Source organism: Sphingomonas rubra (assembly GCF_900115745.1).
GTDB classification, from domain to species: domain Bacteria; phylum Pseudomonadota; class Alphaproteobacteria; order Sphingomonadales; family Sphingomonadaceae; genus Sphingomonas; species Sphingomonas rubra.
Genome location: NZ_FOXP01000005.1, coordinates 110,657 through 167,668 on the forward strand (window position 1 = coordinate 110,657; position 57,012 = coordinate 167,668).

Annotated in this window: 53 protein-coding genes (1 of these 53 running past the window's edge); 26 read left to right on the forward strand and 27 right to left on the reverse strand. The window is 69.9% G+C overall.

Translation table 11 applies throughout. From position 1 onward, the window contains the following. The 3 genes in view from BM145_RS07655 to BM145_RS07660 are tightly spaced (at most 60 nt apart) and all read left to right on the forward strand, a layout consistent with a single transcriptional unit that may run on beyond the window. Positions 1-327 carry the 3' portion of a DNA-3-methyladenine glycosylase family protein gene (locus BM145_RS07655; RefSeq protein ID WP_093333014.1) on the forward strand. The gene continues 303 nt to the left of window position 1, outside the view, so only the last 327 of its 630 coding nucleotides appear in the window; its start codon lies off the left edge, out of view; it ends in the stop codon at positions 325-327. Next, positions 324-398 (forward strand): maltose acetyltransferase domain-containing protein, encoded by a 75-nt coding sequence (locus BM145_RS16610; protein ID WP_425441087.1) that lies wholly within the window; start codon positions 324-326, stop codon positions 396-398. The genes BM145_RS07655 and BM145_RS16610 overlap by 4 nt, the downstream gene beginning before the upstream one ends. A 60-nt stretch (positions 399-458) precedes the next feature. Further along, the gene (locus tag BM145_RS07660; protein WP_245739169.1) at positions 459-878 is read left to right on the forward strand and encodes a sugar O-acetyltransferase; all 420 of its coding nucleotides are present in this window, start codon (positions 459-461) and stop codon (positions 876-878) included. A gap of 3 nt (positions 879-881) precedes the next feature. Here the strand turns inward: BM145_RS07660 and BM145_RS07665 are convergent, their stop codons facing one another. Next, complete coding sequence (locus BM145_RS07665; RefSeq protein ID WP_093333016.1) at positions 882-1,298, reverse strand: DUF2147 domain-containing protein; 417 nt, start codon at positions 1,296-1,298, stop codon at positions 882-884. 78 nt (positions 1,299-1,376) lie between these two features. On the opposite strand from BM145_RS07665, the gene BM145_RS07670 reads away from it, so the two are divergent. The 9 genes from BM145_RS07670 to BM145_RS07710 all read left to right on the forward strand — a co-directional run bounded on the left by BM145_RS07670 (position 1,377) and on the right by BM145_RS07710 (position 16,561). Continuing rightward, positions 1,377-2,705, forward strand: a complete 1,329-nt coding sequence (locus BM145_RS07670; protein ID WP_093333017.1) for an Nramp family divalent metal transporter — start codon at positions 1,377-1,379, stop codon at positions 2,703-2,705. A 172-nt stretch (positions 2,706-2,877) separates the two neighbouring features. After that, a complete protein-coding gene (locus BM145_RS07675) occupies positions 2,878-5,304 on the forward strand; it encodes a glycogen/starch/alpha-glucan phosphorylase (protein ID WP_093333019.1) in 2,427 nt (808 codons plus the stop codon). Beyond that, positions 5,301-7,466: a 1,4-alpha-glucan branching protein GlgB gene (gene glgB, locus BM145_RS07680; RefSeq protein WP_093333021.1), complete on the forward strand. Its 2,166-nt coding sequence runs from the start codon at positions 5,301-5,303 to the stop codon at positions 7,464-7,466. Before BM145_RS07675 ends, glgB begins: the two co-directional genes overlap by 4 nt. 184 nt (positions 7,467-7,650) lie before the next feature. After that, entirely contained in the window at positions 7,651-8,913 is a 1,263-nt protein-coding gene (gene glgC, locus BM145_RS07685) for a glucose-1-phosphate adenylyltransferase (RefSeq protein WP_093333023.1), read from the forward strand. Between the two features lie 158 nt (positions 8,914-9,071). Then, entirely contained in the window at positions 9,072-10,499 is a 1,428-nt protein-coding gene (gene glgA / locus BM145_RS07690) for a glycogen synthase GlgA (RefSeq protein ID WP_093333025.1), read from the forward strand. Continuing rightward, positions 10,496-12,109 carry an alpha-D-glucose phosphate-specific phosphoglucomutase gene (locus BM145_RS07695; RefSeq protein ID WP_093333027.1) on the forward strand — a complete coding sequence of 538 codons (1,614 nt, stop codon included), beginning with the start codon at positions 10,496-10,498 and terminating at the stop codon, positions 12,107-12,109. The genes glgA and BM145_RS07695 overlap by 4 nt, the downstream gene beginning before the upstream one ends. Continuing rightward, the gene (locus BM145_RS07700; RefSeq protein ID WP_281244355.1) at positions 12,106-13,953 is read left to right on the forward strand and encodes a glycogen debranching protein; all 1,848 of its coding nucleotides are present in this window, start codon (positions 12,106-12,108) and stop codon (positions 13,951-13,953) included. The genes BM145_RS07695 and BM145_RS07700 overlap by 4 nt, the downstream gene beginning before the upstream one ends. After that, entirely contained in the window at positions 13,950-15,497 is a 1,548-nt protein-coding gene (treA, locus tag BM145_RS07705) for an alpha,alpha-trehalase TreA (protein WP_093333028.1), read from the forward strand. Before BM145_RS07700 ends, treA begins: the two co-directional genes overlap by 4 nt. Positions 15,498-15,709: 212 nt before the next feature. Further along, the gene (locus BM145_RS07710; RefSeq protein ID WP_093333030.1) at positions 15,710-16,561 is read left to right on the forward strand and encodes an HpcH/HpaI aldolase/citrate lyase family protein; all 852 of its coding nucleotides are present in this window, start codon (positions 15,710-15,712) and stop codon (positions 16,559-16,561) included. On the opposite strand, the gene BM145_RS07715 is transcribed toward BM145_RS07710, so the two are convergent. The 7 genes from BM145_RS07715 to BM145_RS07745 all read right to left on the reverse strand — a co-directional run bounded on the left by BM145_RS07715 (position 16,558) and on the right by BM145_RS07745 (position 26,032). Further along, positions 16,558-17,148, reverse strand: coding sequence for an ABC-type transport auxiliary lipoprotein family protein (locus tag BM145_RS07715; protein ID WP_093333031.1), 591 nt, complete (start codon positions 17,146-17,148; stop codon positions 16,558-16,560). The genes BM145_RS07710 and BM145_RS07715 overlap by 4 nt on opposite strands. An 8-nt stretch (positions 17,149-17,156) precedes the next feature. Beyond that, positions 17,157-18,122, reverse strand: coding sequence for an MlaD family protein (locus BM145_RS07720; protein ID WP_093333033.1), 966 nt, complete (start codon positions 18,120-18,122; stop codon positions 17,157-17,159). Continuing rightward, on the reverse strand, positions 18,122-19,048 hold the full coding sequence (locus BM145_RS07725; protein ID WP_093333193.1) for an ABC transporter ATP-binding protein: 927 nt from the start codon (positions 19,046-19,048) through the stop codon (positions 18,122-18,124). Before BM145_RS07725 ends, BM145_RS07720 begins: the two co-directional genes overlap by 1 nt. Further along, a complete protein-coding gene (locus BM145_RS07730; protein ID WP_093333034.1) occupies positions 19,048-20,142 on the reverse strand; it encodes an ABC transporter permease in 1,095 nt (364 codons plus the stop codon). The genes BM145_RS07725 and BM145_RS07730 overlap by 1 nt, the downstream gene beginning before the upstream one ends. A gap of 84 nt (positions 20,143-20,226) precedes the next feature. Continuing rightward, positions 20,227-21,480, reverse strand: coding sequence for a DUF445 domain-containing protein (locus BM145_RS07735; protein ID WP_245739171.1), 1,254 nt, complete (start codon positions 21,478-21,480; stop codon positions 20,227-20,229). 153 nt (positions 21,481-21,633) lie between these two features. Continuing rightward, positions 21,634-24,867 carry an efflux RND transporter permease subunit gene (locus tag BM145_RS07740; protein ID WP_093333035.1) on the reverse strand — a complete coding sequence of 1,078 codons (3,234 nt, stop codon included), beginning with the start codon at positions 24,865-24,867 and terminating at the stop codon, positions 21,634-21,636. A gap of 4 nt (positions 24,868-24,871) precedes the next feature. After that, positions 24,872-26,032 carry an efflux RND transporter periplasmic adaptor subunit gene (locus BM145_RS07745; protein ID WP_093333195.1) on the reverse strand — a complete coding sequence of 387 codons (1,161 nt, stop codon included), beginning with the start codon at positions 26,030-26,032 and terminating at the stop codon, positions 24,872-24,874. Positions 26,033-26,289: 257 nt separating this feature from the next. Here BM145_RS07745 and BM145_RS07750 point away from each other — a divergent pair, with 257 nt between their 5' ends. Beyond that, positions 26,290-26,982, forward strand: coding sequence for an SIMPL domain-containing protein (locus BM145_RS07750; RefSeq protein WP_093333037.1), 693 nt, complete (start codon positions 26,290-26,292; stop codon positions 26,980-26,982). A 61-nt stretch (positions 26,983-27,043) separates the two neighbouring features. Here BM145_RS07750 and BM145_RS07755 read toward each other — a convergent pair whose 3' ends face one another. From BM145_RS07755 to BM145_RS07765, 3 genes are all read right to left on the reverse strand, one after another. Then, entirely contained in the window at positions 27,044-27,301 is a 258-nt protein-coding gene (locus tag BM145_RS07755) for a GlsB/YeaQ/YmgE family stress response membrane protein (protein WP_093333038.1), read from the reverse strand. 122 nt (positions 27,302-27,423) lie between these two features. Then, positions 27,424-27,723 (reverse strand): CtrA inhibitor SciP, encoded by a 300-nt coding sequence (gene sciP, locus BM145_RS07760; protein ID WP_093333039.1) that lies wholly within the window; start codon positions 27,721-27,723, stop codon positions 27,424-27,426. Beyond that, positions 27,720-28,094: a hypothetical protein gene (locus BM145_RS07765; RefSeq protein WP_093333041.1), complete on the reverse strand. Its 375-nt coding sequence runs from the start codon at positions 28,092-28,094 to the stop codon at positions 27,720-27,722. Before BM145_RS07765 ends, sciP begins: the two co-directional genes overlap by 4 nt. A 135-nt stretch (positions 28,095-28,229) precedes the next feature. Here BM145_RS07765 and mnmA point away from each other — a divergent pair, with 135 nt between their 5' ends. Beyond that, positions 28,230-29,330 carry a tRNA 2-thiouridine(34) synthase MnmA gene (mnmA, locus tag BM145_RS07770; RefSeq protein WP_093333042.1) on the forward strand — a complete coding sequence of 367 codons (1,101 nt, stop codon included), beginning with the start codon at positions 28,230-28,232 and terminating at the stop codon, positions 29,328-29,330. Positions 29,331-29,540: 210 nt separating this feature from the next. Here the strand turns inward: mnmA and BM145_RS07775 are convergent, their stop codons facing one another. Further along, positions 29,541-30,839, reverse strand: coding sequence for a hemolysin family protein (locus BM145_RS07775; protein WP_093333044.1), 1,299 nt, complete (start codon positions 30,837-30,839; stop codon positions 29,541-29,543). 154 nt (positions 30,840-30,993) lie between these two features. Between BM145_RS07775 and BM145_RS07780 the strand changes: the two genes are divergently transcribed. Then, a complete protein-coding gene (locus tag BM145_RS07780) occupies positions 30,994-31,674 on the forward strand; it encodes a YiaD family glycine zipper/OmpA-like lipoprotein (RefSeq protein ID WP_093333045.1) in 681 nt (226 codons plus the stop codon). 48 nt (positions 31,675-31,722) lie between these two features. On the opposite strand, the gene BM145_RS07785 is transcribed toward BM145_RS07780, so the two are convergent. The 4 genes from BM145_RS07785 to BM145_RS07800 form a co-directional block, all read right to left on the reverse strand. Next, positions 31,723-32,238, reverse strand: a complete 516-nt coding sequence (locus BM145_RS07785) for a YciE/YciF ferroxidase family protein (RefSeq protein ID WP_093333047.1) — start codon at positions 32,236-32,238, stop codon at positions 31,723-31,725. A gap of 126 nt (positions 32,239-32,364) precedes the next feature. Then, a complete protein-coding gene (locus BM145_RS07790) occupies positions 32,365-32,811 on the reverse strand; it encodes a DUF983 domain-containing protein (RefSeq protein ID WP_093333048.1) in 447 nt (148 codons plus the stop codon). A 331-nt stretch (positions 32,812-33,142) separates the two neighbouring features. Next, positions 33,143-33,592 (reverse strand): nucleoside deaminase, encoded by a 450-nt coding sequence (locus BM145_RS07795; protein ID WP_245739173.1) that lies wholly within the window; start codon positions 33,590-33,592, stop codon positions 33,143-33,145. 38 nt (positions 33,593-33,630) lie between these two features. Beyond that, positions 33,631-33,855: a hypothetical protein gene (locus tag BM145_RS07800; protein ID WP_093333050.1), complete on the reverse strand. Its 225-nt coding sequence runs from the start codon at positions 33,853-33,855 to the stop codon at positions 33,631-33,633. Between the two features lie 144 nt (positions 33,856-33,999). On the opposite strand from BM145_RS07800, the gene rpmB reads away from it, so the two are divergent. After that, positions 34,000-34,296 carry a 50S ribosomal protein L28 gene (gene rpmB / locus BM145_RS07805; protein WP_093333051.1) on the forward strand — a complete coding sequence of 99 codons (297 nt, stop codon included), beginning with the start codon at positions 34,000-34,002 and terminating at the stop codon, positions 34,294-34,296. 58 nt (positions 34,297-34,354) lie between these two features. On the opposite strand, the gene BM145_RS07810 is transcribed toward rpmB, so the two are convergent. After that, a complete protein-coding gene (locus BM145_RS07810; RefSeq protein WP_093333197.1) occupies positions 34,355-35,335 on the reverse strand; it encodes an esterase-like activity of phytase family protein in 981 nt (326 codons plus the stop codon). A 145-nt stretch (positions 35,336-35,480) separates the two neighbouring features. On the opposite strand from BM145_RS07810, the gene BM145_RS07815 reads away from it, so the two are divergent. Next, a complete protein-coding gene (locus BM145_RS07815) occupies positions 35,481-35,843 on the forward strand; it encodes a glycine zipper 2TM domain-containing protein (RefSeq protein WP_093333053.1) in 363 nt (120 codons plus the stop codon). Positions 35,844-36,000: 157 nt separating this feature from the next. Continuing rightward, complete coding sequence (locus tag BM145_RS07820) at positions 36,001-36,360, forward strand: response regulator (RefSeq protein WP_093333054.1); 360 nt, start codon at positions 36,001-36,003, stop codon at positions 36,358-36,360. A 24-nt stretch (positions 36,361-36,384) separates the two neighbouring features. On the opposite strand, the gene phbB is transcribed toward BM145_RS07820, so the two are convergent. From phbB to BM145_RS07840, 4 genes are read right to left on the reverse strand one after another with little or no spacing between them, the layout of a single operon-like run. Further along, positions 36,385-37,107, reverse strand: coding sequence for an acetoacetyl-CoA reductase (gene phbB, locus BM145_RS07825; RefSeq protein WP_093333056.1), 723 nt, complete (start codon positions 37,105-37,107; stop codon positions 36,385-36,387). Between the two features lie 29 nt (positions 37,108-37,136). After that, entirely contained in the window at positions 37,137-38,144 is a 1,008-nt protein-coding gene (gene hemH / locus BM145_RS07830; RefSeq protein ID WP_093333057.1) for a ferrochelatase, read from the reverse strand. Between the two features lie 48 nt (positions 38,145-38,192). Further along, positions 38,193-40,388, reverse strand: coding sequence for a xanthine dehydrogenase family protein molybdopterin-binding subunit (locus BM145_RS07835; protein WP_093333059.1), 2,196 nt, complete (start codon positions 40,386-40,388; stop codon positions 38,193-38,195). A 1-nt stretch (position 40,389) separates the two neighbouring features. After that, complete coding sequence (locus BM145_RS07840) at positions 40,390-42,060, reverse strand: class I adenylate-forming enzyme family protein (RefSeq protein ID WP_093333060.1); 1,671 nt, start codon at positions 42,058-42,060, stop codon at positions 40,390-40,392. Positions 42,061-42,164: 104 nt separating this feature from the next. On the opposite strand from BM145_RS07840, the gene lgt reads away from it, so the two are divergent. The 6 genes from lgt to BM145_RS07870 are packed head-to-tail and all read left to right on the forward strand — an operon-like array spanning position 42,165 to position 47,211. Next, complete coding sequence (lgt, locus tag BM145_RS07845) at positions 42,165-43,022, forward strand: prolipoprotein diacylglyceryl transferase (protein ID WP_093333198.1); 858 nt, start codon at positions 42,165-42,167, stop codon at positions 43,020-43,022. A 59-nt stretch (positions 43,023-43,081) separates the two neighbouring features. Beyond that, the gene (locus BM145_RS07850; RefSeq protein ID WP_245739188.1) at positions 43,082-44,065 is read left to right on the forward strand and encodes a class I SAM-dependent methyltransferase; all 984 of its coding nucleotides are present in this window, start codon (positions 43,082-43,084) and stop codon (positions 44,063-44,065) included. Beyond that, entirely contained in the window at positions 44,062-44,568 is a 507-nt protein-coding gene (locus tag BM145_RS07855) for a GNAT family N-acetyltransferase (RefSeq protein WP_093333062.1), read from the forward strand. Before BM145_RS07850 ends, BM145_RS07855 begins: the two co-directional genes overlap by 4 nt. Further along, complete coding sequence (gene pgeF / locus BM145_RS07860) at positions 44,565-45,353, forward strand: peptidoglycan editing factor PgeF (protein ID WP_093333063.1); 789 nt, start codon at positions 44,565-44,567, stop codon at positions 45,351-45,353. The genes BM145_RS07855 and pgeF overlap by 4 nt, the downstream gene beginning before the upstream one ends. A 23-nt stretch (positions 45,354-45,376) precedes the next feature. Then, positions 45,377-46,696 carry a cystathionine gamma-synthase family protein gene (locus tag BM145_RS07865; protein WP_093333065.1) on the forward strand — a complete coding sequence of 440 codons (1,320 nt, stop codon included), beginning with the start codon at positions 45,377-45,379 and terminating at the stop codon, positions 46,694-46,696. Then, positions 46,696-47,211, forward strand: a complete 516-nt coding sequence (locus tag BM145_RS07870) for a phosphoribosyltransferase (protein ID WP_093333066.1) — start codon at positions 46,696-46,698, stop codon at positions 47,209-47,211. The genes BM145_RS07865 and BM145_RS07870 overlap by 1 nt, the downstream gene beginning before the upstream one ends. A 315-nt stretch (positions 47,212-47,526) precedes the next feature. Here BM145_RS07870 and murA read toward each other — a convergent pair whose 3' ends face one another. Further along, positions 47,527-48,813, reverse strand: a complete 1,287-nt coding sequence (gene murA, locus BM145_RS07875; protein WP_093333068.1) for a UDP-N-acetylglucosamine 1-carboxyvinyltransferase — start codon at positions 48,811-48,813, stop codon at positions 47,527-47,529. A gap of 126 nt (positions 48,814-48,939) precedes the next feature. Here murA and BM145_RS07880 point away from each other — a divergent pair, with 126 nt between their 5' ends. Next, positions 48,940-49,674, forward strand: a complete 735-nt coding sequence (locus tag BM145_RS07880) for a Crp/Fnr family transcriptional regulator (protein WP_245739175.1) — start codon at positions 48,940-48,942, stop codon at positions 49,672-49,674. 437 nt (positions 49,675-50,111) lie between these two features. Here the strand turns inward: BM145_RS07880 and clpS are convergent, their stop codons facing one another. The 3 genes from clpS to BM145_RS07895 form a co-directional block, all read right to left on the reverse strand. Continuing rightward, on the reverse strand, positions 50,112-50,438 hold the full coding sequence (gene clpS / locus BM145_RS07885; protein ID WP_093333201.1) for an ATP-dependent Clp protease adapter ClpS: 327 nt from the start codon (positions 50,436-50,438) through the stop codon (positions 50,112-50,114). Positions 50,439-50,577: 139 nt separating this feature from the next. After that, positions 50,578-51,273, reverse strand: coding sequence for a phasin family protein (locus BM145_RS07890; RefSeq protein ID WP_093333069.1), 696 nt, complete (start codon positions 51,271-51,273; stop codon positions 50,578-50,580). Positions 51,274-51,359: 86 nt separating this feature from the next. Continuing rightward, positions 51,360-52,970: a PHA/PHB synthase family protein gene (locus BM145_RS07895; protein ID WP_245739189.1), complete on the reverse strand. Its 1,611-nt coding sequence runs from the start codon at positions 52,968-52,970 to the stop codon at positions 51,360-51,362. A gap of 132 nt (positions 52,971-53,102) precedes the next feature. Here BM145_RS07895 and BM145_RS07900 point away from each other — a divergent pair, with 132 nt between their 5' ends. Next, positions 53,103-54,314, forward strand: coding sequence for an LL-diaminopimelate aminotransferase (locus BM145_RS07900; RefSeq protein WP_093333072.1), 1,212 nt, complete (start codon positions 53,103-53,105; stop codon positions 54,312-54,314). A gap of 137 nt (positions 54,315-54,451) precedes the next feature. Here the strand turns inward: BM145_RS07900 and BM145_RS07905 are convergent, their stop codons facing one another. Continuing rightward, positions 54,452-56,551 carry a RelA/SpoT family protein gene (locus tag BM145_RS07905; RefSeq protein ID WP_093333074.1) on the reverse strand — a complete coding sequence of 700 codons (2,100 nt, stop codon included), beginning with the start codon at positions 56,549-56,551 and terminating at the stop codon, positions 54,452-54,454. 55 nt (positions 56,552-56,606) lie between these two features. Continuing rightward, positions 56,607-56,912: a GCN5-related N-acetyltransferase gene (locus BM145_RS07910; RefSeq protein WP_093333075.1), complete on the reverse strand. Its 306-nt coding sequence runs from the start codon at positions 56,910-56,912 to the stop codon at positions 56,607-56,609. Positions 56,913-57,012: the final 100 nt, after the last annotated feature.

The window sequence follows — 57,012 nt, forward strand, 5'->3', positions numbered from 1 at the left end:
CTGGCCGACGAGGTGACGAGCGGCCGCCTGCCCCTCGCCGCGCTGCCCACCGACGACGAGGAGGCGGTCGCCGCCCTCGTCCGCGTGAAGGGCATCGGTCGCTGGTCGGCGGAGGTCTACCTGCTGTTCGCCGAAGGGCGCGCCGACATCTGGCCCGCCGGCGACCTCGCCGTCCAGATCGAGGTCGGCCGCATCCTCGGCCACGACGCGCGCCCGTCGGAGCAGCTGGTCCGCGCGCTGGCGGAACCGTGGCGCCCCTATCGCGGCGCGGCGGCAATCTTCACCTGGCACCATTACGGCGCCGGCGCCGACGCGGCGCCGGTATGACCACGCAGCGCGAGAAAATGCTGGCGGGCGAATTATACCTTGCCGACGATCCCGAGCTGGCTGCGGCCTAGGCGCGCGCGCAGGCGATCCTCGCCCGCTTCAACGCCACCCGCGGCGACGAGATCGCGACATTGACCGGCCTGCTCGCCGAACTGGTCGGCCACCTCGGCGAGGGCGCGATCGTCAAGCCGTCGCTGCGCTGCGACTACGGCACCAACATCCGCATCGGCGCGCGCACCTTTATCAACTACGATTGCGTCCTGCTCGACTGCAACACCATCAAGATCGGGGCCGAGGTCCGAATCGCGCCCGGCGTCCACATCTACACCGCCACTCACCCGCTCGATGCCGCTACGAGGCGCTCGGGGCTGGAATCCGCGCTTCCCGTCACGATCGGCGATGGCGCGTGGCTCGGCGGCCGGTCGGTGATCTGCCCCGGCGTCACCATCGGCGAGAACACCGTGGTGGGCGCGGGCAGCGTCGTGACCAGGGATCTGCCCGCGGGAGTGCTGGCCGTCGGCAATCCCTGTCGCATCGTACGCGACCTGTAAGGTTCAGCGCGCCGGGCGCCACTTCTGCGTGCGGCAGAAGAAGGCGATGCAGCCCTGCACCTTCAGGCTGCCGTCGGCCTCGCGCTTCAGGATCGACTTGTACGTCTTGCCCGACTTCGGATCGTAGATGCGCCCGCGCCAGTCGCTGCCGGCATCCGTGAAGCCGGTCAGGATCGTCAGCCCCTCCAGCGGCCGGTTGCGCAACGCCTCGTCGGGGTTGTTGCGGTCGACCGGCGGCCCGGACGGCGGCCCTTTCAGGAGCTTGGTGATCCGCCCGCACACCGCGTTGCCGCACGCGCCGATCGTCACCACCGCGTTGCCCTCCTCGGTCAGCCAGCGTCCGGCGACCGGCGTGGCGGCATGGGCGGGGCCGGCGAGCAGCACGGCGGCGGGGGCGAGAGCGAGCATGATGGAGCGCATGCCACCTTCCTGCCGCTCCACCCGGATCAAGGCAAGCGCGCTTGTCCGCCGCCGCCCCATCCGGCAGGACGGCCGCCGATGAACGCGCCCCCTTCCACGACCGACGTGCCCCCCGCCGACTTCACCCGCTCGCTCGCCGAGAGCCATCGCAGCATCGCGCTGCCGGTCGGCGCGGGCTTCTGGCGGCGGCTGTTCGCCTTTGCCGGGCCCGGCTACCTCGTCGCCGTCGGCTATATGGACCCCGGCAATTGGGCGACCGACATCGCCGGCGGCTCGGCCTTCGGCTACGCGCTGCTGTCGGTCGTGCTGCTGTCCAACCTGATGGCGATCGTCCTCCAGGCGCTGTCGGCGCGGCTCGGCGTCGCGTCGGGGCTCGACCTAGCGCAGGCGTGCCGGGCTAACTACTCGAAGCCCGTCACGATCGTCCTGTGGCTGCTGTGCGAGATCGCGATCATCGCCTGCGACCTGGCGGAGGTGCTCGGCACCGCCATCGCGCTGAAGCTGCTGTTCGGCCTGCCGCTCACCTGGGGCGTCGTCGTCACCGCGGTGGACGTGTTCCTGATCCTCGCGCTCCAGCGGTTCGGCTTCCGCAAGCTGGAGGCGTTCATCGTCGCGCTGCTGCTGGTGATCGCCGGCTGCTTCGTGTTCGAACTCACCCTCGCCCGGCCGGACATGGGCGGCGTGCTGCGCGGGCTGGTGCCGACGACCGACATCCTGACCAACCCGGCGATGCTCTACATCGCCATCGGCATCCTCGGCGCGACGGTGATGCCGCACAACCTCTACCTCCACTCCTCGATCGTCCAGACCCGCGCCTTCGGCCAGGACGCCGCGGGCAAGCGCGAGGCGGCCAAGATGGCGACGATCGACGGCACCGTCGCGCTCGGCCTCGCCTTCTTCATCAACGCCGCGATCCTGATCCTGGCGGCCGCCACCTTCCACACCGCCGGCCGCACCGACGTGGCCGAGATCGACGAGGCGTACCGCCTGCTCGCCCCCTCGCTGGGCGTCGGCGCGGCCAGCATCGTGTTCGCGGTGGCGCTGCTCGCCTCGGGCCAGAACTCCACCATCACCGGCACGCTCGCCGGGCAGATCGTGATGGAGGGCTTTCTCCACCTCCGCCTGCCCGTCTGGGCGCGGCGTCTCGTCACCCGCGCGCTCGCCATCATCCCCGCGGTGATCGTCGTCGGAGCCGCCGGCGACGCGGGCGCGACCCGGCTGCTGGTGCTCAGCCAAGTCATCCTGTCGCTCCAGCTGCCCTTCGCGGTGGTGCCGCTAGTCCGCTTCACCGGCAGCAAGGCGATCATGGGCGACCTCGCCAGCCCCGCCTGGCTCCGCGCCCTCGCCTGGACGATCGCCGCCGTCATCATCGGCCTCAACGCGACGTTGCTCTGGGGCATGCTGTAACGCACCGTCATGCCGGGCCCGTCCCGGCATCCAGGGTCACCGATCGATGCGCTGCTTGGCTGTGGACGCCGGGACGAGCCCGGCGTGACGGAGACACATACGTATGACCGCGTGACATCCGCCCCCGCGCCATTAGGGTCCGCTCCTCCCGCGAACTGATCCGGATCACAGCTTGGCCACCTCGCTCTCCGCCGCCCCCGTCCAGCCGAACAAGCTCGCCGAGGAGATCATCGACACGCTGGTCCACCGCATCGGCAAGGACCAGAAGGCCGCCCGCCCGCACGACTGGCTCGCCGCGACCATCCTCACCGTCCGCAACGACATCGTCGAGAAGTGGATGGATTCCACCCGCGACGCCCATGCCAAGGGCGCCAAGCGCGTCTATTATCTGAGCCTCGAATTCCTGATCGGCCGCCTGCTCCGCGACGCCCTGTCCAACCTGCGCCAGACCAGGGACGTGGCGGCGGCGCTGGAGACGCTCGGCGTCGACCTCGCGCAGATCGAGGAGATCGAGCCCGACGCCGCGCTCGGCAATGGCGGCCTGGGGCGCCTTGCAGCCTGCTTCATGGAGTCGCTCGCCAGCCTCGATCTGCCCGCCTACGGCTACGGCATCCGCTACGTGAACGGCATGTTCCGCCAGCGGATCGACGACGGCTTCCAGGTCGAGCTGCCCGAGAACTGGCTCCAATACGGCAACCCGTGGGAGTTCGAGCGCCGCGAGAGCAAATATTTCATCGGCTTCGGCGGCGAGGTCGTCGGCACCGAGACCGGCCACGTCCACTGGAAGGCGGGGGAAGGCGTCGAGGCGGTCGCGGTCGACACGCCCATGGTCGGCTGGCGCGGCAAGCGCGTCAACACGCTTCGCCTCTGGACCGCGCGCTCGCTCGATCCGCTCCAGCTCGACCGCTTCAACGCCGGCGATTTCGAGGGCGCGCTCCAGGGGCAGACGCGCGCCGACACGCTGGTCCGCGTCCTCTATCCCAACGACTCCACCGCCGCCGGCCAGGAACTCCGCCTGCGCCAGGAATATTTCTTCTCCTCCGCCTCGATCCAGGACATCGTCCGCCGCCATCTCCAATATGACGGCGACATCCGCACGCTGCCGACCAAGGCCGCGATCCAGCTCAACGACACCCATCCCGCGGTCGCCGTCGCCGAGCTGATGCGCCTGCTCGTCGACCATCACGATCTCGGCTTCGACGAGGCGTGGGACATCACCCGCGCCACCTTCGGCTACACCAACCACACGCTGCTGCCCGAGGCGCTGGAGAGCTGGCCGCTTCCCCTGTTCGAGCGGCTGCTGCCGCGCCACATGCAGCTCGTCTACGCGATCAACGCCAAGCTGCTGCGCGAGGCCAAGGCCAAGGGCGCCGACGAGGCCGCGATCAAGGCGATCAGCCTGATCGACGAGGGCGGCGAGCGTCGCGTCCGCATGGCCAACCTCGCCTTTGCCGGGTCGCACAGCGTCAACGGCGTCGCCGCGCTCCACACCGACCTGATGAAGCAGACGGTGTTCCGCGACCTGCACGCTCTCTATCCCGAGCGCATCAACAACAAGACCAACGGCATCACCCCGCGCCGCTGGCTCCAGGAGGCGAACCCAGGCCTGGCCTCGCTGATCGAGGAGGCGATCGGCCCCGGCTTCCGTGACGATGCTGCCGAGCTGGCGAAGCTCGACGCGCACGCCGACGACGACGCCTTCCAGCAGAAGTTCGCCGCCGTGAAGCGCGCCAACAAGGTCGCCCTGACGCAGTATCTCAGGGCCGAGATGGGCCTGCGCCTCGATCCCGACGCCATGTTCGACGTGCAGATCAAGCGCATCCACGAGTACAAGCGCCAGCTGCTCAACATCATCGAGACGGTCGCCCTCTACGACCAGATCAGGAGCCATCCGGAGCGCGAATGGGTGCCGCGCGTCAAGCTGTTCGCCGGCAAGGCCGCGTCGAGCTACGTCAACGCCAAGCTCATCATCAAGCTCGCCGGCGACGTCGCCCGCCGCATCAACGCCGACCCCGCGATCGGCGGCCTTCTCAAGGTCGCCTTCGTCCCGAACTACAACGTGTCGCTGGCCGAGAAGATCATCCCGGCGGCCAACCTGTCGGAACAGATCTCCACCGCCGGCATGGAGGCCTCGGGCACCGGCAACATGAAGTTCGCATTGAACGGCGCCCTCACCATCGGCACGCTCGACGGCGCCAACGTCGAGATCCGGGACCATGTCGGCGAGGACAATATCGTCATCTTCGGCATGACCGCGGACGAGGTCGCGCAAGCCCGCGCCGACGGCTACCGTCCCCGCGACATCATCGATCGCTCGCCCGAACTCGGCCAGGCGCTGTCGGCGATCGCCTCGGGCGTGTTCTCGCCCGACGATCCCGATCGCTACAAGGGGCTGATCGGCGGCCTCTACGACACCGACCATTTCATGCTCGCCGCCGATTTCGACGCCTATGCCGCCGCCCAGCGCGAGGTCGACCGGCGCTGGCACGACGCCGCGCAGTGGAATGCGACCGCGATCCGGAACGTCGCCCGCGTGGGATGGTTCTCGTCGGATCGTACTATCGCCGAGTACGCGAAGGATATCTGGGGAGTCCTGTGAAGCCATCTCGTGACGCCATCTCCGCCCTGCTCGAAGGGCGTCACGACGATCCCTTCTCGCTCCTGGGCGTCTTCCCCGGTCCCACCGGATCGTTCGCCCGCACCTGGATACCGGGCGCGACCACCGCGGAGGCGGTCGCGCTCGACGGCACCGCGCTCGGCACGCTGGAGCTGACCGAAGACGGCCTGTTCGAAGGGCCGGTGAAGGGCGATCCCCAGCCCGTCCGCTACCGTGCCGGCAACGGCGACGCGACCTGGGAGGTATCCGACCCCTATACCTTCGGGCCCGTCCTCGGCCCTACCGACGATTACCTGATGGGTGAGGGCACGCACCTTCGACTGTGGGACAAAATGGGTGCCCATCTGATCGAGCATCAGGGCGCCACCGGCATGCACTTCGCCGTCTGGGCGCCCGACGCGCGCCGCGTCTCGGTGGTCGGCAACTTCAACGCCTGGGACGGCCGCCGCCACGTCATGCGCCGCCGCGGCGGCGTTGGCGTGTGGGAGATCTTCATTCCCGACCTAGGCCCCGGCGAGGCGTACAAGTTCGAGCTGATCGGCCATAACGGCCAGCTCCTGCCGCAAAAGGCCGATCCCTTCGCCTTCGCCGCCGAGCTGCGCCCCCGCACCGCCTCGCTCACCACCGGCCCGATGCAGCACGTCTGGCAGGACGACGGCCACCGCGCGCATTGGGCCAAGACCGACCCCCGCCGCGCGCCCATCTCGATCTACGAGGTCCATGCCGGCTCGTGGGACAAGGACGAGAACGGCTGGTTCCTGACCTGGGACCAGCTCGCCGACCGCCTGATCCCCTACGTCGTCGACCTGGGCTTCACCCATATCGAGTTCCTGCCGATCACCGAGCACCCCTATGATCCGTCATGGGGATACCAGACCACCGGCCTCTACGCCCCCTCCGCCCGCTTCGGCGATCACGAGGGCTTCGCCCGCTTCGTCGACGGCGCGCACCAGGCGGGCATCGGCGTCCTGCTCGACTGGGTGCCCGCGCACTTCCCGCTCGACGCGCACGGCCTCGCCCGCTTCGACGGCACCGCGCTCTACGAGCATGACGATCCGCGCCTCGGCTACCACCCCGACTGGAACACCGCGATCTACAATTTCGGCCGGCGCGAGGTGTCGAGCTACCTCGTCAACAACGCACTGTTCTGGGCCGAGCGCTACCATCTCGACGGCCTGCGCGTCGATGCCGTCGCCTCGATGCTCTACCGCGACTACAGCCGCAAGGAGAACGAGTGGATTCCCAACGCCGATGGCGGCCGCGAGAATTGGGAGGCGGTGGAGTTCCTCCGCGCCACCAACCGCGCCGTCTACCGCGAGAACCCCGGCGTCTTCACCGTCGCCGAGGAGTCCACGAGCTGGCCCGGCGTCTCGCAGCCCGCCCCGCCCCCCGGTCACCGCGACGGCGGCCTCGGCTTCGGCTTCAAGTGGAACATGGGCTGGATGCATGACACGCTCCAGTACATGGCGCGCGATCCGCTCCACCGGCAGCATCACCACGGAGAGATCACTTTCGGGATGGTCTACGCCTATTCCGAGAACTTCGTCCTGCCGCTCAGCCACGACGAGGTCGTCCACGGCAAGGGCTCGCTGCTGGCCAAGATGCCCGGCGACGATTGGCAGCAATTCGCCAATCTGCGCCTCTACTACGCCTTCATGTGGGGCTATCCGGGCAAGAAGCTCCTGTTCATGGGCCAGGAATTCGCCCAGCGGCAGGAATGGTCGGAGGAACGCGCGCTCGACTGGTCCTTGCGCTGTTCGCACAGCCACGAAGGCGTGCTGAAGCTCGTCCGCGACCTCAACCGCCTCTACCGCGAGAAGCCCGCGCTCCACGCCCGCGACAACGAGCCCGAGGGCTTCGAGTGGCTGATCGGCGACGACAGCGCCAACTCCGTCTTCGCCTGGCTGCGCAAGGCACCCGGCGAGAAACCCGTCGCCGTCATCGCCAACATGACCCCCATCGCCCGCGCCCCCTACCGCGTGCCGCTGCCGCATGACGGCCGCTGGTGCGAGGTGATGAACTCCGACGCCAAGGATTATTGGGGCTCGGGCCTCGGCAACATGGGCGGGGTCGAGGCCAAGGACGGCGCGGCCTGGGTCACCCTCCCGCCCCTCGCCACGATCATGCTGGAATACGAAGGGTAACGTCATGCCGGGCCCTTCGGCGAAGCTCGGGAGAGCCTCGTCCCGGCATCTAGAGCCAAGCAGCGCATCTCTCGCAACTCTGGATGCCGGGGCGAGCCCGGCACGACGAGGAAAAGTCAGGAACACTCCCCTCGACAGCGTCGTTCAGGAATGAAAAGAACGACGACAACGAGGGAGAGGCACCATGGACCACCGCAAGGGTCAACCGCTGGCGCGCGACGCCATGGCCTACGTCCTCGCCGGCGGTCGCGGCAGCCGCCTCTACGAGATGACCGACACGCGCGCCAAACCCGCCGTCTATTTCGGCGGCAAGTCGCGCATCATCGACTTCGCCCTGTCGAACGCGCTCAACTCCGGCATCCGCCGCATGGGCGTCGCCACGCAATACAAGGCGCACAGCCTGATCCGCCATCTCCAGCGCGGCTGGAACTTCCTGCGGCCCGAGCGCAACGAGAGCTTCGACATCCTCCCCGCATCGCAGCGCGTGTCGGAGACGCAGTGGTACGAGGGCACCGCCGACGCCGTCTTCCAGAACATCGACATCATCGAGAGCTACGGTCCCGAATTCATGGTCATCCTGGCGGGCGACCACATCTACAAGATGGATTACGAGATCATGCTCCAGCAGCACTGCGACAGCGGTGCGGACGTGACCGTCGCCTGTATCGAGGTGCCCCGCATAGAGGCGACCGGCTTCGGCGTGATGCACGTCGACGAGAGCGACCGGATCGTCGATTTCGTCGAAAAGCCCGCCGATCCCCCCGCCATCCCCGGCAATCCGGAGGTCGCACTCGCCTCGCTCGGCATCTACGTCTTCGCCACCAAATTCCTGTTCGGGGAACTCCGCCGCGACGCCGCCACGCCCGGCTCGTCGCGCGATTTCGGCAAGGACATCATCCCCTACCTCGTCAAGCACGGCAAGGCGCAGGCGCACCGCTTCTCCGACAGCTGCGTCCGTTCCGACGGCGAGAGCCAGAGCTACTGGCGCGACGTCGGCACCATCGACGCCTATTGGGAAGCGAACATCGACCTGACCGATGTCCTCCCCCAGCTCGACCTCTACGACCATCGCTGGCCGATCTGGACCTATTCGGAGGTGACGCCCCCCGCCAAGTTCGTCCACGACATCGACGGCCGCCGCGGCTCCGCGGTCGCCAGCCTGGTCGCGGGCAACTGCATTGTCTCCGGCGCCTCGATCAACCGCTCGCTGCTGTCGACCGGCACCCGCGCGCACAGCTTCTCGATGCTCGACGAGGCGGTGGTGCTGCCGAACTGCGAGATCGGCCGCGGCGCGCGCCTGCGGAAAGTGGTGATCGACGCCGGCGTCAACATCCCCAACGGCCTCGTCGTCGGCGACGATCCCGAACTCGACGCCACCCGCTTCCGCCGCACCGACAAAGGCGTCTGCCTCGTCACCCAGCCGATGATCGACAAGCTCGCGCTGTGAGCCTCGCGGCCCATACCTCCCCGGAACGGGGAGGGGGACCGTCGCGCGGCAGCGCGATGGTGGAGGGGCAGCCAGGAGCGCCCCGCCCGGCAACTGCCCCTCCACCACTCGGCTGGCGCCGAGCGGTCCCCCTCCCCGTTCCGGGGAGGTATTGAGTCGTGCGCGTCCTCGCCGTCGCCTCCGAATGCTACCCTCTCGTCAAGACCGGTGGCCTCGCCGACGTCGTCGGTGCCCTCCCCGCCGCCCTCGCGCATCACGGCGTCGTCACCACCACCCTCCTCCCCGGCTACCCCGCCATGGCGCAGGCGACGCGCAGCGGCCGCGTCGTTCATCGCTGGCCCGACCTGCTCGGTGCCGAAGCCCGCCTGATCGAGACGCAGCTCGGCACCCAACCCCTGCTCGTCCTCGACGCCCCCGAACTCTACGCCCGCCCCGGCGGCCCCTACGCCGACGAGTCCGGCCGCGACTGGCCCGACAATTGGCGCCGCTTCGCCGCCCTCTCCCGCGCCGCCGGGGAACTCGCCGCCGGATTGGTCGACGGCTACCGTTTCGACCTCCTCCACGCGCACGACTGGCAAGCGGGCCTCGCCCCCGCCTACGCCCGCGCGCTGGGCGCCGCCGCGAAGAGCGTCGCCACCATCCACAACATCGCCTTCCAGGGCGTGTTCGACCGCGGCATCTTCCCCCGGCTCGGTCTTCCCGAGAGCATGTGGAGCATCGACGGCCTCGAATATTACGGCCAGGTCGGTTTCCTGAAGGCGGGCCTGGCGCTCGCCGACCGGATCACCACCGTCTCCCCCACCTACGCGCAGGAGATCCGGCGCGAGCAATTCGGCATGGGCCTGCAAGGGCTGATCGCCACCCGCGGTGCCACCGGCATCGTCAACGGCCTCGACCCTGCCGTCTGGAACCCGGAGACCGACGCCGCCCTCCCCGCCCGCTATACCCACCGCCTGCTCGATCGCCGCTCCCGCAACCGCGCTGCGGTCGAACAGACGTTCGGCCTGTCGGAAGGCGGTCCCCTCTTCTGCGTGGTCAGCCGCCTGACCGAGCAGAAGGGCATGGACGTGCTCGCTACCCTGCTCGACGAACTGGTCGATGGCGGTGGCCGCCTCGCCCTGCTCGGTTCGGGCGACAAGGCACTCGAAGCCGCTTTCCTCGCCGCCGCCCACCGCCACCCCGGCAGCATCGGCATTCGCATCGGCTACGACGAAGTCCTGTCGCACCTCCTCCAGGGCGGGGCCGACGCCATCCTCATTCCCTCGCGGTTCGAGCCGTGCGGCCTGACCCAGCTCTACGGCCTCGCTTATGGCTGCGTCCCCGTCGTGGCGCGCACCGGCGGCCTCGCCGACACGGTGATCGACGCCAACCAGGCCGCGCTCGCCGCCGGCGTCGCCACCGGCATCGTCCATGACGGGGTGACGCCCGACGCCCTCAGCCATGCCATCACCCGCGCGATGCACCTCCACGCGCGCCCGCCGGTCTGGCGCCGCCTCCAGGAAAACGGCATGCGCGCCGACTGGAGTTGGGACGCCTCCGCGCGCACCTATGCCGACCTCTTCCGCCAACTGACGGTACAGCCATGATCCGCGAGCACCAGACCACCCCCTTCCCCGACCAGAAGCCCGGCACCTCGGGTCTGCGCAAGAAGGTCCGCGTCTTCAGCCAACCGAACTATGCCGAGAATTTCGTCCAGTCGGTCTTCGACGTGATCGAGGGCAAGCAGGGCGCCACCCTGGTCATCGGCGGCGACGGCCGCTTCCTCAACCGCGAGGTGATCCAGGTCGCGATCCGCATCGCCGCCGCCGCCGGCTTCGCGCGCATCGTCGTCGGCCGCGGCGGCATCCTGTCGACGCCCGCCGCCAGCAATCTGATCCGCCTCCGCCGCGCGCTCGGCGGCCTGATCCTCTCGGCCAGCCACAACCCCGGCGGCCCCGAGGAAGACTTCGGCATCAAGTACAACATCGCCAACGGCGGCCCCGCGCCGGAGAAGATCACCGACGCCATCTACGCCCGCACCAGGGCGATCGACGTCTGGCGTGCCGTCGACGCCGCCGACATCGACCTCGACACCGACGGCGAAACGCAGGTCGGCGACGCCACCGTCGAGATCGTCGACCCCGTCGCCGACTATGCCGCCCTGATGGAGCGCCTGTTCGACTTCCCCGCCATCCGCGCCGCCAAGTTGACGATGGCGTTCGACGCGATGAGCGCCGTCACCGGCCCTTACGCGCACGAGATCCTGGAAAATTGCCTCAGCTTCGCCCCCGGCACCGTCCGCAACGGCACGCCGCTGCCCGATTTCGGCGGCCACCATCCCGACCCCAATCTCGTCCACGCCCGCGCGCTCTACGACCTGATGATGGGGCCGGACGCCCCCGATGTCGGCGCCGCCTCCGACGGCGACGGCGACCGCAACCTCATCATCGGCCGCGCCCGCTTCGTCACACCGTCGGACAGCCTGGCGATGCTCGCCGCCAACGCCCACCTCGCCCCCGGCTACAAGGACGGCCTGAAGGGCATCGCCCGCTCCATGCCCACCAGCGCCGCCGCCGACCGCGTCGCGGAACGGCTCGGCATCCCCGCCTACGAGACGCCCACCGGCTGGAAGTTCTTCGGCAACCTTCTCGACGCCGGCCTGGCCACCATCTGCGGCGAGGAATCCGCCGGCACCGGCTCCGACCATGTCCGCGAGAAGGACGGCCTGTGGGCGGTTCTCCTCTGGCTCAACATCCTCGCCGCGACCGGCAAGAGCGTCGACCAGCTTGCCCGCGACCATTGGGCGACGTACGGCCGCAACTATTACGCCCGCCACGACTATGAAGGCGTGGAGAGCGACCGCGCCGACGCGCTGATGGCGGAACTCCGCGGGCGTCTCGCCACCCTCCCCGGCGCGCGGTTCGGCGACCTCACCGTCGAGACCGCCGACGACTTCGCCTACACCGACCCGACCGACGGCTCGGTCAGCGAGCATCAGGGCGTCCGTATCCTGTTCGCCGGCAGCAGCCGCATCGTCTTCCGCCTGTCGGGCACCGGCACCAGCGGCGCGACGCTGCGCGTCTATCTCGAACGCTACGAGGCCGAGCGCGTCGACGAGGACACCACCGCGATGCTCGGCCAGATCGCCGCCGCCGCCGACGAGATCGCCGGCATCGTCCGCCATACCGGCCGTGACCATCCCGACGTCGTCACGTGACCAGCGCCCTCGCCCGGTTCCGCCGCCGGGTCGGCGACTATTTCTGGCCGCCCGTCGTTCCCGGCACCCTCGGCGCCCACCCGGTGGAGGGCCGCACCCATTTCGCCGTCCGCGCGCCCGACGCCACCCGCGTCACGCTCTGCCTGTTCGACGGCGATACGGAGCGATGGGTCCCGATGGTCCGCGCCGGCGACCAATGGCAGGCTGACGTTCCTGGTATCGGCCCCGGCCAGCACTACGGCTACCGCACCGACGCCGACTTTCGGAAGCTCCTCGTCGATCCCTACGCGCTCGAACTCGACCGCCGCTACGCCTACGATCCCGCGCTCGGGCAGCCCGGCATCGACACCACCGCGCTCGTCCCCAAGGCGATCGTGCCCGTGCCCTGGCAGGACGGCCCTCCGCCCCCACCGCTCTTCACCCCCGACGGCCTGATCTACGAACTGAACGTCCGCGGCTTCACCATGCTGCACCCCGACGTGCCGCCGGAGCAGCGCGGCACCGTTGCCGCGCTCGCCCACCCCGCCGTCGTCGCGCACTTCCGCCGCCTCGGCGTCGCCGCGATCGAGCTGATGCCGATCGTCGCCTGGATCGACGAGCGTCACCTGCCGCCCCTCGGCCTCATCAACGCCTGGGGCTACAATCCCGTCACCCCCATGGCGCTCGACCCGCGCCTCTGCCCGGGCGGCATCGACGAACTCCGCACCACGATCGCCACCTTGCGCGAGAACGGCATCGGCGTCCTCCTCGACCTCGTCTTCAACCACACCGGCGAGAGCGACGGGAGCGGCCCCACCCTCTCCTTCCGCGGCCTCGATCCAACGACCTACGCGCGCACGCCCGACGGCGCCCTCGTCAACGATTCCGGCTGCGGCAACACGCTCGACTTCGCGCGCGCCCACGTCCGCCAGATCACCCTCGACACGCTCCGCCATTTCGCGCGCCTCGGCGTCGACGGCTTCCGCTTCGACCTCGCCCCCGTCCTCGCGCGCGGTCCCAGCTTCGATGCCGCCGCACCGATCTTCGCCGAGATCGCCGCCGACCCGATCCTCTCCACCCGCGTGATGATCGCCGAGCCGTGGGACATCGGCCCCGGCGGCTACCAGCTCGGCCACTTCCCCCCGACCTGGCTGGAGTGGAACGACCGCTACCGCGACGACGTCCGCCGCTTCTGGCGCGGCGAGGGAGAGGCGGGCACGCTGGCGACGCGCATCGCCGGCTCGTCCGATGTCTTCCGCGGCGGCGACGCCACCCGCAGCATCAACTTCGTCGCCGCGCACGACGGCTTCGCCCTCGCCGACGTCGTCGCCTACGCCACCCGCCACAACGAGGCGAACGGCGAGAACAACCGCGACGGCCATGGCGGCGAGGTCGCCTGGAACGGCGGCGAGGAAGGCCCCACCACCGATCCCGCGATCCGCGCCCGCCGCGACGCCGACGTGCGCGCGCTGCTGGCGACGCTGTTCGCCTCGCGCGGCACGCCGATGCTGACCGCCGGCGACGAGTTCGGCCGCACGCAACGCGGCAACAACAACGCCTATTGCCAGGACGAACTCTCCTGGCTCGACTGGCAGAACCGCGACACCGCGCTCGAGGACTATGTCGCCCGCCTCTCCGCCCTTCGCCGCGCCGGCCCGCTCGCCGCGCAGACCTGGCTGGAGGCGGCGGACTGGCGCGACCTCGCCGACCGGCCGATGACGCCCGAGCGGTGGCAGGGCGCCCACGGCTTCCTGCTGCGCCTGCCCGATCCCGCCGAGCCGACGGAAACGCTGTTCCTCCGCATCGACCGGGGGGAACGCCGCGTCACCCTCGCCCGCGCGACCCTGTTGGAGAGCCGCCCATGATCCGCCCCGTCCTTGCCCTGCTCGCGGTCGCGCTCGCCGCTCCTGCGCCCGCGCGAGCGCCGGTATCGCCCACGCCGCTCTCCCCCGCGCAACGCTTCGGCGACCTCTACCGCCAAGTGCAGATGCGGCGCCTCTTCCCCGATTCGAAGACCTTCGCCGACGCGACGCCCAGGCGCCCCGACGCCGCGGTGATGGCCGCCTATCGCCGCTGCGCCTGCACCACCGACCCCGCCCTGCGCCGCTTCATCGCCGCCAACTTCACGCTTCCCGCCGCACCGATCGTCCGGCCGCAGCCGCGCGCGCCCCTCGCCCAGCACATCGACCGCCTCTGGCCGCAACTCACCCGCGAGACCCGGACCGTGCCCCCCGGCTCCTCCGCGCTGACCCTGCCCAGGCCCTATGTCGTCCCCGGCGGCCGCTTCCGCGAGATGTATTACTGGGACAGCTACTTCACCATGCTCGGCCTGCCGCTGGCCGGTCGGCAGGATCTGGTCGAGGGCATGGTCGCCGATTTCGGCAGCCTCGTCGACCGCTACGGCCGCATCCCCAACGGCACCCGCACCTACTATCTCAGCCGCTCGCAGCCGCCGGTCTTCTACCTCATGTCCGGCCTATCGCGCGACGCGACGACGCTCGCCACCCGCAACCGCCAGCTCCGCGCCGAGCACGCCTTCTGGATGACGGGCGAACGCACCCTCAAGCCCGGCGAGCAGCACGCCCGTGTTGTCCGGCTGGCCGACGGCGCCCTCCTCAACCGCTACTGGGACGACCGTGACGATCCCCGCGACGAGAGCTGGCGAGAAGACGCCGAACTCGCCGCCACCACCCCGGCTCGCGACGCGAAACAGCTCTACCGCGACCTGCGCGCCGCGGCGGAGAGCGGCTGGGACTTTTCCTCGCGATGGTTCGCCGATGGCCGCACCCTGGCGACGATCCGCACCACCCGCCTCGTTCCCGTCGACCTCAACAGCCTGATGCTCGGCCTGGAACAGGCGATCGCCGCCAATTGCCGCACGCTGCGCGACGCGCCCTGCGCCACCGCCTTCGCCGCCCGCGCCGCCGCCCGCACCGCCGCGATCCGGCAGCATCTGTGGAACGGCCGCTTCTTCGCCGACTACGATCTCGACACCGGCGCCGCCAACGATCGGCTGACCGCCGCCACCGTGTTTCCGCTCTTCGCCCGCGTCGCCACCGCCGACCAGGCCCGCGCCACCGCCCGCGCCTTCGAGCCGCTGGTCGGGCAGGGCGGCGTCCGCGCCACCTTGGTGCCGAGCGGCCAGCAATGGGACGAGCCCAATGGCTGGGCGCCGCACCAGTGGGTCGCGATCCAGGGGCTGCGCCACTATGGCGAGACCGCGCTCGCCGCCCGCATCAAGGCCGCCTGGCTCGCCGGCGTCACCGCCGAGTACCGGGCTTCCGGCAAGCTCCTGGAGAAATACGACGTCGCCGAGCGTCGCCCCGGCGGCGGCGGCGAATATCCCAATCAGGACGGTTTCGGCTGGACCAACGGCGTCACTCGCGCGCTCCTCGCGGAACCGCGCTGACGCACATTCGGCTTGTCGCGGTAGCGAAAGCTTACCCCTACTCGCTTCGTCACCTCGGACTTGATCCGGGGTCTAGTGCCAAGCAGCGCAACACCCTCCGGCGTGGAACCCCGGAACGCACCCGGCACGACGAAGCGGATGCACGCGCGGCCCATCTGATCGCCGCGGCGCGACCGCTTCAAATCCACCCGACCACCTCGTAGAACCCGCTTATGCCCACCTATCGCCGACGCCGCAGCGCCCTGTTCATGCCCGCCTCCAACCCTCGCGCCATCAGCAAGGCGCGCACCCTCCCCTGCGACGTCGTCATCCTCGACCTCGAAGACGCGGTCGCCCCCGAGATGAAGGACGACGCGCGCGGCGCCGCCCTCGCCGCGGTGGCGGAGGGCGGCTTCGGCCCGCGCGAGCTGGTGATCCGCGTCAACGCGATCGACACGCCCGCCGGCGCCGCCGACCTCGCCGCGCTGCGCCAGGTCGAGGTCGCACCCGATGCCGTCCTGCTCCCCAAACTCGCCGGCGCCCGCATGGTCGCCGACGCGCGTGCGGCACTCGGCGACGACATCCCGCTCTGGGCGATGATCGAGACCGCCGCCGCCCTCCTCGCCCTGCCCGCCATCGCCGCCACGGGCGACTTCGGCCTCGCCGCGCTGGTCGCGGGCACCAACGACCTCGCGCTCGACCTGCGCTGCCGGCCGGGCTCCGATCGCGGCCCGCTGCTTCCCGCATTGGCGCAGATCGTCGCGGCGGCCCGCGCCGGCGGCATGGTGGCGCTCGACGGCGTCCTCAACGCGATCGACGATCCGGAGCGGCTACGCGCCGAGTGCGATCAGGGGCGTGGCTGGGGGTTCGACGGCAAGACGCTGATCCACCCCGCGCAGATCGATGCCGCCAACGCCGCCTTCGGTCCGACGCCGGCGGAGCATGATTGGGCCACCCGCGTCATCGCGCTGTTCGCCGATCCCGCCAATGCGAGGCGCGGCGCCGCGAAACTGGACGGCGCGATGGTGGAACGGCTCCACCTCGCGGAGGCGGAACGGATCGTCGCGCTCGCCGATCCGGCCTAGCGGCCGATCCAGTCGGCGACCTGCGCCGCCACCTGGTTCGCCGCCTGGTTGAGCGCCGGCCCGGTCGATGCCGCGTCGATCGCGGCGACCGGCACGCGCGCCTCGAAACGACGCTTCTCGATATCCTTCTGGCCCGACCGGGTCAGCGCCGCGTCGAACGTCACCACCGCCTCGCGCGTCGTCGCATCCAGGCCGAAATTGCGCAGCTCGCCGTCCAACTGGTCATTGGCCTCGCCCACCGCCTGCACCTGGCTCACGACCACCCGACCCGTGCGCGCCGCGACGGTGTCGGACACCAGCCGCGCGAACAGCCGCGCCGGCGGCTCGGACCATTGCGCGTCCTTGACATAAGCGAGGCCGGTCGGGCTCGTCTGCACCGGCACCCGCGGCACGGCGAGCGCGGCGGAGGTGACCGGCACCGTCACCACCAGCGACTTGGCAAGGCTGGAATCCTGCTGCTGACCCGCCGGCAGCTGCGCCGTGCTGGTCAGCGTCAGCAACGTATCGGGCGGCTCCGCACCGAAACTGATGCAACCGGCGAGCGTCAGCGACGCGGCGAGGAGGGTGGGGAGGGCGAGCTTGTTCATGGTGTCTCTCACTTACCCTTGTAGTCCGGCAGCTTCTGCGACCCGATCAGCGAGCTGGCGCCGCGCTGGTCGACCTTCTCCGCGATCGACGACAGCGCCGCCGCCGAGGTGCGCAGGTCGCGCACCAGCCGGTTCGCCTCCGGAATGGTCTGGCGCGAAAAGGTCTGGAGGCCGGGTCGCGCGTCGCCGATCGCGGCGTTGAGCGTCTCGGCGGATTTCTGCGCGGAGGCGATGGCGCCGTTGAGGTTGCGGATCGTCGGCTGGATGTCGTCGGCGAGCACGCCATTGGTGGTCGCCGCCAGTTCGCCGATCTGCTGTGCGGCGTTGCCGGCCTGCTGGATGGCGACGCGCGTCTGCGCCAGCGTCGCGGCGATCTCCGGCCCGCGATCGGCGAGCGCGTCGGTCAGCCGGTTGGTGTTCTCCAGGATGCCGGCGATCGACGCCTGGTTGCGGTCGGTCAGCAGCCCGGTCAGTCGCTCGGTCAGCGTCGACAGCCGCTCCAGCAGTTGCGGTGCGGAGTTGAGGATCGCGCCCAGGCCGCCCTGCTTGGTGGGGATCACCGGCACGCCGTAGGGGCAGTCCTGCGGGTTCGGCTGATCTGGACAGGCGATCGGCTGCGCGTCCTTGCGCGCGCCCTCCAGCGACACCTGGCTGACGCCGGTGAAGCCGACGCCGGAGATCGACGCGGTGGTGCCCTGCAGCACCGGCGTCTCGTCGTTAACGCTGATGCGCACGCGCACGAACTGCGGGTCGTTGGGCCAGAGCTGGATCGACTTCACCTGCCCCGACGGCACGCCGGAGAAGACCACCGCCGATCCGCGCGCAAGGCCGTCGACCGACTGTCGGAAGAAGATGTCGTATTCCTTCTCCTGCGCGCCGCCCAGGCGGGCGATCCACACGGTGAACAGCGCCACCGCGGCGAGCAGGATCAGCACGACGGCGCCGACCAGGACGTGGTTCGAACGGGTTTCCATCAGTTCTTCCTCGTACCCTCTTGCGCGGTTCCCCTTGCCGCGTTGTCCGACACGCCGCCCTGCGACGGCTGCTCGGTCTGCTTCTCTCTCACCTCGGTCGGGTGCGCGTCGGCGTCATGGTCCGCGGACAGCAATTCCTGCCCCGTCGCCGCGGCGCGGCCGCGTGGCCCCTCGAAATATTCGTGGATCCAGGGATGGTCGGTCGCCTTCAGCTCGTCGATCGTGCCGATCGCGATGACCTTCTTGTCGGCGAGCACCGCCACCCGGTCGCAGATCGCGTACAGCGTATCGAGGTCGTGGGTGATGAGGAACACCGTCAGTCCCAGCGTCCGCTGGAGCGACTGGATCAGCCCGTCGAACGCCGCCGCGCCGATCGGGTCCAGCCCCGCGGTCGGCTCGTCCAGGAACAGCAATTCCGGGTCCATCGCCAGCGCGCGGGCCAGGCCGGCGCGCTTCTTCATGCCGCCCGACAATTCGGCTGGATATTTGGGACCGGCGTCCGCGGGCAGGCCCGTCATCACCACCTTGTAGGCGGCGATCTCGTCGAGCAGCGACTGCGGCAGTTCGCGGTAGAATTCGCGCAAGGGAACCTGCACGTTCTCCGCCACCGTCAGCGTCGAGAACAGCGCCCCGCCCTGGAACAGCACGCCCCAGCGTTTGCGGATCGCCGTCGCCTCGGTCTCGTCGCGGCCGACGGTGGGCTCGCCGAAGACGGTGATCTCGCCCGCGTCCGGCGTCTGCAGGCCGATGATCGAGCGCATCAGCACCGACTTGCCCGTGCCCGACCCGCCGACCACGCCCAGGATCTCGCCGCGGCGTACCTGGAGGTCTAGCCCTTCGTGGATCACCGATGTGCCGAAGCTGTTGCGCAGCCCCTCCACGTCGACGATGATGTCGTCGCCCCGATCGTTCTGCCCGCGCGCCATCAGTTCCAGCCAATCCACGAGAAGAACACCGCGAAAAAGGCGTCGAGCACGATCACCAGGAAAATGCCCTGTACCACCGCGGAGGTAGTGCGCAGGCCGACCTGCTCCGCGTCCGCCTCCACCTGCATGCCCTGGAAGCAGCCGGCGATGGCGATGATCGCGCCGAACACCGGCGCCTTGATGAGGCCGATATACAGGTCGGTGATCGGCACCACCTCGCGAATGCGGGCGATGAAGGTGACGGGCGGGATCTCCAGCGTCACCCACGACAGCAAACCGCCGCCGACCAGCGCCACCATGGAGGTGAAGAAGCCGAGCAGCGGCATCAGGATCACCGCCGCCATCGTGCGCGGCAGCACCAGCGCCTCCATCGGCGACACGCCGATCGTGCGCATCGCGTCGATCTCCTCGGTCAGCTTCATGGTGCCGATCTGCGCCGCGAAGGCCGAGCCGGAGCGGCCGGCGACCATGATCGCGGTCATCAGCACGCCCAGTTCGCGCAGCGTCAGCCGCCCGACCAGGTTGATCGTGAACACCTCCGCGCCGAACTGGCGCAGCTGCACCGCGCCCTGCTGCGCGATCACCATGCCGATCAGGAAGCCCATCAGCCCGAGGATGCCGAGCGCGGCGACCCCCACCGTCTCGAACTCGTGCACCACCGCGTTGAAGCGGAAACGGCGCGGGTGGCGGATCACCGCGCCCAACGCGATCGTCGTCGCGCCCATGAAGCCGACCAAGCCCGTCAGCGTACGCCCGGTCAGCACCACCGCGTCGCCGATCTCGCCCAGCACGCGCCCGAAACCGCTCTGTGCCTTGGGCCGCAGCACCACCGGCTTGTCCGAGTCCACCACCTGATCGAACAGGTGCTGCCCGTCCTCGCTCAATCCCTCGACCGGCGCGTCGTGGCGCGCCGCGAAACGGTGGACGACCCAGGCACCGACGGTGTCGATCCGGTCGATGTCAGAGAGGTCGACCCGGTCCACCCGGCCGACGCGTTCCAGCCGCTCGGGCAGCGTACCCAGCCTCGCCAGCGACAGGTCGCCGGAGAAACGGACCGTCCCCTGGTCCTCCCGGAATTCGGCGGAATCGCTCATCGGGCCCTTCCTTGGGGGAAAGCATCGCCCTCGGCAAGCCGATTGCCGCCCGCGACGAACCGTTTCACGATCGCGCCCCGCCGTTCAGAGCAGCACGTCGACCAGGTGGATCAGCAGACCGACCAGCCCGCCGACCAGCGTGCCGTTGACGCGGATATACTGAAGATCGCGGCCCACCGCATTCTCCAGCCGGCCGGTGATCGTGCGCACGTCCCAGCTGCGCACCGTTTCCGACACCAGCCGGACGATCGCGTCGCCGTAATCCGCCGCGATCGACACCGCCGCGCGCCGCGCGAACCGATTCACCGTCGTCGCCAGCCGCTCGGCACGCAGCGTCTCGCCCAACTGGCGCAGCACCTCGCCCAGCCGACCGCGCATCGCCCGCTCGGGATCGCGCGCGATGCCGAGCAGCGCCCCGCGCGCCTGTTCCCACAGGCCGCCCAGCCACTCGGCCACGGCCGGATTGGCGAGCAGTTCCGCCTTCACCGCCTCGACCCGCTCCTGCATCGCCGGGTCGTGCTGCAACGCCCAGGCGATCCGGTCCAGAGTCTCCTCGGCGCGGACGCGCAAGGGATGGTCGGGATCGTCCGCCATCTCGGCCAGCAGCCCCTCCAGCCCGCCGATCAGCTTGTTCGACACCGTCTCGTCCAGCCCGGTCCAGCGCAGGATCGCGCCGGCGCGGTCGTGAACCATCTGGCGGATCGTCGTGTCGTTGCTGGAGATCGCGTCGGCGGCCCAGCGGATCGCCGCGTCGAGCACGGGCTTGTGCCGCCCCTCCGCCATGGCGGCGCGCAGCAATCGGCCGGCGATCGGCGCGACCTGCGTCTCGGTCAACCGTGCCGCGACCGCCGCCTTGACCATGCCGCCGAGCCGCGCCGGGTCGAGCGCCTCCAGCACCTGTGCCGCCAGCTTGGAGGCGCCTTGCCGGAACTGCCCGCCCGCGCCCTCCGGCGGATCGGTCAGCCAGCGCGCCACCGCCCCCGCCACGTCGACCCGCCGCATCCGCCGTGCCACCACGCGCGGGATCAGGAAATTGTCGCGGAGGAACTGGGCGAGCTGGTCGCCGATCCGGTCCTTGTTGTTGGGCACGATGGCGGTGTGCGGGATCGGCAGGCCGAGCGGGCGACGGAACAGCGCGGTGACCGCGAACCAGTCGGCCAGGCCGCCGACCATCGCCGCCTCCGCGAAGGCGCGCACGAAGCCCCAGCCGGGATGTGCGGCGACGAGCTGACGGCTGACCAGGAACGTCGCCGCCATCAGCACCAGCAGCACGGTCGCGACCAGCCGCATGCGGACGAGGCCGGGCGGCGGCAGGTCGAGCGCGGGTGTTCGGTTCATCGGCGAAACAATGCGCGCGGAAGGCGATGGTTGCCGAGCTGCGTGCTCAGCGTCATGCCGGGCTCGTCCCGGCATCCAGAGCCAAGCAGGTCGGCGCCGGGCAGGTCAGCGCCAAGCCCTTGGATGCCGGGACTAGCCCGGCATGACGCCCCCTCATTCCGCCGCGTGCGGCCCGTCCTCGCGATAGCCGAGCTTGCCCGACGGCGCGCCCAGCCGGGCGCCGCCCGGCCCGGCCCCGCTCAGCTCGATGGGGCCGACCACGTCGCTGCCGTCGTCGCCGGGCCGGTAGGTGAGCAGCCGCCGGCCGAGCCGCGGGCCCGCCCAGCGCTCGATGCCGACCGCCAGGCTGAACGTCGCCGGCACGATCAGCAGCGTCAGCACCGTGGAGACGGCCAGGCCGCCGATCACCACGATGCTCATCGGCGCACGGCTGGACGAGTCGCCGGAGATCGAGATGGCGGTCGGGATCATGCCCGCGATCATCGCCACCGTGGTCATCACGATCGGCTGCGCGCGCTTGTGCCCGGCGTCCAGGATCGCCGACAGCGTGTCGACGCCCTTGGCCATCTCCTCCAGCGCGAAATCGATCAACAGGATCGAGTTCTTGGCGACGATGCCGAGCAGCATCAGCAGCCCGATATAGACCGGCATGGAGATCGGCTGCCCCGCCACCCACAGCGCCAGCAGCCCGCCGAGCGGCGCCAGCAGCAGCGAACCCATGTTGACGAACGGCGGCAGCACCCGGCGATAGAGCAGCACCAACACGGCGAAAACCAAGAACGTGCCCGCGATCACCGCCATGATGAAGTTGGCGATCATCTCGCCCTGCCACTTGTTCTGGCCGAGTTGCAGCTCGGCGACGCCGATCGGCATGTTCTTCATCGACGGCAGCGCGTGCACCGCCTTCTGCGCGTCGGACAGGTTGGTGCCGGGGGCCAGGTCTGCGCCCAGCGTGATCTGGCGCTGCTGGTTGACCCGGTCGATCTTGGTCGGACCGGAACCGAGCGCGATGTCCGCGACCAGGCTCAGCGGCACCGATCCGCCGTTCTGCGTCTGCACCGGCAGGTTCTGGATCGTCGACAACCGCGCACGCGCCGACTGGTCGAGCGCGACGCGGATCGGGATCTGCCGGTCCGACAGCGAGAAGCGCGCCGAATTCTGGTCGATGTCGCCCAGCGTCGCGATGCGGATCGCGCTGGACAGCGCCTGCGTCGTCACGCCCAGATTGGCGGCGAGGTCGACGCGCGGACGCACCACGATCTCCGGCCGTTGCAGCCCGCCCGACACGCGCGGCGCGGTGACCTGGCGCAGCGTCGACATTTCCGCGACGATCCTGTCGGCGGTCTGCTGGAGCAGCGCCGGGTCGCTGCCGCCCAGCGTCACCGTCACGTCGCGGCCGCCCGATCCCCAGCCGAACTGCGAGCGGAACGATACGCGCGCGTCGGGGATCGCCTGGAGCTCGGGCGACAGCTTGCGCTCGAACTCGGTGGAGGTGACGTCGCGGTCCTCCTTGAGCGTCGCGGTGACGTTGCCGCTGCCGACGCGGGTGCGCGCGTAGACGTTCTCCACCTCGGGCTGCTCGCGCAGGATCGCCGCGACGCGGTTCACCACCGCCTCGGTCTGGGCCAGCGTGGTGCCCGGCACCATCTCGATCTGCGCGTTGGCGCTGTCGTCGTCGCGGGTCGGCTGGAACTGCGACGGCAGCACGAAGAACATCGCGATGGTGGCGACGAAGGTCAGGGCGCCGATGCCGCTCACCCATACGCGGTGGTCGACGAGCCACGCGAACCAGCGACGGGTGCCGCCCGCGGCACGCCAGCGCATCGTCCGCCCCGTGTCCAGCGTCCAGCGCAGCGCCGCCATGTACACGTCCATGCCCTTGCCCTCGCCGTGGCTGGCATGGCCGAAGGATTTCAGGAAATACGCCGCGATCATCGGCGTGATGAGGCGCGCGACTGCGAGGCTCATCAGCACCGACACGACCACGGTCATGCCGAAATTGACGAAGAACTGCCCCGCGATGCCCGGCATCAGCGCGACCGGCAGGAACACCGCGACGATCGACATGGTGGTGGCGAGCACGGCGAGACCGATCTCGTCGGCGGCGTCGATCGATGCCTGATACGCGTTCTTGCCCATGCGCATGTGGCGGACGATGTTCTCGATCTCCACGATCGCGTCGTCGACCAGCACGCCCGCGACCAGGCTGAGCGCGAGCAGCGTCATGCCGTTCAGCGTGAACCCCATCAGGTCCATGAAGAAGAAGGCGGGGATCGCCGACAACGGGATGGCGAGCGCGGAGATCGCGGTCGCGCGCCAGTCGCGCAGGAACAGGAACACGACGATGACGGCCAGGATCGCGCCCTCGATCATCGCGTGGATCGCGCTGGTATATTGCTCCTCGGTATACTCGGTGCTGGTCCAGCGCTGCACGAACTTCACGGAGGGGTTGCGCTTCTCCAGCTCGCGCAGCTTGTCGACCGCGGCGTGATAGACCGTCACGTCGGACGCGCCCTTGGTGCGCTGGAAGTCGAAGGTCACTGCCTGGCGCCCGTCGACCGCGGCGCGGCTGCGCTGCTCGGCGAAGCTGTCGCGGACCTGGGCGATATCGTTGAGCTGGATCGTCCGGCCGCCGCCGACCGAGATCTGCTGCTGCCCCAGCGCATTGGCGTCGGCCGCGTTGCCCAGCACACGGATCGACTGCTCCGACCCGGCGATCTCGGCACGCCCGCCCGCCGCGTTCAGGTTCACCGCGCGCAGCTGCTGGTTGACCTGGCTCGCGGTCAGCCCCTGCGCCTGCAACTTGACGGGGTCGAGGATCACGCGGATCTCGCGGCTGACGCCGCCGTTGCGGTTGACCGCCGCCATGCCGGGCACCGACAACAGCTCTTTCGCCACCGTGTCGTCGATGTACCAGGACAGCTGCTCCACCGTCATGTCGGTGGTGATCGCGGCGAAGCTGGCGATGTCGTTGCCGCTGGTGCTGTCGCGGAACACCTGCGGCTCCAGGATGCCGTCGGGCAGGTCGCCGCGGATCTGCGCGATCGCGTCGCGCAGGTCGTTCACCGTCCGGTCGATCGGCGTGCCGATGTCCATCTGCACGACCGTCTGCGACTGACCCTCGGTCACGGTGGAGTTGATCTCGTCGACGCCGGTCAGCCCGCGCACCGCTGCCTCGACGCGGCGGGTGACCTGCGTCTCCATCTCCGTCGGCGCGGCGCCCGGCTGGCTGATGACGACCACCGCGATCGGGAAGTCGATATCCGGGTCGCGGTTCACGTCCATCCGCATGAAGCTGACGATGCCCGCGATCGTCAGCGCCAGGAACAGCACGATGGGCGGCACCGGATTGCGGATCGCCCAGGCGGAGATGTTGCGGAAGCTCATGGGATCACGCCTTCGCCCGGACCGGCTTGATCTGCTGGCCGGGGCTGAGGAAGCCACCGGCCGAGCGGACCACCCGCTCGGTCCCGTTCAACCCTTGCGTGATGGCGACGCCCGCGTCCGACACCTGGCCGAGCGTCACGCCGCGCCGCGCGATCTTGTTGTCCTTGCCCACCACGTAGACGAAGCTGCCCTGTTCGTCGCTCTGGATCGCCGAATCGGGCAGCAGCGGCACCTGGCTGACGCCGCCGACGATCTGCGCCGCCGCGAAGCCGCCGGGGCGCAGCGCCGGGTCGTAGCGGAGCGCGATGCGCGCGATCCCCTGCCGGGTCTGCTGGTCGATCACCGGCGACACCTGCCACACCTGGCCGGCGAAGCTCTGCGACTGGCCGACCGGCGTCACCGTCGCCCGCGCGCCCGTGTGGAGCCCGGCGAGGTCGCTTTCCGACAGCTGCGCTCGCATCTCCAGCTGCCCGCCCATTGCCATGCGGAACAGCGTGCCCGATCCTGCGCCGACGATCTGCCCCGGCTCGGCCGCGCGCGCCAGGATCAGCCCCTCGGCCGGCGCGCGGATGTCGAGCCGGCCGTTGCGCGCGCGCGCCTCGCCCGCATTGGCACTCGCCACCTTGACCCGCGCCGCCGCCGCGTCGCGCGTGGCGGTGCGCCGCTGCAGGTCCGCCTTGGAGATGAAGCCGCGATCGACCAACTGTGCCGCACGGTCGAGCTCGGCCTGCGCCAGCGTCAGGTCGGCACGCGCCACCTGGACCTGCGCGGCGAGCGAGGCGGCCGTCTGCGTCTGCACCGACCGGTCGACGGTGGCGAGCACCTGGCCGGCGCGCACCCACTGGCCCGGCTCGACCAGCACGCGGGTAATCATCCCGCCCTCGCCCGCCACGCCGACCGGCAGGTCGCGGCGCGCCGCGATCGTGCCCGTCGCCGCAATGGTGCGATCCACGGTGGAGCGGCCCGGCACCACCACCGACACCGCGGGTGCCGACGGCGTGGGCGCCGCCTCCGCTTCCTTGCCGCCCCGGCCCCAGATCGCCCAGGCACCGGCGGCGATCGCCAGCAGCACGATCGCCGCGATGATCCAGCGCCGCCGCGTCGACGCGGGTGCTGCCGGCCCGTCCAGTCGATCCTGCGTGAAAGAGCCCGTCTCGTAGTTCATGTCCGCCATCGTCCCCGCCGGCCCTCTCCGAGCTGTATTAGCCGAATAGTGCACCGCTCGCAAGCGCCCGACGGTTCATGCGCGCGACCGGAGCGCGCCGCAACCGTCCCGTTCATCGCCGGTTGAGCGGAAACCCGCCAAGCAATCGCCGGTCCAACCATGGGAGCCGCCCAGACATGCGCCAGTTCGTCGTCCCCGCCACCATTCTCGCTGCCGTTCTCGCCACCGGGCCGGCTGCGGCACAAACAACATCCACGATGGCGTCGTCCGATTCGGCGGCCGGCTCGCTGGTCCCGTCGATCCCCGCCAGCGGCGCGCTGCTCGACGTGGTGGCGGAGGGGCGGACGACACGGGTGCCCGATCTCGCCACGATTCGCGCCGGCGTGGTCTCGCAGGCGCCCACCGCCGCGCAGGCGATCGCCGACAACGCCAAGGCGATGGAGCGCGTGCTGGCGGCCCTGCGCCGCGCCGGCGTGGCATCGCGCGACGTCGCCACCGCCAGCGTCTCGCTCCAGCCGCAATATCGTTATGCCGACGGTCAGCCGCCGGCGATCACCGGCTACCAGGCGACCAACAGCGTCTCCGTCCGCTTCCGCGACGTGGCCAGATCGGGCGCGGTGCTCGACGCGCTGGTCGCGCAGGGCGCCAACCAGATCGAGGGGCCCGACCTGTCGGTAAGCGAACCCGACGCCGCACTGGACGAGGCACGTACGGACGCGGTGAAGCGCGCCCGCGCCCGCGCCGAACTTTACGCCCGCGCCGCCGGCCTGCGCGTGTCGCGCATCGTGTCGATCGCGGAAGCCGGGCAGGACGCGGGCGGACCGGATCGCCCGCCGGTGCTCTACGCCCGCGCCATGGCCGCGGACTCCGCCCGCGCGCCGACCGCGATCGCGGCGGGGGAAAAGGACATCACCGCCACGCTCCAAGTCCGCTTCCTGCTCGATCGGTGACGTAAAAAAGGCCGCCCGGTCGCCCGGACGGCCCTTCCTTACTCGGTACCGTGGCGCGCGATCAGCGCACGCGACCGCGACGCACCAGGTTGACGATCGCCAGCAGGATCACCGCACCCAGCAGCGACACCAGGAACGAGGTAAGCGTCAGCGGCGCGTTGTTGATCGAACCGCCCGAGATGACCAGGCCGCCGATGAACGCGCCGACGATGCCGACGACGATGTTGAGGAAAATACCCTGCTGCGCATCGGTGCGCATGATGATGCTGGCGAGCCAGCCGATAACGCCGCCGATAATCAGCCAAATAATGATGCCCATGTCGTCCCTCCGTTGAAACCCGTGCCGGTCGGCCCGGCCGTAGCGGAAGAACCCGTCCCTTTCTTTATTGTTCCGGCTGCGATCCGTTCTTGACCCAAGTCAGCAGCAATACTTCGCCTGGATCAGTATTTCCCCTGGCGGTCGTATAGATCGCGGTAGTGCTGGATGCGCGTGACGCGCAGCCCGGGCATGCCCGACCGGTCGATGGCGCGCTGCCAGCCGGCGAACTCCTCCACCGTCAGGCCGTATCGCTCGCACACCTCGTCGATCGACAGAAGCCCGCCGTTCACCGCGGCGACCACCTCCGCCTTGCGACGCACCACCCAGCGGGTGGTACCCGGCGGCGGCAGCGTGTCGATGGTCAGCGACTCGCCGAGCGGGCCGATGACCTTGGCGGGTCGGATTTTCTGGTTCTCGATCATTGTTCCTCGATCGGGGCTCCCGTCCCCGGCTTGATTTCGTCGACGTCCCCATTCTGGCACAAGGCATTGAACATGCCCTGACCCGCCGCGGTAAACGGGTCGTTCACGTTCGCCCCCGCGCCCATTTCCGCATCGGCCGCGACCTCCCTCGCCGCCATTTCCGCCACCCAGGCGCGCAGCAACGCGGCCACGGCGGGATGGAACGAGGTCTGCCCCAACACCTGCCCGTCACCCACGGGCAGGCCCGCCTGCACGATCGCGGTCGCGCTCGCCCCCTGCCGCGCCGCCACGCCGACCAGCAGCGCGGCGAGATCGCCGGGCCAGGCCACCAGCTCGGTGGCGCGGTCGAAATGGGGAAAGCTCAGGTCCAAGCCACGCCTCGCGAACGTTACGGAATGCCGCCTTACCGGGCGGGAGGTGAAGGCGGGGTAAAGCCGCTGAACAGAGTTTCGCCGCCCCTCGTCTCGGCATGGGACAATCATCATGGCGGGCGCTATGGCGCGCGGATGGAGATCGACTTCCAGCTGAACGACGCCCGCAGCCGGCGCATCGTGGTGGCGATGTCGGGCGGCGTCGACAGTTCGGTCGTCGCCGCGCTGGCGGTGCGCACGGGCGCGGAAGTGATCGGCGTCACCCTCCAGCTCTACGACCATGGCGAGGCGACCAGCCGCCCCGGCGCCTGCTGCGCGGGCCGCGACATCCGCGACGCGCGCGCGGTGTGCGACCGGCTCGGCATCGCCCACTACGTCGTCGACCACGAGAGCGCCTTCCGAGCGAGCGTCGTCGACCGCTTCGCCGACGAGTATCTTGCCGGCCGCACGCCGATCCCCTGCGTCCAGTGCAACACCGGCCCGAAATTCACCGACCTGCTGCGCCTGTCGCGCGAGCTGGGCGCCGATTGTCTGGCGACCGGCCACTATGTCCGCCGCGTCGAAGGGCCCACCGGCGCCGAACTCCACCGCGGCGCCGACCCCGCGCGCGACCAGAGCTATTTCCTGTTCGCCACCACGCAAGGACAGCTCGATTACTGCCGCTTTCCGCTCGGCAGCCTGCCCAAGGCGCGCGTCCGCGAACTGGCGGCCGAGCACGGCCTGCTGGTCGCCGCCAAGCCCGACAGCCAGGACATCTGCTTCGTCCCCGACGGCGACTATGCCGGCCTGGTCCGCCGCCTGCGCCCCGACGCCGACACCGCCGGCGAGATCGTCGACCTCGCCGGCCGCCCCCTCGGCCGCCACCGCGGCCTGATCCATTTCACCGTCGGCCAGCGCCGCGGGCTGGAGATCGGCGGCACGCCCGAGCCGCTCTACGTCGTGCGGCTGGAGGCCGACACCCGCCGCGTCGTCGTCGGCCCGCGCCGCGCCCTCGCGGTCGACGCGGCGCTGCTGGAGGGGATCAACTGGATCGGCGGCGACCACCGTGGGCCGCTGACCGCCAAGGTCCGCTCCATGGCCAAGCCGGTCCCCGCGCGGCTAGACGGCGACCGGCTGCTGTTCGACCACCCCGAATACGGCGTCGCCCCCGGCCAGGCGGCAGTGCTCTATGCCGACGACCGCGTGCTCGGCGGCGGCTGGATCGCCGCGACGGAGGCGGCGGCGCTGGCGGCGTAGCGCCTTGCCCCGACAAGGTTACTCCGTCGTTCCGCCGCTACCCACCTCTTGTTCCCCGGCGGAGGCCGGGGCCCAGGGGGGAGACGATGGTGGCAGATCACGACCGCTATCCCATCTGGGCCCCGGCCTTCGCCGGGGTACAGATATGTGCAGTCGCCACGATCGCCGATCTCATCAGGGGTGCCACACACACCCCAACGAGCAGCCCGCCTACGCCACGCTCACCAGCAACTTGTCGATCCGCCGCCCGTCCAGGTCGACGATCTCGAAGCGCCAGCCCTGCTCGACGAAGCTCTCGCCCTCCGCCGGCAGCCGCTTCAGCACCGACAGCGCCAGCCCCGCCACCGTCGCATAGTCGCGGTCCTCGGGCAGCTCGATCTCCAGCCGCTCGGCCAGCACGTCGGCGGGCATGGTGCCCGCGACCAGCAGCGAGCCGTCGTCGCGCGTCACCACGTCGGGCGCCTCGTCCGGGTCCGCGTCGGAAGCAAAGGCGCCGCCGATCGCCGCCAGCAGGTCGGCGGGCGTCACGATCCCCTCGAAATGGCCGTACTCGTCGTGGATCAGCGCCATCGGCACTTCCGCCCCGCGCAGCGCCAGCAGCGCGTCGGGCGCGTCGAGCCGGTCGATCACCACCGGCGCCTTGCGCATCAGCGCCGCGATGTCGAGCCGCTCGCCGCGCAGCAGCGCCGCGGCGATGTCGCGCGCCTGCACCACGCCGCGGATGCGGTCGATCGATCCCTCGCCCACCGGCAACCGGGTATGCAGCGTCGCCGCCAGCCGCGTGCGCAGCGTGTCGTCGTCGGCGGTGCAGTCCAGCCAGTCGATCTCGGTGCGCGGCGTCATGATCTCGCGCACCGGCCGGTCGGCCAGCCGGACCACGCCGGAGATCATCGATCGCTCATGCTCCTCGATCACCCCCGATCGCGACGCCTCCTGCACGATCATCTGCAGCTCCTCCGCCGTCACCTGATCGTCGTTCTCACGATCCAGGCGCAGCAGGTGGAAGATCAGCGCGCTGGACGAATCCAGCACCCACACCAGCGGCTTGGTGCCGCGCGCCAGCCACTGCATCGGGATCGACACCAGGCTCGCCACCGCCTCCGGCGCGCGCAGCGCGAACTGCTTGGGCACCAGCTCGCCGACGATCAGCGAGGCATAGGTGGTCAGGCCGATCACCAGCACGAACGCCAGCGTCTCGGCGCTCTCGGCCGGCACGCCCAGCGCCGCCAGCCGCGCCGCCGTCGGCGTGCCCAGGCTCGCACCCGAATAGGCGCCGGTCAGCACGCCGATCAGCGTGATGCCGATCTGCACGGTCGACAGGAACTTGCCCGGATCGGCCGCCAGGTCCAGCGCGGCGCGCGCCCCCCGGCTGGTCTTGGCCTTGCCTTCCAGCCGCGCCCGCCTGGCGGAGACGATCGCCAGCTCGCTCATCGCGAACACCCCGTTCAGCGCCACCAGCGCGAGGATGACGACGAGGTCGAGCCAGGGAAAGGGAGGAAGCGGGGCCATCGGCGTTGCTGCCACCTTTGGCGGCGTTCGCCGCGCGCCGCAACCGATGATCGCACGCGCGTCGGTCGCAGTTCAGTGCGCGGCCGGAACAATCGCCCGGCCAAGCCGGTTCTCGGCCGAGCAACCCCGTCCGTACCGATCAAGGGAAACGTCCATGAAGAAGCCGCTCCTCCTCGCCAGCCTCGCCGCCCTGTCCCTCGGCACCCTGTCGCTCGGCGCCTGCACCACCGATCCCAACACGGGCGAGCGCCGCATCTCCAAGGCCGCGATCGGCGGCATCGGCGGCGTGCTGGGCGGTTACCTGCTCGGCGACGTGGTCGGCGGCCGCAACGACCGCACCGCCAAGATCGTCGGCGCGGGCCTGGGCGGCCTCGCCGGGGCGGGCGTCGGCGCCTATATGGACCGGCAGGAGCGGCAGTTGCGCGAGCGGACCGCGGGCACCGACGTGCAGGTGATCCGCCAGGGCGACGACCTGGTACTCAACATCCCGTCGGGTATCACCTTCGCCTATGACAGCGCGCAGGTGCAGCCGCAGTTCCAGCGCACGCTGGATCAGGTCGCCGCCACGCTGGCCGAGTATCGCGAGACCTATATCGACGTCTACGGCCACACCGACTCGACCGGCAGCGACTCCTACAACCAGCAATTGTCGGAGCGGCGCGCGGTATCGGTGGCCGATTATCTGTCGTCGCACGGCGTCCAGGCCGCCCGCATCGGCACCCGCGGCTACGGCGAGACCCAGCCGATCGCCCCCAATGACACCGACGCCGGCCGCGCCGCCAATCGCCGCGTCGAGATCAAGATCGTGCCTATCCGCGACACCGACCTGCGCTGATCGCTGTTGCAACGGGGCGGACGATGGATCGTCCGCCCCGTTCCGCCTTCAGGCCCCCGCCTGCGCCGCGGCCTGGTTGAGGCCGCCGCCGGCGATGGCGGACAGCCGCTCGTCCGTCGCCTTTTCCTCGTCCAGCGTCTCGGCGAGCACCGACGCGCAATCCTCGCGGCCGAGCGCCTTTGCCCAGGCGATCAGCTTGCCATATTGCGCGATTTCGTAATGCTCGACCAGTTGCGCGCCGCCGGCCAGCGCCGCGTCGAGCACGGGGCCGCTTTCCGTGTCGGAGGCGACCGCGTCGTTCGCCTTCTCGATCCCGTCGAACGCCGGACAGGTCGTCTCCTTGGGATCGTGGCCGTGCAGGGCGAAGACGCGCTCCAGCCGGTCCGCCTGCGTCTGCGATTCGGCGCGATGGCGGTCGAACGCCGCCTTCAACTCGGACGACGTCGCCTGGTCCGACATGGTGGCGAGCGCGGAGACGATCTGGTTCTCGGCGTAGTAAGTGGTCCGAAGCGTGTGGACGAACAGGTCGTCCAGGGATTTGATGCTGGTACCGAACAGGGCCATGGCGTGTCTCCGTTGCCGTGCGCCGCGGCCTGGATCGCCACGCGCCCCCTGTCGAACGGCCGACGCAGAGCGGCGTTGCGCCACCCCAACCCAGATTAGGTCATTGCCGCATCCCGCGCTGCAATCTCACTGGTCGAAGTCGCCACGCCCCTTCTCCGTGCCGTGCAGTTGCGACCACAGCCCTTGCGTCCCATGCTCCTGCGCCTTGTTGACGAATTGCGAGGCGACCAGCCACCCCTTGATCGGTCGCAGCGGCAGCAGGGTGCCGCCGATCATCACCGGCAGCGACGTGAACAGATGGACCCACCAGGGCGGATCGAACGCCACCTGAAGCCAGACGATGAAGAAGGCGAGCGGGAACGCCACGATGCACAGCGAGAAGAAGGCGGGCCCGTCGTCCGGCGCGGCGAAGCGATAATCCAGGCCGCACACGTTGCAGCGATCCGCCACCTTCAACCACGACTTGAACATCCGCCCCTCGCCGCAGCGCGGGCACAGTCCCTTCCAGCCGCACTTCATGATCCAGCGGAATTTGTCCTTGTCGGACTCGAAGGAGGAGGGAGGGTTGGACATTCCCCGCTCCTCGGCACAATCGCGGCACGTGTCGATAGGACCGATTGTCCCGGCATCGAGGGATGGCGAAGGGATTTCCCCGACCGGGGGGATCGTCGACCTCACGGCCGGCACCGCTCTTCCATGTCTGTCGGCAGGCCACCTCTTTTACAAAGAAGGATTGGACGCCCATTCGCGTCTGAAACTCACCGCCGCTGTCCTACAAGCGCATCCTGCTTTATAACTGCCGGACAGGATCAACCTCGCTCTTTCTCAACCATCGCAGAAACGGAAACGATCGCGCGTACATGTTTCGTTCTGGGGGTCAATCGAGTCAAGCAGATCGCCGTCCTTACCGCCGTTCCGCGAAGAAGCGGCGCAGCATCTCCGCCGCCTCGCGCTCTCCGATCCCGGCATAGACCTCCGGCCGATGGTGGCAGGTCGGCTGGCCGAACAGCCGCGGGCCGTGCTCCACCGCGCCACCCTTGAGGTCCGCTGCGGCGTAGTAGAGACGCCGCAACCGGGCATGGGCGATCGCGCCCGCGCACATCGCGCACGGCTCCAGCGTCACCCACAGGTCGCACGTCTCCAGCCGCTCGGCACCGAGCGCGGCGGCGGCGGCGCGGATCGCCAGCATCTCGGCATGCGCGGTCGGGTCGCGCAGGCGGCGCGGCGCATTGCCGGCGACCGCGACCACTTCGGCGCCCCGCATCACCACCGCACCCACCGGCACCTCGCCGTCCGTCGCGGCGGCGGCAGCGGCGTCGAGCGCGAGGGCCATGGGCGCGGGCAGCGGGATCATCCGCGCGCCCTGCCCGGCGGGCGGGCGCGCGGCAAGCGTCAGCGGGCGTTGGTGGTCGCCGTCTCGCCGGGGCGCTCCACGTCGATCGTCGGCACCGCCACCGTCTTGTTCTCGGTGCCGACGCTGACCCGCGCCACGTCCGCCTGGAACTGCGGCGCCTGCACCACGGCGGGACGCGTCTGGTCGATCGAGATGATGCCGAAGAACAGGAGGCCGGCGACGATCAGCACGGCGATGCCCAGCAGGGCCAGCAAGGTACGCATCGGACACTCCCCTTCAGGTGATTCGTTGCCGTAACAACGCGGGGCGCCGCCGGACGTTGCACGGTCGCGTGGTTGACGCCCCGGCACCGACCCGCTATCCGCGCGGCCTTTCCGGGCAATCCGATCCAATCAAGGTAGCAATCCATGTCGCGCATCTGCGAGCTGACCGGCAAGGGCCGGCAGGTGGGGAACAACGTTTCCCACGCCAACAACAAGACCAAGCGCACGTTCCTGCCCAATCTGCAGAACGTCACCCTGATCTCCGACGCGCTCGGGACCGGTGTGCGCCTGCGCGTGTCGACCCACGGTCTGCGCTCGGTCGAGCATAATGGCGGCCTCGACAACTGGCTGGTCAAGACGGGCGACGACAAGCTGTCGCTACGCTGCCGCCGGCTGAAGCGCGACATCGCCAAGAAGCTCGCCGCCGCGCCCGCGGCGTAAGCGGCGCTCACCGGTTGCCGACAGGGTCCGCGGCTCTCCCGAGCCTGCGGGCCCTTTGTCATGTCTCTAGCCGGAACTTGAGCAGCAGCGTGCGCTCCAGGAACAGCTGATTGTCGTCGGACAACAGCCACAGGATCGTGTCCCGGCCCTCCCGCACCGCGGCCAGCCCCTCGTAATTGTCGGCCAGGAGCGGCGGCGCCAATTGCGCGATCGTCCGCCCGCTCACCACCGCCGCCGGCCGCAGCGCGGCGGGATCGACCAGCACCAGCCGCGCCGACCAGCGGAACGGCAGCGACAGGGCACGCTCCAGCACCAGCAACCCTCCATTCGGCAGCGCCGTCATGTCCGACGGGCTGAACCCCGGCGACGCGACATACGCGAAGCGGAAGGCGGGGCGGCGTGTCGTCGGATCGCCCGGCCAGACGATCCCGTCGCGCATCCGCTCTCCCCGCCGCGGCGATTCGGCGATCGCGACGAAACGTCCGTCGGCCAGTCGCGCGAGCGATTCGGGACCGCCGTCGCGGCGCCACCGCCGCATCGCCGCGGGCGCCGCCACCGCCTCCGCGCGCGTCCAATCCGGCGCGTACCGCCAGATCTGGTTGACGTTCTCGAACCCCACCCACCAGCGCGCCGTCACCGGATCGCGCGCCAGCGATTCGGCGTCGCGATCGCGCTTCTCCCAACCCGTCCGCGGTCCTGCCGGCACGAACGAGAAAACAACGCGACGCGGGCGCCAGTCGCCGCCCATCCGGAACCGGACCAGATTGCCGCCGTCGCTCAGCAACGTGAACCGGTTCCCGTCGACGTGGAGGGCGGAGAAGCCGCCGAACGCCCGGTGGTCGCCGTCCAGCACCACGCCGCCCAGATAGGTGAGCGATCCCACGCGTCGCCGCCCCGCATCGTGCGGGTCGATCGGCACGCGCCGTGCCGTCATCGCACCCGACGCCCGCAGCCGCGCCGACCGCTCCTCGCCCGACCAGCCGGGAACGACGGCGAGCGGCAGCAGGATCGCGGCGAGCAGGACAAGAGGACGGTGCATGACCCGGCTCATAAGCACGAACCTCCGCCGCGACAGCCTGAACCGGCGATAACCGCCGCATTCAGGATCGGCTCAATGCGACTCGGCCAGAAGGCTTCCATCGACGGCGGTTCGCCGCCGGTCAGTTTCCAAGGGAGTTTCGGCCATGATGAAGTCCTTCACCCTGATCGCCGCCACCGTCGCGATGACGGCCTCTGCGCTGGTCCCCGTCGGGGCCGCCGAGGCGCAGCGCCGCCACTGGCGCGGTGACGGCTACAGCCAGCGCTACGACCGCGGCGACCGCTACGCGCAGGGCTATTATCGCGGCCAGAACGATTATCGCGCACGCCAGCGGTGCAAGGACGGCGACACCGGTCTGCTGGTCGGCGCGATCGCCGGCGGACTGCTCGGCCGCACCATCGACACGCGCGGCGACCGCACCGTCGGCACGCTGGTCGGTGCCGGTGCCGGCGCGCTTGCCGGTCGCGCGATCGATCGCTCGGATCGTCCCGGATACTGCCGCCGCTAACCCGCGGGCCGGCAGTTCAGTGTCCCTCGCGTAGCGTATCGAGGGCGGAGGGTCGGCTTCCTTCGGGAGGCCGGCCCTCTTGTACCGTTACCGATGCCTTCACCAGACGGTGCGATAAGTTCTTGGAACTTAGTAGATTTTGGCGAGTTTTGCCGCGATGAATCGACCCAGATCCGTTATATTGCTGGTGGAGGACGACCCGCTGATCCTCATCCACTCGACCATGGCGCTGGAAGACGCCGGGTATGAGGTGATCGCGGCGGTAGACGGCGAGGCGGCGCTGGGTGAGATTTCACGTCAGGCCAACATCGTCGCGCTGTTCACCGATGTGGGCCTGCCGGGTGCCGTCGACGGCGTCCAGGTCGCCGCCGCCGTCCGCGCCGCCCACCCGTCCGCCTCGATCGTCGTCACCTCCGGCCAGGATGCGCCGAATATCGGCGTGCTGCCCGAAGGCGGCCTGTTCATGGCCAAGCCCTACACCGCCGCACAGCTGCGCCGCGCCTTGGGGGATTGCTGACGGGAGACTCGTCGTCGCTGCCGATCAGTACATGTGCTGTCCGCCGTTGATCGACAGCGTCGACCCCGTCACGAACCCGGCCTCGTCGGAACACAGAAAGGCGACGCCGCGCGCGATCTCGCTCGCTTGGCCCAGCCGACCGACCGGGATTTTGGCGACGATCTTCTCCAGCACGTCACCCGGCACCGCGGCGACCATGTCGGTATCGATATAGCCTGGCGCGATCGCGTTGACGGTGACGCCGGCCCGCGCGCCCTCCTGCGCCAGCGCCTTGGTGAAGCCATGGATGCCCGACTTGGCGGCGGCGTAGTTCACCTGGCCGTACTGCCCGGCCTGCCCGTTGATCGAGCCGATATTGACGATCCGCCCCCATTTCCGCTCGCGCATGCCGGGGAAGGTCGCCTTGGCCATGTTGAAGCAGCCGCCCAGATTGGTGTCGATCACTTCCTTCCACGCCTGGTACGTCAGCTTCAGGATGGTGCCGTCGCGGGTGATGCCGGCGTTGTTGACGACGATGTCGACCGGCCCGAGTTCGTCCGCCACCCGCGCGCAGCCCGCCTGGCACGCGTCGTAATCGGCGACGTCCCATTTGTACGCGGCAATGCCCGTCCGCTCGGTAAAGGCGCGGGCGCGCTCCTCGTTGCCGGCATAGTTGGCGGCGACGGTGACGCCCGCTTCCTTCAGCGCGAGGCTGATCGCCTCGCCGATCCCGCGTGTGCCGCCCGTGACGATCGCTACCCGTGCCATGTGACCTCTCCCGTTATCCGGCACGGACGCTACGGCAGCCTCACCCAGCCTTCAAGTTCGGTCGCGATGATGCCGCGCAACATCGCCACGCCGCCCGGCTCGTCGTTGAGGCACGGCAGATAGGCGAAGTCGGTCCCGCCCGCCTCCAGGAAGCTTTCCCGGCCGCGGATCGCCAGTTCTTCCAGCGTCTCCAGGCAGTCGGCCGAGAAGCCGGGCGCGACGATCGCCACCTTGCGCCGTCCCGACCGGGCCAGGTCGACCAGCGTCTCGTCGGTCGCCGGTCCCAGCCACTTGGCCGGCCCGAACCGCGACTGGAAGGCGACGACCAGCTCGCGGCCCATCGCCTCCGACAGCAGGCGCGCCGTCTTCTGGCAGTGGCAATGATAGGGGTCGCCCAGCTCCAGCGTCCGCTTGGGCATGCCGTGGAAGCTGGCCACGATCGCGTCGGGCACGAACGGCAGCTCCGCCAGCGACGTCTCCACCGAGTCCTTCAGCGCGGCGATGTAGCGCGGATCGTCATGATAGGGCGGCAGCGTCCGGATCGCCGGCTGCCAGCGCAGCGTCGCCAGGTGCGCCCATGCCTTGTCGTTGGCGGTCGCCGTCGTCGCGGCGCAATATTGCGGGTAGAGCGGCGCCAGCAGGATACGCTCGCATCCCGCCGCCTTCATCGCGTCCAGCCGCGACGCGATCGACGGATTGCCGTAGCGCATCGCCCAGTCGACCAGCACGTCGGGACCGAACGCGCCTTCCAGCGCCACCGCCTGCGCGCGCGTGATCGCGGCGAGCGGCGACCCGTCCTCGCGCCAGACCTGTCCATAGGCGTGCGCCGACTTTTTCGGCCGGGTGTTGAGGATAATGCCGCGCAGGATCGGCTGCCAGGCGATCGGCGGGATCTCCACTACACGGCGATCCGACAGGAACTCGCCCAGGTAACGCCGCACCGATCGGGCGTCGGGGCCGTCGGGCGTCCCCAGGTTCATCAGCAGCACGCCCACCTTGGGGCGCGGGATCGACGGGTGGTCGGCAGGCAGGTTCATCGGACGGACTTAGGGGCTGGCGGCCGGGAAAGCGATGCGTGCCGCGGATCACACCAGCGGCAGCGACCTGATCCGCCGCCCCGTCACCGTCCACAAGGCGTTGGCGATCGCGGGCGCGACTGCGGGCACGCCCAGCTCGCTCACCCCGCCCGGCGCCTCGTCCGACCGGATCAGCTCCACCGTGATGTCGGGCGTGTCGGCCAGACGCGGCAGCCACAGCCGGTCGAACCCGCGCACCGTGGCCAGCCCGCCCTGCATGCCGGTCGCCGCGCCGAGCGCGTGGGCGAGCCCGAAGATCAGCCCGCCCTCGACCTGCTGGCGCACCAGTTCGGGATTGATCACGCGGCCGCAATCCACCGCCGCGACCAGCCGGTCGACCTTGGGCATCCCACCCTCCACATGCGCCTCCGCCATCACCGCGACGAAACTGCCGCGGAACGCGTGCGCCGCGATCCCCTGCCCGCTGCCCCGCACCCCGCCCTCCCAACCGCCGAGCGACGACGCGGTCGACAGGCATCGCGCCAGCCGCGGCTGCCCGCCGAGCATGCCGATCCGGTACGACATCGGCTCCGACATGGCGGCCTGCGCCAGCTCGTCGACGAACGATTCGGTGAAGAAGCAGGTATAGCCATGGGCGCCCCCGCGCAGGTGCCCGGTCGGCAGGCCGATCTCCGCCGGATGGTGGTCGATCGCCATTGCCGGCACCCGGTACGGCGGGCGGGCGCCGCCGACGGCGTAGCGATCGGCCGCGTCCAGGCGCAGCCCGGCCCGGTCCAGCGCCGGCGCGAGGGCGCGGACCAGGGCGCGCCCGGTCGCCGGGCTCGCGATCCTGGCTTGCCAGCCCAGGATCGCGCCGTTGGTGGCGAGCCGGGCCGCCATTCTCGCCTCGGCGGGCGGGCGATAACGGTCGTGCAGCAGCGCCTCGCCGCGCGACCAGGTCACGCTCACCGGCCGTTTCAGCCGCATCGCGATCCGCGCCGCCTGCTCGGCGACGAGGTGGTCCAGTCCTTGGCCGAAGTCGCCGCCGACCGGCATCGGGTGCACCGTCACGTCGCCCTCGCTCAGCGATGCGGCGCGCGCGGCCGCCGCCCGCGCCAGCCCCGGCGCCTCGGTCGACAGCCACAGCGACAACCGCCCGTCGGCGAAGGCCGCCGCCGCGCTCGGCGTCTCGATCGCGGCGTGCACCGCGGGCCTCGCATGGTAACGGGCGGTGACCAGCGTCGCGTCGCGGAACGCCGCGGCCAGATCGCCCTCCTCCACGATCCGCTGCCCCGGCCCGTCGAGCGACGCGATCAGCGCCCGCTCGATCCCAGCATCGTCCAGCACGCCGTTCACCTCGAACCGCGGTGCCGCCGCGTCGAGCGCGCGCTGCGCCGCCCACCAGGTGCGCGCCGCTACCGCGACCCAGCCGTCCTCCTCGATCACCGCGACGACGCCGCTCACCCGCTCCGCCGCCGTCCGGTCGATCGACACCAAGCGCACGGTACCGGGCGGCCCCTGCCGCACCGCCACCTGCACCATGTCGGGCAGGCGGATGTCGCCGGCATAGGCCGCCGATCCGTCGACCTTGGCGGGTGCGTCGATCCGCGGCAGCGCCTCGCCCATCAGCGTGCCCGCACCGCCCAGGCCGATCGGTGGCCGATCGGGCGGGGTCAGGCCGGCGGCCTCTGCGGCGAGCGCAGCGAAGCGCAGCCGCTTGCCCGCGTGGGTGACGAAGCCTGCCGCGACCGCGCATTCCTGCCACGCCACGTCCCACCGCGCCGCGGCCGCCATGCACAGCAACGCGCGCGCCGACGCCGCCGCGACGCGCGCCGGTTCCTCGAACATCCGGGCACTGCTCGACGCCGCCGTCAGCATCGGCGCGGGAAACGCCCCGACCCCGCCGCGCAGGTCATCGGGCAGCACCGCCGGCATCCCCTCCAGCAGGTCCTCCAGCCCCAGCGGATTGGCGTAGAGCGGGCTGAGCGGCGCCGGCTCCACCCCCACCGTGCGCCAGTCGGCGCCCAGCTCGTCCGCGACGACCTGTGCCAGGCCGGTCCAGCTGCCCTGCCCCGTCTCCGCCTGCGGCACTGCGACGGTCACGCGTCCGTCCTCGCCGATCTTCAGCCACGCACCGAAGCGGTGCTCTCCCGGTCCCGCGACCAGCGTGGGCGCGTAGGCGCGCGGCCACAGTCCCCAGGCGACCACCAGCCCCACGCCCAGCCCGCCGCCGACCAGCAGCCGGCGCCTGTTGATCGTCGCCAATTCAGCCCTCGGCGGCGTAGCGTGCGCGGTACGCCGCCTTCAGCCCGACCTTGTCGATCTTCTCCGTCCCCAGGCGCGGCAACGGCGCCTCGGCGAACCAGACGCGGTGCGGCACCTTGAAGGCGGCGATGTGGTCGCCGAGGAACGCCTTCACGCCTCCCTCGTCGAGCGCCGCACCGTCCGCCCACACCACCGCCGCGGGCAGCTCGCCCAGCCGCTCGTCGGCCAGCCCGAACACCGCCGCCTCGCGGATCGCCGGATGCGCGTAGAGCGCCGCCTCCACCTCCTGGCAGCTGATGTTCTCCCCGCCTCGGATGATGATGTCCTTCTTGCGATCGACGATGAACAGGTATCCGTCCTCGTCCAGGTAACCGATGTCACCCGTGCGGAAATACCCGTCGGCGGTGAACGCCGCCGCCGTCGCGGCCGGGTTGTTCCAATATTCGCGGAAGTTGACGACCGACCGGATCGCGATCTCGCCCCGCGCGCCTTGCGCCAGCTTCACACCCGCATCGTCGACGATGGCGAGGTCGATCAGCGGCACCGACGGCCGCCCCGCCGACAGCGGCTTGGCGACGTAGTTGGATCGCCAATTGCCCGCGCCCGCCGCGTTGGTCTCCGTCAGGCCGTAACCGATCAGCGGCGCCCCCTCCATCTCGTCGGCGATGCGCCGCACGTGCTCGGCCGGCCGCGGCGCGCCGCCCGCCGCGAAATCGGCGACGGTGGACAGGTCGTACCGGTCGCGTTCGGGATGGGTCAGCATCTCGTAGCTCATCAGCGGCACGCCGACGAAATAGGTCACCCGCTCCGCCTCGATCAGCCGCATCGCCTCGCGCGCATCCCATTTGGGCATCAGCACCAGTTTCCGGCCCATCGCGAAACTCTGCAGGAACACCGGCACCTCGGCGGTGACGTGGAACAGCGGGATCGTCAGCATGGTCGACGGCTGCCCCTCGGGCGGGTTGCCGTCCTGCGTGGCGATGCCGACCATCATCATCACCTGCGCCAGGTAGCTGAACACCGCCTGCATCACCGCCCGATGATCCGACACCGCGCCCTTGCACTGCCCGGTCGAGCCCGAGGTGAACAGGATCGTGGCCAGGTCGTCGGGGCCGGGCGAGGGCAGCGCCTGCCCCTCTCCGGCGAGCGGCGCGATCGCCTCCGCGAGCGGCAGCGTCTCGTCCAGCGTCACGACATTGGCCACGCCCGTCAGCCGCCTGGCCCGCGCCGTGTCGGCGACGATCAGCGCGCAGTCGACGTCGGCGATGGCGGTGGCGAACTCCTCCGCCTGCCACCAGCCGTTGAGCAGCGTCGCGACCCCGCCCGCCATCAGCGTGCCCATGTACGTCGCGATCCAGGCGGGCGAGTTGCGGCCGGCGATGCCCACGCGGTCGCCGACGCGGATGCCGCGCGCGACCAGCCCGTGCGCGACCCGCGTCGCCTGCGCATGGACCTGCGCGAAGGTCAGCCGCTCCTCGCCCGCCACCAGGAAGGTCGCGTCGGCGTGCAGGGCGCTGAAATGCGCGAAATAGGCCGGAATCGACGGCGGCGCCGCCGCGATCGTCGGCAGATCGGCACCCCATCGCGTGATCGACGACAGCGGCAGCGGGCCGCCCGGCGCCGTCACCGCCGCCATCACCGTGTCCATGCGCCCGTCCAGCTCGGTCCGCATCCGTCTCTCCGCTTGGTCTACGCCACTGCCCCCTCTATGCAGGCGGCGACCAACGGGGGAAAGCCTTGATCCAGTATCTCGCCGCGGCCGCCACCGCCGTGCCCATGGCGGACCATGTCCGCTTCGCCGATGTCGGCCTGCATCCCGACGTGTTCACGATCGGCTTCTTCACGCTGCGCTGGTACAGCCTGGCGTACATCGCCGGCATCCTGGTCGGTTGGTGGTACCTGCTGAAGCTGCTGGCCCAGCCCGGCGCGCCGATGGCCCGGCGCCATGCGGACGACCTCGTCTTCTACGCGACGCTCGGCATCATCCTGGGCGGGCGGCTGGGCTACGTGCTGTTCTACGCGCCCGACATGATCCTGCATCCCTTGCGCATCCTGCGGCTGTGGGACGGCGGCATGAGCTTCCACGGCGGCGTGATCGGCACGTCGCTGGGCATCGTCCTGTTCGCGCGCAACAACAGGCTCCAGTGGCTGCGCATCCACGACTATGTCGCCTGCTGCGTCCCCTTCGGCCTGTTCTTCGGGCGGCTCGCCAATTTCGTGAACGGCGAGCTGTGGGGCAAGCCGACCGATGTCGCCTGGGGCATCGTCTTCGAGCGTACCGTGCCGTTCGGCCTGATCGAGCCCGCGCGCCATCCCAGCCAGCTGTACGAGGCGGCGCTGGAGGGGGTGCTGCTGTTCCTCCTTCTCGCCTACGCCTTCTGGCGCACCCGCGCGCGTTATCAGCCCGGCCGCCTCACCGGCCTGTTCCTGGTCGGCTACGGCATCGCCCGCTTCACCGTGGAGTTCTTTCGCGAGCCCGACCAGCAGCTGCGCGCCTTCGCCGAGGCGACCGGCCTGCACATGGGCCAGTGGCTGTGCGTGCCGATGATCCTGGGCGGCGCCTGGCTGATGGCGACCGCGCCCAAGCGGCGCGTGCGCGTCGAGCCGATCGCGGGGACCGAGAGCGTCGCGTGAGCGGAAGCGATCCTGCCCTGCCCGAGCGGCTCGCCCGCGCCATCGCGCTCGCCGGGCCGATGCCGGTGTCGCAGTTCATGGCCGCCGCCAACGCGCATTACTACGCCACGCGCGATCCCCTCGGCACCGCGGGCGACTTCGTCACCGCGCCGGAGATCAGCCAGATGTTCGGCGAGCTGGTCGGCCTGTGGTGCGCCGACCTGTGGGACCGCGCCGGCCGCCCGCGGTGCCACTGGGTCGAGCTCGGCCCCGGCCGCGGCACGCTCGCCGCCGACGCGCGGCGCGCGATGACGAAGGCGGGGTTCGAGCCGACGATCCACCTGGTCGAGACCAGTCCCACCCTCCGCACCGCGCAGGCCGAACGCGTTCCCGACGCGACCTGGCACGACACGGTCGACACGCTGCCGACCGACGGCGCGCTCCTCGTCGTCGCCAACGAGTTCTTCGACGCGCTGCCGATCCGTCAGTTGGTGGCGACGCCCGCCGGCTGGCGCGAGCGGCTGGTAGCGTGTCAGGACACGCTGTTCCTGCCAATCGCGGGCAGGCCGGTGCCGGACGAGGTCGTGCCCGCGCCCTTGCGCGAGGCGGCGCCCGGCAGCGTGCTGGAGGTATCGCCCGCCGCCGTCGCGGTCGTCCGTACGCTCGCCGCGCGACTGGCGGCGCAGGGCGGGGCGCTGCTCGCGATCGATTACGGCCATGAGGGCCCTCTGCTCGGCGAGACGTTGCAGGCGGTGCGCGGCCACGGCTTCGCCAATCCGTACGAGACGCCCGGCGAGGTCGACCTGTCCGCACACGTCGATTTCACCACCCTCGCCGCCGCGGGTCAGGCGGGCGGCGCGGTCGCCTGGGGGCCGGTCGAGCAGGGCGAGTGGCTGGTCAAGCTCGGCATCGACGCGCGTGCCGCCGCACTCGCCCGCGCCGCCCCCGACCGTTCGGAGGCGCTGGTCGCCGATCGCGCCCGGCTGGTGCAGGGCATGGGTGCGCTCTTCAAGGCCTTGGCGCTCACCGCCCCCGCCTGGCCACATCCCGCAGGGTTCGCATGATCCGTTATCGCGACGCCACCGCCGCCGACCTGCCCGCCATCGACGCGCTGTTCCGCCGCAGCTTCGTCGCGACCTTCGGCACGCTCTACGCGCCCGCCGACCTCGCCACCTTTCTCGCCGGCTTCTCGGCCGCGGCATGGGCCGACGAGTTCGCCCAGCCCGGCGTCGCGATCCGCCTCGCCGAGGAGGAGGGCGTGCTGCTCGGCTACGCCAAGATCGGCGACCAGAAACTGCCGGTGGAACCCATCGGCGCCGCGGTCGAACTGCGCCACCTCTACCTCGACGTCGCCGCGCAAGGGCGGGGCATCGCCGACGCGCTGCTCCACTGGACGATCGAGACGAGCCGGGCACGCGGTGCGGGCGAGCTGTTCCTCTCGGTCTTCGTCGACAACACCCGCGCCAAGCGCTTCTACGCGCGACGAGGATTCGAGGCGATCGGCCGCTACGAGTTCCCCGTCGGCGACCATGTCGACCAGGACGACCTGATGCGGCTGGTGTTGTGAGCGAGGGCGTCGACGTCATCCGCTCCGCGGCGCTCGGCGGCGTGCCGCACGGCTTTCTCGGCCGGCGCGGCGGCGCGTCGAGCGGCGTGACCGCCGGGCTCGACATGGGGCGGCGCGGGGCGGAGTTGATCGGGCCGGAACTGGCCGAGAACCGCCGCCGCGCGGTCGCCGCGGTGCTGCCGGGCGCCGACCTTCGCACCCTGTGGCAGGTCCATTCCGCCGAGGTCGTCACCGTCGGTGCCGAGTGGAACGAGGACGCGCGGCCCCACGCCGACGCGCTCGTCACCGATCGGCCGGGCGTGCTGCTCGGCATCCTGACCGCGGACTGCGCGCCGGTACTGTTCGCCGATCCGGCGGCGGGCGTCGTCGGCGCCGCGCACGCGGGGTGGAAGGGTGCGCTCGCCGGCGTGACCGACCGGACGATCGACGCGATGGAGGCGATCGGGGCCGACCGTTCCCGCATCGCCGCCGCGATCGGACCGTGCATCGCGCGCGCCAGCTACGAGGTCGACGACGCCTTCCTGACGCGATTCTGCGAGGCCGATGCCGAGAGCGACCGCTTCTTCGCGCCGGGACGCGCCGGCCATCACCGCTTCGACCTGGAGGCCTATGTCGCCGCCCGCCTCGCCCGAGCGGGTATCGGCCGCATCGAGGCGCTCGGCCTCGACACCTATGCCGCGCCGGCGCGTTTCTACTCCTATCGCCGCGCGACGCACCGCGGCGAACCGGATTACGGGAGACAGATCGCCCTGATCGGCCTCCCACCAGCGGAGCGGATCGGCTAGAGCCTTCGCTCAAGGAGAGTAGCATGGCCGATATCGACAACGAGACCGAAGCCGACGTGACCGGCGTCGCGGCCACCGCGCCGAAGGACGACACGCCCAAGCGGATCGGTGATCGCAAGCTCAAGCCGTCGACGCTGATGATGGGCCACGGCTTCGACCCGGCGCTGTCGGAGGGGTCGCTGAAGCCTCCGATCTTCCTCACCTCGACCTTCGTCTTCCCCAACGCCGCCGCGGGCAAGCGCCATTTCGAGGGCGTGACGGGCAAGCGGCCGGGCGGCGCGGACGGGCTGGTCTACTCGCGCTTCAACGGGCCGAACCAGGAGATCCTGGAGGATCGCCTGGGCATCTGGGAGGAGGCGGAGGACGCGCTCGCCTTCTCCAGCGGCATGGCGGCGATCGCGACCCTGTTCCTGTCGATGGTCAAGCCCGGCGACACCATCGTCCACTCGGGGCCTTTGTATGCCGCGACCGAGACGCTGATCGCGCGTATCCTGGGCCGGTTCGGGGTCCACTGGCTCGACTTCCCGGCGGGCGCGACGCGCGAGGAGATCGACGCGGTGCTGTCCAAGGCGGCGACCGGCAACGTCGCGCTGATCTACCTCGAATCGCCCGCCAATCCGACCAACGCGCTGGTCGACGTGCAGGCGGTGCGCGCCAGCCGCGACGCGATCTTCGCGAACAGCCCGACCAAGCCGCCGATCGCGATCGACAACACCTTCCTGGGGCCGCTCTGGTCGCAGCCGCTGAAACACGGGGCGGAGATCGTCGTCTACTCGCTGACCAAATATGCGGGCGGCCATTCGGACCTGGTCGCGGGCGGCGTGCTGGGATCGAAGGAGCATATCAACACGATCCGATCGATGCGGAACACGATCGGCACGATCTGCGACCCCAATACCGCCTGGATGCTGCTGCGCTCGCTGGAGACGCTGGAATTGCGGATGAGCCGGGCGGGCGAGAATGCGGTCAAGGTGTGCGAGTTCCTGCGCCAGCACCCCAAGGTCGACAGCATGGGCTATCTCGGCTTCATCACCGACGCGCGGCAACAGGACATCTACGACCGCCACTGCACCGGCGCGGGTTCCACCTTCTCGCTGCTGGTGAAGGGCGGCGAGGCGGAAGCGTTCCGGTTCCTCGATGCGCTCAAGATCGCCAAGCTGGCGGTGTCGCTGGGCGGGACGGAGACGCTGGCCAGCCATCCGGCGGCGATGACGCACCTGTCGGTGCCGGAGGCGCGCAAGAAGGCATTGGGGATCACCGACAATCTGGTGCGCATCTCGATCGGGGTGGAGGATGCGGACGACCTGATCGCCGATTTCGACCAGGCGTTGGCCGCGATCTGATGCCGAATTTCACCAACATCGCGCACGACGCGTTCGTCGCGGCGGTGTGCGACCTGGCGGCGCAGCTCGCCGCCGACGACTGGACGCCCGATTTCATCATCGGCGTCGGGCGCGGCGGGCTGGTGCCGGCGGTGTTCCTGAGCCACGCGAGCGGGCTGCCGATGCTGTCGGTGGATTATTCGAGCCAGGTGAAGGATTTCGCCGACGAGCCGCTGGTGAAGCTCGCCACACGCACCCGCGCGGGCGAGCGCCTGCTGTTTCTCGACGACATCAACGATTCGGGACGGACGATCACGCATCTGCGGAGGGCACTCGCCGCGGCGGGGGCGGTGGACGGAGCGGTGCGGTTCGCGACGTTGATCGACAACGAACGATCGGCGGAGCGGGTGGACTATCGGCACCGCACGATCGATCGGGCGGTGACGAAGGACTGGTTCGTGTTCCCGTGGGAGGCGGTGGCGCCGGCGACCTCGATAGCGGAGGATGCGGCGGCGGTGCCGGAGCGGCTTGCCTGACCACGTCAAAGTTCACGGTTGCTTGACTCGATTGACCCCCAGAACAAAACGATCGAGGCCGATCGTTTCCGAAAGCGGCAATGAGAAAGAGCGTGTCCGGCGGCGGTTCGGCAGGATCATAGCAGTCGCCCGACTTGTAGGACAGCGAGTGTCTGGACTAGCGAAGGCGACGGTGGAGGACGGCTCGCCTCACTCCCTTCGTCACCCCGGACTTGATCCGGGGTCTATGGTTCCGCCAGAGCGGACAGCGTTGCTCTCGCGGACGGATGGCCCCCGGATCAAGTCCGGGATGACGGGAGCCTACCCGTCCAGGCCTCACCCCCCGCCGACGCGTTCGATATCGGCGCCGACGGCGGACAGTTTCTCCTCCAGACGCTCGTAGCCGCGGTCGAGATGGTAGATGCGGCTGACTTCGGTCTGCCCTTCCGCGGCGAGGCCGGCGAGGATCAGGCTCATCGAGGCGCGCAGGTCGGTGGCCATCACGGGTGCGCCGACCAGCTTCGGCACGCCGCGCACCACCGCGGTGCGGCCCTGGACGAGAATGTCGGCGCCCATGCGGGCCAGTTCGGGCACGTGCATGTAGCGGTTCTCGAAGATCGTCTCCGTCAGCACGCTGGCGCCATCGGCGAGGCAGAGCATCGCCATGAACTGCGCCTGCATGTCGGTGGCGAAGCCGGGATAGGGCGCGGTCGACAGCGTCAGCGGGCGCAGCGGTGCGTGGCTGGCGGAGACGCAAACCGAGTCCTTGCGCAACTCGACCAGCACGCCCGCGTCCGCCAGCGAGGAGAGGGTCGCGCCCATGTCGTCCGCGCTGACGCCGGTCAGCTCCAGCGTGCCGCCGGTGATCGCGGCGGCGCAGGCGTAGGAGCCCGCCTCGATCCGGTCGGGCATCACCGAGTAGGTCGCGCCGTGCAGGCGGTCGCGGCCCTCGATCGTCAGCGTCTCCGTCCCGATCCCCTCGATCGAGGCACCCATCGCGACGAGGCAGCGGCACAGGTCGACGATCTCCGGCTCGCGCGCGGCGTTCTCGATGACGCTGGTGCCGCGGGCCAGCACCGCCGCCATGACGACGTTCTCGGTCGCGCCGACCGAGACGACGGGGAAGCGGTAATTGCCGCCCGCCAGCCGCCCGTCGGGGGCGACCGCGCGGACGTAGCCGGCCGCCATCTCCAGCTCCGCCCCAATCGCCTCCAGCGCCTTGAGGTGGAGGTCGATCGGGCGGTTGCCGATCGCGCAGCCGCCGGGCAGCGACACCCGCGCCTCGCCCGCGCGCACCAGGATGGGGCCGAGCACCAGGATCGACGCGCGCATTTTCCGCACGATGTCGTACGGCGCCTCGGTCGAGGTGAGTTCCTTGACCTGAATGGTCATGGTGCGGCCGAACTCCTCCGGTCGCGTTCCTTCGATCGCGGTGGAGGCGCCGAGCTGGTTGAGCAGATGGCCGAAGCCGTCGACATCGGCGAGGCGCGGCAGGTTCTTCAGCGTCAGCGGCTCGTCGGTGAGCAGCGCGCAGGGCATCAGCGTCAGCGCCGCGTTCTTGGCGCCGGAAATGGGCAGGCGGCCGGACAGGCGGTTGCCGCCGCGAATAATGATGCGATCCATGGTGAAGGCTCTATCGCCTCGGTGCCGCCGTGCAAGACCGACCCTCCGCAAGCGGGCGCTTGATCGACTTTAATGCAAGACTTTCCGCCTGTTGGTTAAGCCGTCACGGCAGGGAGACTGTCGTCAGTGCTAGAATGTCGCCTCACCGATCGGCTCGGTGACTATATAGACCTGACGTCCGACGAGCGGACGGCGGTGGATCGCCTTACCGAGCGGGAGCTGCGCCTGCGTCGCGGCGCGACGTTGCTGCGCGAGAACGATCGCCCGGGCGAGTTGTATGTGCTGACGCGCGGCACCATGATGAGCTACGTCCTGCTCGACGACGGCAGCCGCCAGATCGTGCGCTTCCTGCTGCCGGGCGACCTGGTCGGGATGGCGGGCGTGATCTACCAACAATCGCCCGAGACGATCACGGCGTCGACCGATTGCACGGTGGCGCCGTTCGACCGGGCGCTGCTCGGCATTCTGGTCGACAAGCATCCGCGGCTGGGCGCGCTGTTGCTGGCGCTGGCGCAGATGGAGCGGGTGGTATGCACCGACCGGCTGGCCGCGATCGGCCGGACGACGGCCAAGGCGCGCGTCGCGGCGCTGCTGTTGGAGGTACGCGACCGGTTGCGGCAGCTGGACGCCAGCATCGTCGACACCTTCGCGCCCGGCATCACGCAGGAGGAGATCGGCGACGCGACCGGGCTGACCGCGGTGCACGTCAACCGCATGCTGCGCCAGCTGGAGGACGACGGGCTGATCGCGCGCGAGGGCGGGCGGATCACGCTGCTCGACGGGCCGACGCTGGCGCGGATCTCGAGCTACGTGAACCGGTACGCGGGGTTCGACCTGGGATGGTTGCCGCCGGCGCGATAAGATCGACGAAAGCTGGAGTTGATCGATTGCGTCGGGCTCGATCGACGCCGATGCCGTTCAGCCAACGCATCGACCCCGGCGGAGGCGAGACCTCTGCGAAACTACTTCGTCATGCCGGACTTGTTCCGGCATTCACCGTGCCGCAAGCCAATAAGCTGTTGATTTCGCGGAACCGTGGACCCCGGATCAAGTCCGGGGTGACGAAAGAAAAGATGCTTTTGGAGGAGTTTCGCAGGGATCTCGCGGAGGCCGGGGTCCAGTCGCGGAGGTCGATGTGGCGGGAGTGCCGGGCTCGCTACCGCCGTCCTCCAACTGGGCCCCGGCCTTTGCCGGGGTACTCGCTGAGTTGGATGGGCGTCGGCTTCATCCTAAGGGCCAGCCGGTCGACGTGCTTGGCACGACCTAATCAGGTGAGTTCACCACCACCGGAACGCGGATCAGGCCTTTTCCAGCGTGCACTGGAGCGGATGTTGGTTCTGGCGGGCGAAGTCGGCGACTTGCCCCACCTTGGTTTCCGCCACCTCGTAGGAGAACACGCCGCAGACGCCGACGCCGCGCTGGTGGACGTGGAGCATGACGCGGGTCGCCTGTTCCATGTCCATGCGGAAGAAGCGTTGCAGGCAAAGGACGACGAATTCCATCGGGGTGTAGTCGTCGTTGAGCATCAGCACGCGGTACGGTGTCGGTTGCTTGGTCTTGGCCCGCGTCTTCGTGGCGAGGCCGGCGCCCGTTCCATCGCTGTCGTCGCCGCGTCGCTCGGCCATGGTGGTGTCGATGTGCATGAGGCTTCGGAAATAATGCCGCGGGGGGTGTGTCGGCAAGGGCCGGATCGCGGAAAATGGTCGGATACGAAAAGGGCGGCCGCATCGCTGCGGCCGCCCCCTTGTTGGATCGGGCTCGCGCTTACGCGGCGATCTTGATCTTCTCCGCGGCGATCGCGACGCGGTTGGAGATCGGCTGCGCGATTTCACCGGCGAGCTTCAGCGACGCCTCGGTACGACGCGAGGTCTGCTGCACCAGCATGTCGAACGCCGAACGGGCGAAATCGGCCTGGAGCTTCATGAACTCGGTCGGCGACTTGACGGTGGCGAACGTCTGCATCGCCTGGCTGGCGTCCTCGAACGACGACTTGGCGGTGGCCATCGCGTCCTGGCTCATCGACTCGAAACCGCGCGCGGCGATCTTCGACGACTCGACCAGCGCCTCGATGTTGCCCTTGTTGAACTCGGTCAGCTCGGCAAGGAACTGCTGGCCCTTCTCGACCGCGCCCTTGGTGCGATCCTGCACGTCGGCGAACATCGCCTTCGCCTTGTCGGTCGTGTTGTCAGCGGTGTTCTGGATGGTGGCGTTCACGTCCATGGTCTTGTCCTCGGCTACGGTTGCGGGGGTAGTTTCGATGGTGACGGGCGCGGGGGCGAGATCGGCCGGTGCGACGAGCGGCGCCGCCGCGATGTCGGCGGCGTCGTGCGCGGCCTCGATCGCGGGAGCGGCTTCCTCGGCCGTCATCGGTTCGACGGGCGTCGCCGGTGCCGTGGGGATCGACTGCGTCGCCGCGGTCGGCAGCTTGCGCCGCGCACCCTTGTTGCCGGAAGTCGACATGCTTCATCTCCGCCTATGCTGCATTGCACAATAAGCGGCGACGGAGATAGTTTCAAGCGGTTCTTTGTTGCACCGCAACAAAAATGTCAGCGGGCGCGGACGTAGCGGCCGGGCGCGGGCTCGATCGCGGGCAACGCCCCCTCCCCCGGCACGCGCGCGCCGGTGGCGGCGACGGTGGCGGCGTCGCGGCCGCGCAGCCAGCCGAGCCAATCGGGCCACCAACTGCCCTTGGTCTCGGTCGCCCCGGCGACGAACTCGTCGAGCGTCGCCGGAGAGCCGTCGTTGGTCCAATATTGGTATTTGCCGGCGGCGGGCGGGTTGACGACGCCGGCGATATGGCCCGATCCGGCGAGAACAAAGCGCAACGGCCCGGCAAAGTGATGCGTCAGCTTCCACACGCTGGCGGCGGGGGCGATGTGATCCTCCCGTCCTGCCTGGACGTAGGTCGGCGTCGCCACGCGGGTGAGGTCGAGCGGCACGCCGAGCGCCGACATCGCGCCCGGCACCACCAGCTTGTTGTCGCGGTACAGGTCGCGCAGGTAGGACAGGTGCCACCCCGACGGCAGGTTGGTGACGTCGCCGTTCCAGTGAAGCAGGTCGAACGGCCGATGATCGTTGCCGAGCAGGTAGTTGTCGGCGACGTAGTTCCAGATCAGGTCGCGACCGCGCAGCGCGTTGAAGGTGGCGGCCATGACCCGCCCGTCGAGAAAGCCCTGCGGCGACATTTGCTCGAGGAGCGCGAGCTGCTCGTCGCCGACGAAGTGGAGCAGTTCGCCCCCTTCCGCGAAATCGACCTGCGCGGTGAAGAAGGTGGCGCTGGCGACCCTGTCCGCCTGACCGCGCGCGGCGAGCACCGCCAGCGTCGCCGCCAGCGTGGTGCCGGCGACGCAGTAGCCGACGGTGTGGACGGCCGGCACGCCGAGCAGGTCGCGGATCGTGTCCACCGCGTCGAGCTGCGCGGCGACGTAATCGTCCCAGGTCACGTCCTTCATGCCGGCATCGGCGGATTTCCACGACACCATGAACACGGTGACGCCCTGCTCCACCGCCCAGCGGATCAGGCTCTTCTCCGGCGTGAGGTCGAGGATGTAGAAGCGGTTGATCCAGGGCGGGAAGATGACGAGCGGCGTCGCCAGCACGTCGTCGGTGGCGGGCGTATACTGGATCAGTTCGTACAGCGGCGTGCGCTTCACCACCTGGCCGGGCGTGGTGGCGAGGTTGCGGCCGAGCTCGAACGCCCCTTCCGGCACATGGCTGAGCTGGCCGCGGTTCAGATCGTTGAGGAGGTGGCCAAAACCCTTGGCCAAGCTCTCGCCCCCCGTCTCCACCGCGCGGTCGATGACCTGCGGGTTGGTGAGCGGGAAGTTGGTCGGGCTCATCGCGTCGATCAGGCCGCGGGCGGCGAAGCGCATCCGCTCGCGCTGCTGCTCGTCCAGGCCGGGAACCGCGTCGACGCCGCGCATCATCGCTTCCTCCCACCAGCGGTAGGAACGGCGCATCAGGTCGAAACCGGGGTCCTCGCGCCAGCGCGGGTCGGCGAAGCGCTTGTCCTTGGCCTCGGCGGGCGTTTCCTCGCGCGCGGGCACGGCGGGGTCGAGCGCGCGGCCCCACAGCGACAGCCCCTCCATGTACCAGGCGCGGGCGCGCTCCAGCGTGTCCGGATCGGTCAGGCCGGGGACCAGCGGCCAGCCGCCCATGCCGGGCGGATGCGGGTCGGTCTGGTCGGAACGGTCTGCCATGGCGCTCTCCTCGACGCTGCCATAGCCGATCCCGGTTGGCTTCGCGACCGTGTCGCCGTTAAGAACGACGCGAGACTGAAAGGCCCGCCGATGTCCGACGAATTCTACCGCATGAAGCGCCTGCCCCCCTACGTGATCGCCGAGGTAAACGCGATGCGGGCAGCCGCGCGGGCGGGCGGCGAGGACATCATCGATCTCGGCATGGGCAATCCCGACCTGCCGCCACCCGACCACGTGCTGGAGAAGCTGGTTGAGGTGGTGCGCAAGCCCGACGCGCATGGCTACTCGCAGTCCAAGGGCATCCCCGGCCTCCGCCGCGCACAGGCGAACTATTACGGCCGCCGGTTCGGCGTCGACGTCGATCCCGAGACGGAAGTGGTGGTGACGATGGGATCGAAGGAGGGGCTCGCCAGCCTCGCCACCGCGATCACCGCGCCCGGCGACGTGGTGCTGGCGCCCAACCCGTCCTACCCCATCCACACTTTCGGCTTCATCATCGCGGGCGCCACGATCCGCGCGGTGCCGACGACGCCCGACGAGGCCTATTTCGAGTCGCTGGAGCGGGCGATGGCGTTCACCGTGCCGCGGCCTTCGGTGCTGGTGGTGAACTATCCGTCCAATCCGACGGCGGAGACGGTCGACCTCGCCTTCTACGAGCGGCTGGTGGCCTGGGCGCGCGAGAACGAGGTGTGGGTGATCTCCGACCTCGCTTATTCGGAGCTCTATTACGACGGCAAGCCGACCGTCTCGATCCTCCAGGTGCCGGGCGCCAAGGAGGTGGCGGTCGAGTTCACCAGCCTGTCCAAGACCTACTCGATGGCGGGATGGCGGATCGGCTTCGCGGTGGGATCGGCCAAGCTGATCGCGGCGATGACGCGGGTGAAGTCGTACCTCGACTATGGCGCGTTCACGCCCATCCAGGCGGCGGCGTGCGCGGCGCTGAACGGGCCGCAGGACATCGTCGCGCGCAATCGCCAACTCTACCACAAGCGACGCGACGTGCTGGTGGAGAGCTTCGGCCGCGCGGGATGGGACATCCCCTCGCCTGCCGCGTCGATGTTCGCCTGGGCGCCGCTGCCGCCCGCGCTGGCGCATCTCGGCAGTCTGGAATTCTCCAAGCAATTGCTGACGCAGGCGCAAGTCGCAGTGGCGCCGGGCGTCGGCTACGGCGAGAACGGCGAAGGCTTCGTGCGCATCGCGCTGGTCGAGAATGAACAACGGCTGCGCCAGGCGGCGCGCAACGTGAAACGGTATCTGCAATCGATGGGGGTGAACGTGCCGCTGGGGAAAGCGGCGGGGTAAGCGCGCGAGCGATCTCTCGGCGGGCGTTCGCCAGCTTGCCTTCGTCATGCCGGGCTTGTCCCGGCATCCAGAGCCACGAAGGCTGACGCTGCTTTACCTGAATGCCGGGACAAGCCCGGCATGACGGAACGGTTCGACTAGACCCGTTCGGCGGCGTTCACCGTTTCCAGCGCCCGTAGCGCCGCCAGCAGGCGCATCAGTTGCTGCACGTCGTGGACCTCGACATCGATGACGTTGTTGTGGAAGCGGGCGTCGCGGGTGTCGAGACGCAGGTTGATGATGTTGGCCTTGTGCTGGCCGATCACCGTCGCCAGCACACCCAGCGCGCCGGGTTCGTTCTTCACCGTCACCGCGATGCGCGCGGTGGCACCGGCGGTGTCCTCGCCCCATTGCACGTCGACCCAGTCGGTTTCCCCGTCCGAGCGTTCGGCGAGTTCGGCGAGCACGGCGCAGTCGATCGCGTGGACCTCGATCCCCGCGTCCGGGCGGCGCAGGCCGACGATGCGGTCGCCGGGCACCGGGCGGCAGCAGTCGGCCAGGTCGTAGGCGACGCCGGCGGTCAGCCCCTTGATCGACAAGGCGCTCGACTGCGGCGCCGCGGCGGCGACGTCGGCGCCGGCGGAGCCGGGCATCAGCGCTTCCATCACCGCCGCGTCCGACAGCGTGCGCCGCGCGATCGCCACCATCAGCGCGGCCTCGTCGGCGAGCTTCAGCCGTTTCAGCGCGTGGGTCAGCGCATCCTGCCCGAGCTGCGCGGGCAGCCGCTGGACGATGTCGGCATAGAGCTTGCGGCCGAGATCGAGCTGCTCGGCCCGCTCGACGCTACGCAGGTGGCGGCGGATCGCGGCCTGCGCCTTGCCGGTGATCGCCAGGGTGAGCCAATTGGCCTGCGGGCTCTGCCCGGCGGAGCGGAGGATCTGCACCTGGTCGCCGTTCTCGATCACCGTCGACAGCGGCACGACGCGGCCGTTGATCTTGGCGCCGACCGCCTGGTCGCCGAGATCGGTGTGGACGGCATAGGCGAAGTCGACCGGCGTCGCGCCCTTGGGCAGCTGGATCAGCTCGCCCTTGGGGCTGAAGGCGAAGATGCGATCCTGGTACATCGCCATGCGCGTGTGTTCGAGCAGCTCTTCCGGGCTGTCGGCGGTATCGAGAATCTCGACGAGATCGCGAATCCAGCTGACATTGGCGTCGTGGCGGGTCGCCTGTTTGTAGCTCCAGTGCGCGGCCAGGCCGAAATCCGCCTCCGCGTGCATGTCCGGCGTGCGGATCTGGACCTCGATCCGGTTCTGGTCGCCCGTCACGATGGTGGTGTGGAGCGAGCGATAGCCGTTGCGCTTCGGCGTCGAGATGTAATCCTTGAACCGCCCCGGCACCATCGGCCAGCGGCGGTGAATGACGCCCAGCGCGCGGTAGCAATCCTCCTCCGTCGGCACGATCGCGCGGAAGGCCATGACGTCGGACAGCTGCTCGAAGCTGACGTGCCGCTCGGTCATCTTGCGGAAGATCGAATAGGGATGCTTCTCGCGGCCCGACACCTCCGCCTCGATCCCGGCGCGGCTGAGGAGGAGCTTCAGCCCCGACGAGATGCGCGAAATGCGATCGCCGCCGCCGACCTTCAGCTGCTCCAGCCGACGCGTGATGCTCTCGTACGCCTCGGGTTCGAGCTGCTGGAAGGCGAGCGTCTGCATCTCCTTCATGAACTCGTACATGCCCACCCGCTCGGCGAGGGGCGCGTAGATGTCCATCGTCTCCTTGGCGATGCGGCGGCGCTTCTCGGGTTTGCCGATATGGTGGAGCGTGCGCATGTTATGGAGCCGGTCGGCCAGCTTCACCAGCAGCACGCGGATGTCGTCGGACATGGCAAGGAGGAACTTGCGCAGATTCTCGGCGGCGCGCTCACTCTCGGTCTGCGCCTCGATCTTCGACAGCTTGGTGACGCCCTCGACGAGGCGGGCGACGTTGGCGCCGAAGATGCGCTCGATCTCCTCCGGCGTCGCCACCGTGTCCTCGACGGTGTCGTGGAGGATGGCGGTGGCGATCGTCTCGTCGTCCAGCCGCAGGTCGGTGAGGATGCCCGCCACCTCGATCGGGTGGCTGAAATACGGATCGCCGGACGCGCGCTTTTGGCTGCCGTGCGCGTGCATCGAGAAGACATAGGCGCGGTTGAGCAGCGCCTCGTCGGCGTTCGGATCGTAGTCGAGGACGCGATCGACGAGTTCATATTGGCGCAGCACGCGCCCTAGATGGAGGGGCGACGTGCTGCTTTGCAACAGAATTGATCCGGTGCGATCATTTGCCGCGCCAGCGGAGCGATTGCCGGTTGAGTGCGGCAAGGTCGGCACGGCCGGCGATCACGTCGCGGCCGAGTGCGATGGCGGCGGCGAGGCGGACGGCGTCGAGGTGGCGATAGGCGGGGCGATCGGCGATGTGGTCGTACCAGCGGCCGTTCACGGCGTGGTCGAGGAGGATGCGCTGGAAGCAATGGTCGGCGCGGACGGGCCATTCTCGCTCGGCGGCGAGGGCGGGGAGTTCGACCCGGGTCAGGTGGAGCCAGGCGGCTTCGAGGGCGGTGCGATCGTCGGTACGCGGCGACATCCTTGCACCCTCGTGATGCACCCCGGCGAAGGCCGGGGCCTGGGTGGGAAAGCCGTCGTGATTAATCATGAACGCTGCCCAACTGGGCCCCGGCCTTCGC

Bases quoted from the DNA above. Each gene is read 5' to 3' on its own strand.
- BM145_RS07665 (WP_093333016.1), bottom strand. From the start codon at position 1,298: ATGCGCTCCATCATGCTCGCTCTCGCCCCCGCCGCCGTGCTGCTCGCC.
- BM145_RS07670 (WP_093333017.1), top strand. From the start codon at position 1,377: ATGAACGCGCCCCCTTCCACGACCGACGTGCCCCCCGCCGACTTCACC.
- glgC (WP_093333023.1), top strand. From the start codon at position 7,651: ATGGACCACCGCAAGGGTCAACCGCTGGCGCGCGACGCCATGGCCTAC.
- BM145_RS07695 (WP_093333027.1), top strand. From the start codon at position 10,496: ATGATCCGCGAGCACCAGACCACCCCCTTCCCCGACCAGAAGCCCGGC.
- treA (WP_093333028.1), top strand. From the start codon at position 13,950: ATGATCCGCCCCGTCCTTGCCCTGCTCGCGGTCGCGCTCGCCGCTCCT.
- BM145_RS07710 (WP_093333030.1), top strand. From the start codon at position 15,710: ATGCCCACCTATCGCCGACGCCGCAGCGCCCTGTTCATGCCCGCCTCC.
- BM145_RS07715 (WP_093333031.1), bottom strand. From the start codon at position 17,148: ATGAACAAGCTCGCCCTCCCCACCCTCCTCGCCGCGTCGCTGACGCTC.
- BM145_RS07720 (WP_093333033.1), bottom strand. From the start codon at position 18,122: ATGGAAACCCGTTCGAACCACGTCCTGGTCGGCGCCGTCGTGCTGATC.
- BM145_RS07725 (WP_093333193.1), bottom strand. From the start codon at position 19,048: ATGGCGCGCGGGCAGAACGATCGGGGCGACGACATCATCGTCGACGTG.
- BM145_RS07730 (WP_093333034.1), bottom strand. From the start codon at position 20,142: ATGAGCGATTCCGCCGAATTCCGGGAGGACCAGGGGACGGTCCGTTTC.
- BM145_RS07735 (WP_245739171.1), bottom strand. From the start codon at position 21,480: ATGAACCGAACACCCGCGCTCGACCTGCCGCCGCCCGGCCTCGTCCGC.
- BM145_RS07740 (WP_093333035.1), bottom strand. From the start codon at position 24,867: ATGAGCTTCCGCAACATCTCCGCCTGGGCGATCCGCAATCCGGTGCCG.
- BM145_RS07745 (WP_093333195.1), bottom strand. From the start codon at position 26,032: ATGAACTACGAGACGGGCTCTTTCACGCAGGATCGACTGGACGGGCCG.
- BM145_RS07750 (WP_093333037.1), top strand. From the start codon at position 26,290: ATGGCGTCGTCCGATTCGGCGGCCGGCTCGCTGGTCCCGTCGATCCCC.
- BM145_RS07755 (WP_093333038.1), bottom strand. From the start codon at position 27,301: ATGGGCATCATTATTTGGCTGATTATCGGCGGCGTTATCGGCTGGCTC.
- sciP (WP_093333039.1), bottom strand. From the start codon at position 27,723: ATGATCGAGAACCAGAAAATCCGACCCGCCAAGGTCATCGGCCCGCTC.
- mnmA (WP_093333042.1), top strand. From the start codon at position 28,230: ATGGAGATCGACTTCCAGCTGAACGACGCCCGCAGCCGGCGCATCGTG.
- BM145_RS07775 (WP_093333044.1), bottom strand. From the start codon at position 30,839: ATGGCCCCGCTTCCTCCCTTTCCCTGGCTCGACCTCGTCGTCATCCTC.
- BM145_RS07780 (WP_093333045.1), top strand. From the start codon at position 30,994: ATGAAGAAGCCGCTCCTCCTCGCCAGCCTCGCCGCCCTGTCCCTCGGC.
- BM145_RS07785 (WP_093333047.1), bottom strand. From the start codon at position 32,238: ATGGCCCTGTTCGGTACCAGCATCAAATCCCTGGACGACCTGTTCGTC.
- BM145_RS07790 (WP_093333048.1), bottom strand. From the start codon at position 32,811: ATGTCCAACCCTCCCTCCTCCTTCGAGTCCGACAAGGACAAATTCCGC.
- BM145_RS07795 (WP_245739173.1), bottom strand. From the start codon at position 33,592: ATGATCCCGCTGCCCGCGCCCATGGCCCTCGCGCTCGACGCCGCTGCC.
- BM145_RS07800 (WP_093333050.1), bottom strand. From the start codon at position 33,855: ATGCGTACCTTGCTGGCCCTGCTGGGCATCGCCGTGCTGATCGTCGCC.
- rpmB (WP_093333051.1), top strand. From the start codon at position 34,000: ATGTCGCGCATCTGCGAGCTGACCGGCAAGGGCCGGCAGGTGGGGAAC.
- BM145_RS07810 (WP_093333197.1), bottom strand. From the start codon at position 35,335: ATGCACCGTCCTCTTGTCCTGCTCGCCGCGATCCTGCTGCCGCTCGCC.
- BM145_RS07815 (WP_093333053.1), top strand. From the start codon at position 35,481: ATGATGAAGTCCTTCACCCTGATCGCCGCCACCGTCGCGATGACGGCC.
- BM145_RS07820 (WP_093333054.1), top strand. From the start codon at position 36,001: ATGAATCGACCCAGATCCGTTATATTGCTGGTGGAGGACGACCCGCTG.
- phbB (WP_093333056.1), bottom strand. From the start codon at position 37,107: ATGGCACGGGTAGCGATCGTCACGGGCGGCACACGCGGGATCGGCGAG.
- hemH (WP_093333057.1), bottom strand. From the start codon at position 38,144: ATGAACCTGCCTGCCGACCACCCGTCGATCCCGCGCCCCAAGGTGGGC.
- BM145_RS07840 (WP_093333060.1), bottom strand. From the start codon at position 42,060: ATGCGGACCGAGCTGGACGGGCGCATGGACACGGTGATGGCGGCGGTG.
- lgt (WP_093333198.1), top strand. From the start codon at position 42,165: ATGGCGGACCATGTCCGCTTCGCCGATGTCGGCCTGCATCCCGACGTG.
- BM145_RS07850 (WP_245739188.1), top strand. From the start codon at position 43,082: ATGCCGGTGTCGCAGTTCATGGCCGCCGCCAACGCGCATTACTACGCC.
- BM145_RS07855 (WP_093333062.1), top strand. From the start codon at position 44,062: ATGATCCGTTATCGCGACGCCACCGCCGCCGACCTGCCCGCCATCGAC.
- BM145_RS07865 (WP_093333065.1), top strand. From the start codon at position 45,377: ATGGCCGATATCGACAACGAGACCGAAGCCGACGTGACCGGCGTCGCG.
- BM145_RS07870 (WP_093333066.1), top strand. From the start codon at position 46,696: ATGCCGAATTTCACCAACATCGCGCACGACGCGTTCGTCGCGGCGGTG.
- murA (WP_093333068.1), bottom strand. From the start codon at position 48,813: ATGGATCGCATCATTATTCGCGGCGGCAACCGCCTGTCCGGCCGCCTG.
- clpS (WP_093333201.1), bottom strand. From the start codon at position 50,438: ATGGCCGAGCGACGCGGCGACGACAGCGATGGAACGGGCGCCGGCCTC.
- BM145_RS07890 (WP_093333069.1), bottom strand. From the start codon at position 51,273: ATGTCGACTTCCGGCAACAAGGGTGCGCGGCGCAAGCTGCCGACCGCG.
- BM145_RS07895 (WP_245739189.1), bottom strand. From the start codon at position 52,970: ATGGGCGGCTGGCCGCTGGTCCCCGGCCTGACCGATCCGGACACGCTG.
- BM145_RS07900 (WP_093333072.1), top strand. From the start codon at position 53,103: ATGTCCGACGAATTCTACCGCATGAAGCGCCTGCCCCCCTACGTGATC.
- BM145_RS07910 (WP_093333075.1), bottom strand. From the start codon at position 56,912: ATGTCGCCGCGTACCGACGATCGCACCGCCCTCGAAGCCGCCTGGCTC.